Source organism: Celeribacter ethanolicus, from assembly GCF_001550095.1.
Taxonomy (GTDB): Bacteria; Pseudomonadota; Alphaproteobacteria; order Rhodobacterales; family Rhodobacteraceae; genus Celeribacter; species Celeribacter ethanolicus.
Map to the genome: position 1 here is coordinate 115,344 of NZ_LRUC01000020.1, position 56,472 is coordinate 171,815.

General features: G+C 61.9%; 55 protein-coding genes, 1 tRNA gene and 1 riboswitch (2 of these 57 running past the window's edge). Of the genes, 24 read left to right on the forward strand and 32 right to left on the reverse strand.

Going from position 1 to position 56,472, the window contains the following annotated elements:
• Positions 1-250, reverse strand: the beginning of a protein-coding gene (locus tag NH195_RS09930) for a LuxR C-terminal-related transcriptional regulator (RefSeq protein WP_066706133.1). It extends 317 nt beyond the left edge of the window; the window shows 250 of its 567 coding nt (coding positions 1-250); its start codon is at positions 248-250; its stop codon lies off the left edge, out of view.
• 115 nt (positions 251-365) lie between these two features.
• Here NH195_RS09930 and NH195_RS09935 point away from each other — a divergent pair, with 115 nt between their 5' ends.
• From NH195_RS09935 to NH195_RS09960, 6 genes are all read left to right on the forward strand, one after another.
• Positions 366-1,541, forward strand: coding sequence for a thiolase domain-containing protein (locus tag NH195_RS09935; protein ID WP_066706136.1), 1,176 nt, complete (start codon positions 366-368; stop codon positions 1,539-1,541).
• 25 nt (positions 1,542-1,566) lie between these two features.
• Positions 1,567-3,078: a class I adenylate-forming enzyme family protein gene (locus tag NH195_RS09940; RefSeq protein WP_066706139.1), complete on the forward strand. Its 1,512-nt coding sequence runs from the start codon at positions 1,567-1,569 to the stop codon at positions 3,076-3,078.
• 52 nt (positions 3,079-3,130) lie between these two features.
• Positions 3,131-4,216 (forward strand): C4-dicarboxylate TRAP transporter substrate-binding protein, encoded by a 1,086-nt coding sequence (locus NH195_RS09945; protein WP_066706148.1) that lies wholly within the window; start codon positions 3,131-3,133, stop codon positions 4,214-4,216.
• Between the two features lie 4 nt (positions 4,217-4,220).
• A complete protein-coding gene (locus NH195_RS09950) occupies positions 4,221-4,763 on the forward strand; it encodes a TRAP transporter small permease (RefSeq protein WP_066706151.1) in 543 nt (180 codons plus the stop codon).
• Between the two features lie 73 nt (positions 4,764-4,836).
• On the forward strand, positions 4,837-6,153 hold the full coding sequence (locus NH195_RS09955; RefSeq protein ID WP_066706154.1) for a TRAP transporter large permease: 1,317 nt from the start codon (positions 4,837-4,839) through the stop codon (positions 6,151-6,153).
• 15 nt (positions 6,154-6,168) lie between these two features.
• Complete coding sequence (locus tag NH195_RS09960; protein ID WP_066706157.1) at positions 6,169-6,951, forward strand: SDR family NAD(P)-dependent oxidoreductase; 783 nt, start codon at positions 6,169-6,171, stop codon at positions 6,949-6,951.
• Here the strand turns inward: NH195_RS09960 and NH195_RS09965 are convergent.
• On the reverse strand, positions 6,948-7,715 hold the full coding sequence (locus NH195_RS09965; protein ID WP_066706159.1) for a DeoR/GlpR family DNA-binding transcription regulator: 768 nt from the start codon (positions 7,713-7,715) through the stop codon (positions 6,948-6,950). The genes NH195_RS09960 and NH195_RS09965 overlap by 4 nt on opposite strands.
• Positions 7,716-7,886: 171 nt before the next feature.
• On the opposite strand from NH195_RS09965, the gene NH195_RS09970 reads away from it, so the two are divergent.
• The 6 genes from NH195_RS09970 to NH195_RS09995 are packed head-to-tail and all read left to right on the forward strand — an operon-like array spanning position 7,887 to position 13,648.
• Positions 7,887-8,855 carry an ABC transporter substrate-binding protein gene (locus NH195_RS09970; RefSeq protein WP_066706162.1) on the forward strand — a complete coding sequence of 323 codons (969 nt, stop codon included), beginning with the start codon at positions 7,887-7,889 and terminating at the stop codon, positions 8,853-8,855.
• Positions 8,855-10,558, forward strand: coding sequence for an ABC transporter permease (locus tag NH195_RS09975; RefSeq protein ID WP_066706165.1), 1,704 nt, complete (start codon positions 8,855-8,857; stop codon positions 10,556-10,558). The genes NH195_RS09970 and NH195_RS09975 overlap by 1 nt, the downstream gene beginning before the upstream one ends.
• On the forward strand, positions 10,546-11,586 hold the full coding sequence (locus tag NH195_RS09980) for an ABC transporter ATP-binding protein (RefSeq protein ID WP_066706168.1): 1,041 nt from the start codon (positions 10,546-10,548) through the stop codon (positions 11,584-11,586). The genes NH195_RS09975 and NH195_RS09980 overlap by 13 nt, the downstream gene beginning before the upstream one ends.
• Complete coding sequence (locus tag NH195_RS09985) at positions 11,587-12,654, forward strand: MBL fold metallo-hydrolase (protein ID WP_066706170.1); 1,068 nt, start codon at positions 11,587-11,589, stop codon at positions 12,652-12,654.
• Positions 12,651-13,190 carry a histidine phosphatase family protein gene (locus NH195_RS09990; RefSeq protein WP_066706173.1) on the forward strand — a complete coding sequence of 180 codons (540 nt, stop codon included), beginning with the start codon at positions 12,651-12,653 and terminating at the stop codon, positions 13,188-13,190. Before NH195_RS09985 ends, NH195_RS09990 begins: the two co-directional genes overlap by 4 nt.
• Positions 13,187-13,648, forward strand: a complete 462-nt coding sequence (locus NH195_RS09995) for a phosphatase domain-containing protein (protein ID WP_066706174.1) — start codon at positions 13,187-13,189, stop codon at positions 13,646-13,648. Before NH195_RS09990 ends, NH195_RS09995 begins: the two co-directional genes overlap by 4 nt.
• 785 nt (positions 13,649-14,433) lie before the next feature.
• Here the strand turns inward: NH195_RS09995 and NH195_RS10000 are convergent.
• The 3 genes from NH195_RS10000 to NH195_RS10010 form a co-directional block, all read right to left on the reverse strand.
• A tRNA-Ser gene (locus NH195_RS10000) sits at positions 14,434-14,523 on the reverse strand.
• Positions 14,524-14,600: 77 nt separating this feature from the next.
• Positions 14,601-15,611: a GDP-mannose 4,6-dehydratase gene (locus NH195_RS10005; RefSeq protein ID WP_066706177.1), complete on the reverse strand. Its 1,011-nt coding sequence runs from the start codon at positions 15,609-15,611 to the stop codon at positions 14,601-14,603.
• 10 nt (positions 15,612-15,621) lie between these two features.
• Positions 15,622-16,788 (reverse strand): nucleotide sugar dehydrogenase, encoded by a 1,167-nt coding sequence (locus NH195_RS10010; protein ID WP_066706180.1) that lies wholly within the window; start codon positions 16,786-16,788, stop codon positions 15,622-15,624.
• Positions 16,789-17,141: 353 nt separating this feature from the next.
• Here NH195_RS10010 and NH195_RS10015 point away from each other — a divergent pair, with 353 nt between their 5' ends.
• From NH195_RS10015 to NH195_RS10025, 3 genes are all read left to right on the forward strand, one after another.
• The gene (locus tag NH195_RS10015; protein ID WP_066706183.1) at positions 17,142-18,539 is read left to right on the forward strand and encodes a coniferyl aldehyde dehydrogenase; all 1,398 of its coding nucleotides are present in this window, start codon (positions 17,142-17,144) and stop codon (positions 18,537-18,539) included.
• A gap of 135 nt (positions 18,540-18,674) precedes the next feature.
• Complete coding sequence (locus tag NH195_RS10020; protein ID WP_066706186.1) at positions 18,675-19,985, forward strand: esterase-like activity of phytase family protein; 1,311 nt, start codon at positions 18,675-18,677, stop codon at positions 19,983-19,985.
• 100 nt (positions 19,986-20,085) lie between these two features.
• On the forward strand, positions 20,086-21,426 hold the full coding sequence (locus tag NH195_RS10025; protein WP_066706189.1) for an anti-phage deoxyguanosine triphosphatase: 1,341 nt from the start codon (positions 20,086-20,088) through the stop codon (positions 21,424-21,426).
• On the opposite strand, the gene NH195_RS10030 is transcribed toward NH195_RS10025, so the two are convergent.
• Genes NH195_RS10030 through ychF form a run of 3 tightly spaced genes read right to left on the reverse strand, consistent with a single transcriptional unit; the run spans position 21,427 to position 24,598 of the window.
• Positions 21,427-22,395 (reverse strand): UDP-glucuronic acid decarboxylase family protein, encoded by a 969-nt coding sequence (locus NH195_RS10030; protein ID WP_066706192.1) that lies wholly within the window; start codon positions 22,393-22,395, stop codon positions 21,427-21,429.
• Between the two features lie 31 nt (positions 22,396-22,426).
• A complete protein-coding gene (locus tag NH195_RS10035; RefSeq protein WP_066706195.1) occupies positions 22,427-23,476 on the reverse strand; it encodes a glycosyl transferase family 90 in 1,050 nt (349 codons plus the stop codon).
• A gap of 24 nt (positions 23,477-23,500) precedes the next feature.
• The gene (gene ychF, locus NH195_RS10040; RefSeq protein ID WP_066706198.1) at positions 23,501-24,598 is read right to left on the reverse strand and encodes a redox-regulated ATPase YchF; all 1,098 of its coding nucleotides are present in this window, start codon (positions 24,596-24,598) and stop codon (positions 23,501-23,503) included.
• Positions 24,599-24,725: 127 nt separating this feature from the next.
• On the opposite strand from ychF, the gene trpA reads away from it, so the two are divergent.
• The 4 genes from trpA to NH195_RS10060 all read left to right on the forward strand — a co-directional run bounded on the left by trpA (position 24,726) and on the right by NH195_RS10060 (position 29,034).
• Positions 24,726-25,517, forward strand: a complete 792-nt coding sequence (trpA, locus tag NH195_RS10045; RefSeq protein ID WP_066706201.1) for a tryptophan synthase subunit alpha — start codon at positions 24,726-24,728, stop codon at positions 25,515-25,517.
• A 122-nt stretch (positions 25,518-25,639) separates the two neighbouring features.
• A complete protein-coding gene (gene nspC, locus NH195_RS10050; RefSeq protein WP_066706203.1) occupies positions 25,640-26,734 on the forward strand; it encodes a carboxynorspermidine decarboxylase in 1,095 nt (364 codons plus the stop codon).
• Positions 26,735-26,779: 45 nt separating this feature from the next.
• On the forward strand, positions 26,780-28,024 hold the full coding sequence (locus tag NH195_RS10055) for a saccharopine dehydrogenase family protein (RefSeq protein ID WP_066706206.1): 1,245 nt from the start codon (positions 26,780-26,782) through the stop codon (positions 28,022-28,024).
• A 122-nt stretch (positions 28,025-28,146) separates the two neighbouring features.
• On the forward strand, positions 28,147-29,034 hold the full coding sequence (locus tag NH195_RS10060; RefSeq protein WP_066706209.1) for a type IV pili methyl-accepting chemotaxis transducer N-terminal domain-containing protein: 888 nt from the start codon (positions 28,147-28,149) through the stop codon (positions 29,032-29,034).
• A 7-nt stretch (positions 29,035-29,041) separates the two neighbouring features.
• Here NH195_RS10060 and NH195_RS10065 read toward each other — a convergent pair whose 3' ends face one another.
• Positions 29,042-29,815: a ZIP family metal transporter gene (locus NH195_RS10065; RefSeq protein ID WP_066706213.1), complete on the reverse strand. Its 774-nt coding sequence runs from the start codon at positions 29,813-29,815 to the stop codon at positions 29,042-29,044.
• Between the two features lie 145 nt (positions 29,816-29,960).
• Here NH195_RS10065 and NH195_RS10070 point away from each other — a divergent pair, with 145 nt between their 5' ends.
• Entirely contained in the window at positions 29,961-31,124 is a 1,164-nt protein-coding gene (locus NH195_RS10070; RefSeq protein ID WP_066706215.1) for an alpha-hydroxy acid oxidase, read from the forward strand.
• 14 nt (positions 31,125-31,138) lie between these two features.
• On the opposite strand, the gene NH195_RS10075 is transcribed toward NH195_RS10070, so the two are convergent.
• Together NH195_RS10075 and NH195_RS10080 are read right to left on the reverse strand one after the other, a co-directional pair.
• Positions 31,139-32,320: an MFS transporter gene (locus NH195_RS10075; RefSeq protein ID WP_066706217.1), complete on the reverse strand. Its 1,182-nt coding sequence runs from the start codon at positions 32,318-32,320 to the stop codon at positions 31,139-31,141.
• A gap of 151 nt (positions 32,321-32,471) precedes the next feature.
• Positions 32,472-34,085, reverse strand: coding sequence for a vWA domain-containing protein (locus NH195_RS10080; protein WP_066706219.1), 1,614 nt, complete (start codon positions 34,083-34,085; stop codon positions 32,472-32,474).
• 302 nt (positions 34,086-34,387) lie between these two features.
• On the opposite strand from NH195_RS10080, the gene NH195_RS10085 reads away from it, so the two are divergent.
• The 4 genes from NH195_RS10085 (at position 34,388) to NH195_RS10100 (ending at position 37,332) form a co-directional block, all read left to right on the forward strand.
• Positions 34,388-35,005: a 50S ribosomal protein L25/general stress protein Ctc gene (locus tag NH195_RS10085; protein WP_066706222.1), complete on the forward strand. Its 618-nt coding sequence runs from the start codon at positions 34,388-34,390 to the stop codon at positions 35,003-35,005.
• 223 nt (positions 35,006-35,228) lie between these two features.
• Positions 35,229-35,909, forward strand: coding sequence for an aminoacyl-tRNA hydrolase (pth, locus tag NH195_RS10090; RefSeq protein ID WP_066706224.1), 681 nt, complete (start codon positions 35,229-35,231; stop codon positions 35,907-35,909).
• Complete coding sequence (locus NH195_RS10095; protein ID WP_066706227.1) at positions 35,906-36,946, forward strand: DUF2332 domain-containing protein; 1,041 nt, start codon at positions 35,906-35,908, stop codon at positions 36,944-36,946. The genes pth and NH195_RS10095 overlap by 4 nt, the downstream gene beginning before the upstream one ends.
• Before the next feature lie 11 nt (positions 36,947-36,957).
• Positions 36,958-37,332: a DUF2237 family protein gene (locus NH195_RS10100; protein WP_066706230.1), complete on the forward strand. Its 375-nt coding sequence runs from the start codon at positions 36,958-36,960 to the stop codon at positions 37,330-37,332.
• Between the two features lies 1 nt (position 37,333).
• Here the strand turns inward: NH195_RS10100 and NH195_RS10105 are convergent, their stop codons facing one another.
• The 21 genes from NH195_RS10105 to NH195_RS10205 all read right to left on the reverse strand — a co-directional run.
• Positions 37,334-37,846: a helix-turn-helix transcriptional regulator gene (locus NH195_RS10105; RefSeq protein ID WP_066706232.1), complete on the reverse strand. Its 513-nt coding sequence runs from the start codon at positions 37,844-37,846 to the stop codon at positions 37,334-37,336.
• A 12-nt stretch (positions 37,847-37,858) separates the two neighbouring features.
• The gene (locus NH195_RS10110; protein WP_066706234.1) at positions 37,859-38,299 is read right to left on the reverse strand and encodes a hypothetical protein; all 441 of its coding nucleotides are present in this window, start codon (positions 38,297-38,299) and stop codon (positions 37,859-37,861) included.
• An 89-nt stretch (positions 38,300-38,388) separates the two neighbouring features.
• Positions 38,389-38,850 carry a hypothetical protein gene (locus NH195_RS21170; protein WP_066706235.1) on the reverse strand — a complete coding sequence of 154 codons (462 nt, stop codon included), beginning with the start codon at positions 38,848-38,850 and terminating at the stop codon, positions 38,389-38,391.
• A 230-nt stretch (positions 38,851-39,080) separates the two neighbouring features.
• Complete coding sequence (trpB, locus tag NH195_RS10120; protein WP_066706243.1) at positions 39,081-40,331, reverse strand: tryptophan synthase subunit beta; 1,251 nt, start codon at positions 40,329-40,331, stop codon at positions 39,081-39,083.
• Positions 40,332-40,431: 100 nt separating this feature from the next.
• Positions 40,432-41,073 carry a phosphoribosylanthranilate isomerase gene (locus NH195_RS10125; protein ID WP_066706244.1) on the reverse strand — a complete coding sequence of 214 codons (642 nt, stop codon included), beginning with the start codon at positions 41,071-41,073 and terminating at the stop codon, positions 40,432-40,434.
• Positions 41,074-41,087: 14 nt separating this feature from the next.
• Positions 41,088-41,435, reverse strand: a complete 348-nt coding sequence (locus tag NH195_RS10130) for a LapA family protein (protein ID WP_066706246.1) — start codon at positions 41,433-41,435, stop codon at positions 41,088-41,090.
• Positions 41,436-41,447: 12 nt separating this feature from the next.
• A complete protein-coding gene (ihfB, locus tag NH195_RS10135) occupies positions 41,448-41,729 on the reverse strand; it encodes an integration host factor subunit beta (protein ID WP_066706248.1) in 282 nt (93 codons plus the stop codon).
• Positions 41,730-42,097: 368 nt separating this feature from the next.
• Positions 42,098-43,777: a 30S ribosomal protein S1 gene (gene rpsA, locus NH195_RS10140; RefSeq protein WP_081423869.1), complete on the reverse strand. Its 1,680-nt coding sequence runs from the start codon at positions 43,775-43,777 to the stop codon at positions 42,098-42,100.
• Positions 43,778-44,007: 230 nt separating this feature from the next.
• The gene (locus tag NH195_RS10145; protein WP_066706254.1) at positions 44,008-45,384 is read right to left on the reverse strand and encodes a KAP family P-loop NTPase fold protein; all 1,377 of its coding nucleotides are present in this window, start codon (positions 45,382-45,384) and stop codon (positions 44,008-44,010) included.
• A gap of 42 nt (positions 45,385-45,426) precedes the next feature.
• Positions 45,427-45,924, reverse strand: a complete 498-nt coding sequence (locus NH195_RS10150) for a BLUF domain-containing protein (protein ID WP_162265863.1) — start codon at positions 45,922-45,924, stop codon at positions 45,427-45,429.
• 190 nt (positions 45,925-46,114) lie between these two features.
• Positions 46,115-46,747 (reverse strand): nitroreductase family protein, encoded by a 633-nt coding sequence (locus NH195_RS10155; protein ID WP_066706258.1) that lies wholly within the window; start codon positions 46,745-46,747, stop codon positions 46,115-46,117.
• A 184-nt stretch (positions 46,748-46,931) separates the two neighbouring features.
• The gene (locus NH195_RS10160) at positions 46,932-47,876 is read right to left on the reverse strand and encodes a hypothetical protein (RefSeq protein ID WP_066706260.1); all 945 of its coding nucleotides are present in this window, start codon (positions 47,874-47,876) and stop codon (positions 46,932-46,934) included.
• Positions 47,873-48,481 carry a (d)CMP kinase gene (locus tag NH195_RS10165; RefSeq protein ID WP_066706262.1) on the reverse strand — a complete coding sequence of 203 codons (609 nt, stop codon included), beginning with the start codon at positions 48,479-48,481 and terminating at the stop codon, positions 47,873-47,875. Before NH195_RS10165 ends, NH195_RS10160 begins: the two co-directional genes overlap by 4 nt.
• A gap of 59 nt (positions 48,482-48,540) precedes the next feature.
• Positions 48,541-49,890 carry a 3-phosphoshikimate 1-carboxyvinyltransferase gene (gene aroA, locus NH195_RS10170; RefSeq protein WP_066706265.1) on the reverse strand — a complete coding sequence of 450 codons (1,350 nt, stop codon included), beginning with the start codon at positions 49,888-49,890 and terminating at the stop codon, positions 48,541-48,543.
• Positions 49,891-49,976: 86 nt separating this feature from the next.
• Positions 49,977-50,696 carry a tRNA (guanosine(46)-N7)-methyltransferase TrmB gene (gene trmB / locus NH195_RS10175; protein ID WP_066706268.1) on the reverse strand — a complete coding sequence of 240 codons (720 nt, stop codon included), beginning with the start codon at positions 50,694-50,696 and terminating at the stop codon, positions 49,977-49,979.
• A gap of 58 nt (positions 50,697-50,754) precedes the next feature.
• Entirely contained in the window at positions 50,755-51,516 is a 762-nt protein-coding gene (locus NH195_RS10180) for a hypothetical protein (protein WP_162265864.1), read from the reverse strand.
• A gap of 358 nt (positions 51,517-51,874) precedes the next feature.
• Positions 51,875-52,339, reverse strand: coding sequence for a preQ(1) synthase (gene queF / locus NH195_RS10185; RefSeq protein ID WP_066706276.1), 465 nt, complete (start codon positions 52,337-52,339; stop codon positions 51,875-51,877).
• Between the two features lies 1 nt (position 52,340).
• On the reverse strand, positions 52,341-52,856 hold the full coding sequence (locus NH195_RS10190) for an O-acetyl-ADP-ribose deacetylase (RefSeq protein WP_066706279.1): 516 nt from the start codon (positions 52,854-52,856) through the stop codon (positions 52,341-52,343).
• Positions 52,856-54,049, reverse strand: a complete 1,194-nt coding sequence (gene metK, locus NH195_RS10195) for a methionine adenosyltransferase (RefSeq protein ID WP_066706283.1) — start codon at positions 54,047-54,049, stop codon at positions 52,856-52,858. The genes NH195_RS10190 and metK overlap by 1 nt, the downstream gene beginning before the upstream one ends.
• Before the next feature lie 8 nt (positions 54,050-54,057).
• A riboswitch (SAM-SAH riboswitch) is annotated at positions 54,058-54,108 on the reverse strand.
• Positions 54,109-54,144: 36 nt separating this feature from the next.
• Positions 54,145-55,641 (reverse strand): apolipoprotein N-acyltransferase, encoded by a 1,497-nt coding sequence (gene lnt, locus NH195_RS10200; RefSeq protein ID WP_155846136.1) that lies wholly within the window; start codon positions 55,639-55,641, stop codon positions 54,145-54,147.
• A protein-coding gene (locus NH195_RS10205; protein ID WP_066706289.1) for a hemolysin family protein crosses the window boundary here: on the reverse strand, positions 55,641-56,472 show its 3' portion. 101 nt of this gene lie beyond the right edge of the window; 832 of the gene's 933 nt are visible here — the last part of the coding sequence; the start codon falls outside the window, past its right edge; the stop codon is at positions 55,641-55,643. Before NH195_RS10205 ends, lnt begins: the two co-directional genes overlap by 1 nt.

The following is a 56,472-nucleotide window of genomic DNA, read 5'->3' on the forward strand; positions in this document are numbered from 1 at the left end:
CATCCGTATAACGCGGACGCCCGTCGAGCCAGCGGCGCCAGCGGGTGCCGGTCTTCTCGTAATCCACACTCGAGGGATAGAGCACCCGGATCGACTGGCCCTCGAGCGCATCGCGGGTCCAGCCGAAAATCCGTTCGATCTCCGTGTTGACCCGCTGAATCACCCGGTTGGACAGCACCATGAGACCGATGGGCGCATCCATGAAGCCGGTAAAATTGAGATCCGCCTCTGAAATCTTGTCATAAGTCATCGACCTGCCCTTTCGCTGCACCTGCATCTACGTAACTCATACGTATATTTATACGTAGTTACACGGATACCTGCCATGTGTTTTTTGCATCACGCTTGAGATCGGAGGACGACACATGACCCAGGACATCTTTATCACCGGCTCCGGCCACACCCGTTTCGGACGGCTCGAGGACACGCTCGAGGCGCTCATCGTCGCAGCGGCCCGCGAAGCTCTGGAAGAGGCACAAATTTCGCCGGCGGATATCGACGCCGTCTTTCTCGGCCATTTCAACTCCGGGCTGGTGCCCGATGGCTTCGCCTCGTCACTGATCCTTCAGGCCCATCCGGACCTGCGCTTCAAACCCGCGACCCGGTGTGAAAACGCCTGCGCGTCCGGCGCCGCCGCGATTCATGCCGGGCTGAACGCCATTCGCGCCGGGCGTGCCCGCAACGTGCTTGTCGTCGGCGCCGAGAAGATGACCCATCGTCCCACCGCCGATGTCACCACCGCACTGGCGGGAGCAGGCTATCAGAACGATGCCGCCGAGGCAGCCCTGAGCTTTCCGCAGGTTTTCGCCATCGCCGCCGGGCAATATGCCGACCGCTATGGCGACCCGATGGATGCCATGGCCCGGATTGCCGCGAAGAACCACGAGAACGCGATGAAAAACCCGCTGGCGCAGATGCACAAGCCGCTGTCCTATGAGGCCTGTCGCGAGGTCAGCGACAAGAACCCGCTGATCGCACCGCCCTTGCGGCTGAGCGATTGCTCCCTGGTGACGGACGGCGCCGCCGCCATCGTCCTGAGCGCCTCGGAGGCCCATGCTCAGGATGCCACCGCCCGCGTGCGGATCGCCGCCGCCGAACATGTCTCCGACTACCTGCCGATGAGCCGTCGCGACTTCGTCGCCTTCGAGGGACCGGAGCGCGCCATCCGCACCGCCTATAAAACCGCGGGCATCACCGTCGACGATCTCGACTTCGCGGAGGTGCACGACTGTTTCACCCCGGCGGAACTGCTGATCTACGAGGCCATGGGTCTCGCCCCCAAGGGCCAAGGCGCGCGCGCGCTCGAGGCAGGCACGGTTTACGCCGGGGGACGCACCCCTGTGAACCTGTCTGGCGGCCTGAAGGCCAAGGGCCATCCTGTCGGCGCCACCGGCGTGTCGATGCATGCGCTCGGGTTCCGGCAATTGACCGGGCGCGCGGGCGAAATGCAGCGCAAGGGGGCGGAATGGGGGCTGGCCTTCAACATGGGCGGCGCCGCCGTCGCCAATTACGCCACGATTTTGCAGGCCGACCGCGCCTGAGCATGATCTGCGGAGTGTGACGACAATGAATATCGCGAACTGGCTGTATCAGACGGCCCTGTCATGGCCTTCCCGCCCGGCGCTCTACGAAGGCGACAGCCTGCGCCAGACCTACCACGCGCTGTTGCAGGCGACCTGCAACCGGGCCGCATGGCTGCAATCGGTGCATGGCATCCGCAAGGGGGACCGGATTGCGGTCTTTGCCAAGAATGCCCCCGAATATATCGAGGCGCTGCATGCCTGCTGGTGGCTCGGTGCCGTGGTCGTGCCGGTCAATTGCAAGCTGCACCCGCGGGAGGCGGAATGGATCGTCCGCGACGCCGGAGCGGCCCTCACCCTGACCGAAAGCGGCACGGTGTTTGCGGAACAGCCGGACATCCGTGAGGCCGCGCTCGGCGCTCCCGTTCCCGGGCCGCACAAGATCACGCCCCCCGCACGCGTTGAGGATCGCGATCTCGCCTGGCTGTTCTACACCTCGGGCACGACAGGCACCCCCAAGGGCGTCATGCTCAGCCATGACAACCTGCGGCACATGACCCTGTGCTATGCGCTCGATGTCGATGCGGCCCGGGCGGAGGACCACATGCTCTATGCCGCCCCGATGTCCCACGGCGCAGGGCTCTATATGTTCGCACAGATTCGGGCAGGGGGCGCGCATCTCGTCCCCGCCTCCCACGGGTTCGACAGCGACGAGATCATCGCGCTCGCCAAGACCCGCGGCAATCTCGTGTTCTTTGCTGCCCCCACGATGGTCAAGCGCCTGATCGCGACAGCAAAGCAACAGGGCTACGACGGCACGGGCATTCGCACGATCATCTATGGCGGCGGGCCGATGTATGCCCATGACATCGACGAGGCGCTCGCCTGTTTCGGTCCGCGTTTCGTGCAGATCTACGGTCAGGGCGAAACGCCGATGACCATCTCGGTGCTGCCGCGCGATCTGGTCGCCGATCAGAGCCATCCCCGCTGGCAGGCCCGGCGTGCCTCCGTAGGCATCGCGCAAGGGGCGGTGACGCTGGCTGTGCTTGGAACCGACGGAGAGCCCCTACCCGCCGGTCACACCGGAGAAATCTGTGTTCAGGGGCCGACAGTGATGACCGGCTACTGGCAGAATCCAACCGCCAGTGCCGCCGCGCTCACAGGCGGCTGGCTGCACACCGGCGATCTCGGCCATCTGGATGAAGACGGCTTTCTCTACCTCACCGACCGCTCGAAGGATGTGATCATTTCCGGCGGCACAAACATCTACCCGCGCGAGGTCGAAGAGGCGCTTCTGGCCCACCCGGCCGTGTTCGAGATCGCCGTGATCGGCGAACCGGAACCGGATTGGGGAGAGCAGGTCGTGGCCTATGTCGTGTTCGAACCCGGCAAGAGCGCCAGCGTGTCCGAACTCGACAGCTGGTGCCGCCAGCAGATTGCCGCTTTCAAACGTCCGAAACGCTACCAGTTCGTCCACGAGCTGCCGAAGAACAGCTACGGCAAGGTTCTGAAAACCGCGCTGAGAACGCGCACAGGACATGAGCCGACACCGGCATAATTACACAACATCTCCGGGCAGGAGGAGCCCGGCACCAACGGAGGAGATACCCATGAGAAGACGTGACTTTCTGAAATCCACAGGAGCATTCGCAGGCGCGGGGCTGATCTCGGGTCTGCCCGGTCTTGCCCATGCTGCAACCTCGCTGAAATTCGACAGCTATGTGAGTGAAACGGCTGGACCGTCCTGGGTCGACCGCTGGTTCCTCGAAGAACTGGCAAATCGCAGCAATGGCGAGATCGGCGTCAAATATTACTGGGCCGGAAGCCTCAACAAGGTCGGCGAACATCTCGGCGCGGTGCGCGACGGCACCAGCGAAATGACCCTGATCGCGCCGGGCTATTATCAGGCCGAACTGCCGGTCACACGCGGTCTTGAATGGTATTTCCGCATGGAGCGCGCCGATGAGCTGCAACTCGTGTGCCGCGACGTCTACGAGAATTTCGCGCCGTTGCGGCAGGAATGGGAAGAGCGTCACCGCAGCAAGGTGCTCTACTGGACCAACTGGAATTATGCGCCTCTGGTGATGCGCGATCCGATCACCTCGATCGACGACATCAAGGGCAAGAAAATCCGCGGCTACGGCGTCGCCACCGATGTGATCGAAAGCCTCGGCGGCATTGCCGTACCGATGGCGGCGGGCGAGGTTTATCAGGCGCTCGAACGCGGGGTTCTCGATGGGGTCTACGGCTTCGATTTCGTCACCGCCGTCGCCTACAAGCTGCATGAGATCGCGCCGAATTTCTACGACATCGGCGATGGCCCGCACGCCCCCGCCGTCACGATCATGAACCGCCGCGTCTGGGAAGGCCTCCCTGTAGAACACCAACAGATCTGCACCGATCTGGCCGATGAGCTCTATGGTGGGAAATTTGCCGAGATCTACAACAAGGTGCTGGCCGATTACGTACAGAAGGCGCAGGCCGAAGGCGTGGTGCTCTCCTCGCTCTCGGATGCGGAAAAGGCCCGGACCAAGGCGCTTGTTCAACCCGCACAGGTCAACAAGTGGATCGAAACCGTGGCCAAGCCCAACGGCATCGACGGGGCGGCCATGCAGGCGGTGGTCGAAGAGGCGATCGCGCGCCACGCAGGCACCGGGACGATGAAACGCCCGGTCGAAATCGCGGCGGGTCTGTAAGCTGATGCTGGCGTGGCTGAACCGCCTGCTCGACGGGATCGCCCGGATCACATCATGGCTGGCGCTGGGGTTCCTCGCCTTCATGATGGTGGCCATCACAGTGGATGTGGTGGCCCGCGCCGCCTTCGGGCGCGCCGTGCCCGGGCTGTTCGAGATGACGGAAATGTCCATGGTGATGGTGGTCTTCATGGGGCTGGGCGCGACCCTGCTCGATGACGGCCACATCCGGATCACCATGATGACCGATGCGCTGCCCGGACCGTTTTCCCGTGGGTGCACGGCGCTTGCCTGGCTGTTTGCCGCGCTGACATTCCTGATGCTGGCCTGGCCCGCAACACAGGAGGCGGCCTATTCCTTCTCGATCCGGGAATTCCGCTGGGGCTATTTCCAGGTGCCGATCTGGTGGGCCAAGATCGCGGTGGCCGTAGGGCTCTGGTTTGCCGCGCTGCAAGCCGCCCTGCACAGCCTGCGCATTGCGCTCAAGCAGATCGAGCTGCCGCATATCGACAACGCGCCCTCCGCTGCGGGGGACACGGCCCAGCACTGAGCCGGGCGTGCCCAGAAGAGGTCCCGGCGCATGCCGCCGGGACCGCGACATTGCATTTCACAGGACATCGACAATGGATGTGACACTCATCACCCTGCTCGCCGTCGGGCTGATCTTTTTCCTCATGGCTCTGGGCACCCCGGTCTTTGCTGCTCTGGCCCTCTCCGGCGCCTTCGGCATTGTCATGGTGGAAAACCTGGGCTTCCTTCTGGCGCGGCTGAAATCCTTTTCCTTCAGCCATACTGCCAGTTACGCGCTTACGGTCATCCCTCTTTTCATCCTCATGGGGGCTTTCGCGCATCATGCGCAGGTCGGAAAGCGCCTGTTCCATGTCGCCAATAAATGGGTCGGGCACCTTCCGGGCGGGCTGGCGATGGCGAGCATCCTGACCTCTGCAGGTTTCGCCGCGACCTCGGGGTCCTCGGTGGCGACGGCGGCCACGGTGGGGGCGGTCGCCATCCCGGAGATGAAGGAGAAGGGCTACGATCCGCGCCTCGCGGCCGGGGCCGTGGCCGCAGGTGGCGTGCTGGGCGTGCTGATCCCGCCATCCGTCCTGCTGATTTTCTATGCAGCCCTGACCGAGGTCTCCGCCGGAAAAATGTTGATCGCGGGCTTCGTTCCGGGCCTGATCACCACGGTCGCCTTCATGATCGGCGTCGCCCTGATCGGCCACCGGGTGCAGCATCACTCCACCCGCGCCCCCAAGGCGTCCTGGGGAGAGCGGCTGTCCTCGACGACGCAGGCCTGGCAGGTGCTCGTCCTGTTCGTGATCGTGCTGGGCGGGATTTACCTCGGCCTCGTCACCCCGACCGAAGCCGGGGCCATCGGTGCGCTTGCCGCCCTGCTGATGCTGGTCTTCGCGAAATCGGCGCGCGGGCGTCTAAGCACTGCGCTTTCCGAAAGCTTCCGTTCGACCGCCACCACCACGGTGATGATCCTTTTCACGATGATTGGCGCGGGCATTTTCAGCTTTTTCCTGACCCTCGTACAGGTGCCGCAGATGATCGCAGGCGCCATCACCGAAAGCGGCATTCCGCCTCATCTGATCGTTGCGGTGCTCCTTTTGCTCTATATCCCGCTCGGCATGTTTCTCGATGCCTTCTCGATGATGGTGATCACCCTGCCCATCGTCTTTCCAACGGTCTCGGGACTTGGCTTCGATCCGATCTGGTTCGGTATCCTCTGTGTGAAAATGTGCGAGATCGGGCTGATCACCCCGCCCGTAGGCCTCAATTGCTTCGTGATCGCGGGTATCGACCGCGACACGCCCCTGCCGGATGTGTTCCGGGGCGCGCTTTGGTTCGTGGCCATCGAGATGGTGACCATCGTCCTGCTCTTTGCCTTCCCGTCCATCATCACCTGGTTGCCCGACACCATGATGGCCCGATAACTCAGGAGATTTCCCATGACACAACGAACGGATTACGGCATTGCCTTCATCACCGGCGGCGGCTCAGGTATCGGGCGGGCAAGCGCTCTGCGGCTGGCAGCGTTGGGGGCCCGTGTGGCCGTCACCGACCTGCGCTTTGAGGCCGCCGAAGCTGTTGCCCGCGAGATCACCGCACAGGGCGGCACAGCCCTTGCTCTTGCCCTCGATGTCGCGGATGCCGCCGCACTTCCCGATACGGTTGCCAAAGCCGAAGACGAACTTGGTCCCATCGACATTCTGGTGAACAGCGCCGGGCTCATTCTCGTGGAGCCGCTGCTGGACTTCGCCCCCGAGACCTGGAGCAAGGTCATGGAGGTCAATGTCACCGGCACTTTCCGGGTCAGCCAACACATCGCCCGTGGCATGGCGGCACGCGGCTATGGCCGGATCGTCAACATCGCCTCGATCTCCGGTCTGCGGGCCGGTGTCGGGCGCACCGCTTATGGCACCTCGAAAGCGGCCATTCTGGGTCTTACCCGGCAGTTTGCGCTGGAACTGGGCGCGCGTGGCATCACCACGAATGCCATCGCGCCGGGAGTGATCGAGACACCGATGACGCTTGAGGCCTATAGCGCGGAAACATGGCGCCGTGTGCTGGAAATGGTGCCCACGCGTCGTCGCGGCCAACCCGAGGACATTGCCGAAGCGGTCGCCTATCTCGCCAGCCCCGCCGCCTCCTATGTCAATGGCGAGGTGCTCACCGTCGATGGTGGCTACATGGCCTCGGGCATGACCCAGACCGGTTCTCTGCAAGCCTAGACCAGCACAATCCGGCTGCCCTCGCGCGCGCAAGCCCGCACGGTCTCCTGCGGCAGGTCGGCGCCCGTGACGATCATGTCGTACTCCCGCAGATGCCCGTGGCGGCAGGCCAGATCGAGCCCCGCCTTTTCGCTGTCGACAACCAGGATGGAGCTGCGCGCACAGCCCGCAATGGCCTTGCGCGCAGCAACCTCGTCGGAATTGTAATCCATCACCTCACCTTCGGGCGACAGGCCACCACAACTGAAAACCGCGTAATCCACCCGGTATTTCGCGAAGAATTCCAGCGCCGCCGCGCCGATCAGGTCCAGATCGCGCATCCGCACGCTGCCGCCTGCCATCTCGACCACCGCCCCCGGCGCGTTTTGCAGGGCACAGACCGCGTGAATGCTGTTGGTCACCACGAACAGATTGTCCCGCGCCGCCAACAGCCGTGCGCATTGTTCCACCGTGGTGCCCGTCCCCAGCGCCACCCGCGCGCCATCCGGGATCAGGTTCTTTACCGCAAGCGCGATGCGTTGTTTTTCCTGCCGCGCCAGACTTTCGCGCGGCAGATAGCCGATGTTCTCGCTTTGCTGCCGCAATCGCGCGGCACCGTTGCGGCGCTGCACAAGCGCCGCCGCGTCGAGATCGCGCAAATCGGTGCGGATGGTCTGGACCGACACGCAGAGGCGCGCCGACAGTTCCGCCGCAGAAAGCTCGCCGTTTTCCGACAAGAGCGCAATGATGCGGTCGCGCCGCTCAGACATGTCCAGTCGCATCATGGCTTTCCTTCGAAAAAATTGTCGATTTCGACAAGGGTAGGAGCGAAGCCCATTTCGCGCAATATAATTAAAAAAGTTAAGAATACGTCGCAAAACTGTTACGCCGAAGGGAAATAAGGCCCTCGTGAATGACTTTCGAACGAAAGCAACCCCGCCTTTCAGGAGAGCCCCATGAAGACCTTCCTCACCACAACTGCCTTCGCCCTCATGGCCAGCACCGCCATGGCCGACACAATCACGCTTTACACCTCCCAGCCCAACGCCGATGCGCAACAGACCGTCGACGCCTTCATGGCCGCCAACCCCGGCACCGAGGTCGAATGGGTGCGTGACGGCACAACCCAGCTCATGGCCCGCCTGCGCGCCGAGATCGAGGCTGGCAACCCGCAGCCCGACGTGCTCCTGATCGCCGACACCGTGACGCTCGAAGGCATGGCGCAGGAGGGCCTGCTCGCCGCCTATCATTCGCCGGAAGCCGAAAACTACGACGCGGCACTCTCCTCGCCGGAGGGCTATTATTATTCCACCAAGCTGATCACCACCGGCATCGTCTACAACACCGGTGTGGAAACGGCTCCGACCTCCTGGAAAGATCTCGAGGACGCGGCGCTCAAAGGCCAGATCGCCATGCCCTCGCCGCTCTACTCCGGTGCGGCCCTCATCCATCTTGCGACGCTGACCGGCGATGAAAGCCTGGGCTGGGACTATTACGGCAAACTCGCCGCCAACGAGGCCCGCGCCCAGGGCGGCAACGGCGGCACGTTCAAGGCCGTGGCCTCGGGCGAGAAACCCTATGGCATGGTTGTCGATTACCTTGCCATCCGCAGCAAGGCCGACGGTTCCCCGGTCGGCTTCGTCTTCCCGGAAGAGGGCGTCTCCTATGTCACGGAACCGGTGGCGATCATGGCCTCCGCGAAAAACCCCGAGGGCGCGCAGAAATTCGTCGACTTCGTGCTGAGCCAGGACGGTCAGGATCTCGTGCTCGACATGGGCTACATCCCGGCCCGGAACGGCATGGGCGTGCCCGCCGGCTTCCCGGCCCGCGCGGACATCAAGCTGATGAGCTTCGACCCGATCGAGGCGCTCGCGAACGCCGAGGCCAACAAGGCGAAATTCACCGAGCTCTTCGGCGCAGAATAATGTCCCCGACGCTGCAAAAAGGAGGCAGCCGGTCCGAGACCCGGCTGCTTTCCACCATTCTCCTCCTCGCGATCTGCCTGACGCTGGCACCGGTGCTGCGCCTCCTCATCGAGGGCGTGACCGATCAGGGCGCGCCTTCGCTGTCGCGGATCGACACGGTGCTGGCACAGCCCGCGACGCTCAGCGCGCTCAGGCATTCGCTGATCACCGCCGGTCTCGGCACGCTGGTCTCGCTCGTGCTGGGCTCTGCCTTCGCCTTTCTCGTCGCACTCACGGATCTGCGCGCCAAGGCGGCGCTGGTGTTTTGCCTGATGATCCCGATGATGATCCCACCGCAAATCACCGCGCTGTCGTGGACGCAGATCATGGGCCCGTCTTCCGTTCTGCTGAAAACCCTTGGGATCGCACCACCTCTCGGTGCGCCGCAGCCGCTCTATTCGCCCGAAGGCATCATCTTTCTGCTGGGCATTCAGCACATGTCGATCGTTTTCCTGACCCTGCGCGCAGGGCTGCGCGCCATCCCGCAGGACGTCGTCGAAGCCGCCCGGATCAGCGGCGCGCGCGGCCTGCGCACCTGGTGGCAGGTGATCATGCCGCTGACGCTCCCGAGCCTCGCTGCGGGCACCGCCATCACCTTTGTCACCGCCCTCGGAAATTTCGGCATCCCCGCGATGCTCGGCATCCCTGCGGGCTATGTGACGCTGCCGACGCTGGTCTACCAAAAACTCGCCGGGATGGGCACGGGCGTGCTGGCCGAGGTTTCCGTCCTCGCCATGCTGATCGGCGCCGTCGCGGTCACGGGCATTCTGATCCAGCGGTTTTTTCAAAGCCGCCAGAAAATCCATCTCGTCGGCTCCACTTCCCGCCCGCTCGCGATCCCCTTGGGTGCGGCGCGACTGCCGGTGGAAGCCCTGCTCTGGGCCGTGGTCTTTGCGATCCTCGTCCTGCCGATGTTCGGCCTTTTGGCGACCTCCCTGGTGCCTGCTTACGGCGTGCCGCTGCGCCTCGACACGGTGACGCTCGCCTCATGGAATGACGTGCTGTTCCGTCAGCCCGTCACCGCCCGCGCCTTCGTCAATTCCTTCAGCCTCGCCTCCGGGGCGGCGGTGGTTCTCATGCTGATCTGCCTGCCGCTGGCCTGGTTGATGGAGCGCCATCCCACCCGCCTCTCGCGCCTGTTCGACAGCCTGCTCGACCTGCCCTATGCGCTGCCGGGCGTCGTCCTCTCGATCTCGATGATCCTCCTGCTGATCAAGCTGCCCTTCACCGACGCCACGCTCTACGGCACGATCTGGATCATCTTCCTCGCCTATCTCGCGCGGTTCTTCGCCGTCATGTTCCGCCCGGTGCAGGCAAGCCTCAAGCAACTCGACCCTGCCATGGCCGAGGCCGCACAATCGGTCGGTGCGGGGCTGTTCCAGCGCCTGCGCGACGTGATCCTGCCGCTTTCAGCCCCTGCGGCGGCGGCGGGGGCGATCCTCGTCTTCCTCACCGCGTTCAATGAGCTCACCGTCTCCGCGCTGCTGTGGTCCTCGGGCACCGAGACCCTCGGCGTGGTGATCTTCAACCTCGACGACAGCGGCGACACCGCCATGGCCAGCGCCCTCGCCATGACCATCGTCCTCGTGGTCATGGCACTCATGGGCCTGATCCAATTGGTCTCCCGCCGCTTCCCGAAAGGAGTCGTTCCATGGCAGACATAGAGATCGCCTCTCTCGGCAAACTCTTCGCCGGCACCCCCGCGCTTCAGGATATCACGACCCGTTTCGAAGACGGCGAGTTCATCGCCCTCCTCGGCCCTTCGGGCTGTGGCAAGACCACACTCCTGCGCCTGCTCGCGGGCTTCGAGATGCCATCGAGCGGCAGGCTGAGCATCGGCGGGCGCGACATGGCGACGGCGACCACGATGGTTCCGCCAGAAGATCGCAACATCGGATTCGTGTTCCAAAGTTACGCGCTCTGGCCGCATATGTCGGTGCGCCGCAACGTTTCCTACCCGCTGGAGATCCGCAAGCTGACGAAGCCCGAGATCGCCGACCGGACAGAGGCCGCACTCGCCGCCACCGGCCTCACGGCCTATGCTGATCGGATGCCCTCCGATCTTTCCGGCGGCCAACGCCAGAGGGTCGCGCTCGCCCGTTGTCTGGTGTCAGACCCGGACGCCGTTCTTCTCGATGAGCCGCTCGCCAATCTCGACGTCGCGCTGCGCGCCTCGATGCAGACCGTGTTCACCGATTTTCACAAACGCACCGGCGCGACCATGGTCTATGTCACCCACGATCAGGCCGAAGCCATGGCCATGGCCGACCGGATCGCGGTGATGGATCAGGGCCGCATCCAGCAATTCGACACGCCGCAAACGCTCTATGAACGACCGAAAAACCGGTTCGTGGCGGAATTCGTCGGGCGCGGCACCGTCGTGCCGGTGAACGCGGTCGAACACCGCGAAAGCCAACTCCACGCCGATGTGCTGGGCACCCGGATCGCGATCCGCAGCGATGCGACGACCGGCATCAGCCACGTCTGCCTGCGCCCTGAGAACCTGAGCATTTCCGAGACCGGCGATCTGCGCGCGAAAGTGGCGCGTGTCACCTATCTCGGTGGCAAATACCTTCTGGAGACCGTCTCCGCCTGCGGCACACGGCTTCTGGCCGAGACCCGCGCGAAATTCGAGGTCGGCACCCAGCTCGGTCTCACCATCACCACCCCATGGGCCTTTTCCGAGGATTGAATGCAAAGCGTCAGACTACTTTCCGGCATCGGGGACAAGGGGCCCGCCTGCATACAATTGACCGTCGAGGATCGCATCTGGCTTCTGGATTGCGGCTTCGGCCCCGAAGCCAATGCGCATTTCAATCCCGACTGGCTCAAGGGCGCCTCCGCAGTGTTCATCACCCATGACCACATCGACCATATCGGCGGCGCCTCCCATGCGGTGGAGGCCGGTCTTCCGATCTACGCCACCGCGCAGACCGCCAAATCCCTGCCCCCCGCCGCCAAAGTGCATCTTTTGCCGGAACAGGGCGAAACCGTCATCGACGGGGTGAAACTCACCACCGGGCGCAACGGCCATGCCATGGGCGGGGTCTGGATGCATTTCGATCTGGGCGAGGGGCTGTTCTATTCCGGCGACTGGTCCGAGGAATCCGACTGGTTCCCGCTCGACCTGCCGCCGCCCGCCGCAACCGCCATTCTCGATTGCTCCTACCATCTCGACGACGTGCCGCAGGCCGAACGCTTCGCGGTGCTCGATGCCCTGCTCGACGGGTTGCACGGTCAGGTGCTTTTGCCTGTGCCGCCGTCGGGGCGCGCAGGCGAGATGGCCCTGCACCTGATCCGGCGCCATGGCGAAGCCAGCGTGATGCTCGACCCGGAATGCCAGACTGCGCTGCGCGCCGCCCTTGCCAGCCGCACCCTCGCCCCTGAGGTACAGGAGATCGCGCCCCTCCTCGACCGAGGCCCGATGGAGATGGCGCGCTTTCTGATCTGCGACACGCCCAATGCCGATGGCGGTGCCGCCTGGGGGTACGTGCGTGCCTGGAACGAAAGCGGCCGTCTGGGCCGGGACGCCCATGTGGTATTCACCGGCCATATGACGGCCCACGCCCGTGGTATCTGCGCCGTGCCCGGCGGGTATTTCCGGCGCTGGAACGTCCATCCGCCGCTGCGCGATCAGGTCAAGATGCTCGAACGTCTGGGCGCCAAACGCTTTGCCCCCGCCTTTTGCGCCCAACCGGAAGATTACCTGATCGAAGATCTCGGCGTGGAAATCTTCCTGCACGATCCGGTGCGGTTATGACAGAAATCCCAGCCAAAAGCTTCTGTCTGATCCGGCATGGCGAGACCACGGCCAATGCCGAAGGCCTGATCGCCGGGCGCACGGATGTGCCGCTCACGGAACTGGGGCGGGCGCAGGCCCGCGCCCTCTCCCGGCGCGATTGGCCCGCCCGGATCGCGCTCTACGCCAGCCCGATGGCACGCGCGCAGGAAACCTGCGAACTGGCCTTTCCCGACCGCCCCTTCACCCTGCACGACGGGCTGCGCGAACGCGACTGGGGCGTCTATGAGGGCCGCCCCCTGCGCACGCAACCCGACAGGAACGCGACCCCCGAACAGGGGGAAAGCTGGCCGGACATGATCCGGCGCGTCGAACGGGCGATTGTCGGGATCTGCCAGACCGGCACCGACACCCTGCCCGTCCTGGTCTGCCATTCCGGCGTCATCCGCGCCGCGCGCCTGCTCTGGACCACCGGAGAGGTCGGCTCCCGCCCCCCCAATGCCACACCTCTTTTGTTCAAACGCTCGGGCAGCACCTTCAAGGAAAAAACCCTATGACACATCCCTCCAAACCCTGCGTGGTCTTCGATGTCGATGGAACGCTTGCGGAATTCGATGCCGACAGGCTCGGTCATCTCGTGCACGGGGTCGAGAAACACTGGGACGCCTTTCATCACGCCATGGCCGACGCCCCCCCGATCGCTCCGATCGCACGCCTGTTGCGACGGCTGAAGGAGAGCGGCGAGACCATCGTGATCTGTTCCGGCCGGCCAAGCGGCTGGGCCGAACACACCATGGCCTGGCTCCAGAAACACGACCTGCCTTTCGACGGCCTCTACCTGCGTGCGGCGGATCAGGACGCGGCCAGCGACCCCGATGTCAAACGCCGCGCGCTTGCCGAGATGAAGGCCGACGGGCTCGCCCCCTGGCTGATCATCGACGACCGCAGCTCCGTCGTCGAAGCCTGGCGCGCCGAAGGGCTCGTCTGCCTGCAATGTGCACCGGGCGAGTTCTAAGAGCCGCCGCAAAACAGTGATGTGCCCCTTGAAATTTGGCCTTGGGGAAAGGCTGAATTCCGAGCGGAGCACCGCATGGAGCACGGTTTTCCCGATCCCGGTCAGATCGAGCGGCGCGCGATGGACTTCGGAGCTGTCACGATCCGGGAGTTCATGCCATCGGACAACCCTCTGTGAAATGCCCCCCCCCGGGCAAACCCGCCCGGTTCGCCCTTTAGAAGTCTCCACGCATTCTCCGCGGGGTTCCGCGCACCCATTCGGTCTCTGAAAAATAGAGAAAGATTTAGTCATCTCCGGGGCGCTTAATAGGTTGTTAGCCCATTTCCCGGCTTCATGAGGGAGAAGTGTATAAGTTGTGAACAGGAATGGTCGTCAGGATGGCGCAACCGAGCTTGCCTGAACCTGTCAGCCCCAAAGCAAAGGGAAGCGGTTTCTGGCACATAGGCGGCCAAGCAAAGCGTCCTGGAAGTTCTTACCAGCGGGTTCGCATGGGACCACACGCCCCCTGCGGGCCAAATGCAGCTTGTGAATGACGATGGATCAGTTGTCGAGTGTGCCTTGGTTTTGATGAGCGACATCGGTGCCAAGCTACCCGATCTGATCGCCCCCTGACACATGTCACATGACAAGCCCAAGAGGTTGTACCCTTGGTGTTGGCAGGATCAGCAGCTTTGGCAACATTTTCGAAATATATATTTTTCACGACTACAGCCAAATTGCGAACATACAACGCGACATGCAAAGGCTCTTTGAAATCAAATTTACCCAATGAAATCAATGGGCAATGGCGGAGACGAAGGGATTCGAACCCTCGAGACGGTTTCCCGCCTACTCCCTTAGCAGGGGAGCGCCTTCGACCACTCGGCCACGTCTCCGTCGACCCGTGTAATGGAGCCGTCACAGAGACACAAGCCAAAACAGAAGGCAAAATCACACGTCGAAGGTATCGCGCTCAGGCGTTGTAATATTGCCGATACCAGCGCACGAAATTGGCCACGCCTTCGGGCACCGTGGTCTTCGGGGCATATCCCGTCAGGCTTTTCAAAAGCGAGGCATCCGCCCAGGTGGCCGGCACGTCGCCCGGCTGCATCGGCATCAGGTTGCGCTCTGCCTCCCGGCCCGTCGCCGTCTCGATGGCGGCGATGAAATCGGTGAGCTGCACCGCATCGTTATTGCCGATGTTCACCACGCGGTAGGGCGCCACGGGAGAGAGGCTGTCGCCCTCTTCGACCACGCCGTCCTCGGGTCGCACCGGCACCGCGTCGATCAACAGGCGGATGGCGTGGACGAGGTCTTCGACATAGGTGAAATCGCGCTTCATATCGCCGTAATTGTAAACGTCGATCGGCTTGCCCTCGAGGATCGCCTTGGTGAATTTGAACAGCGCCATATCGGGCCGCCCCCACGGACCATAGACGGTGAAGAACCGGAACATGGTGATCGGCAGATCGAAAAGATGGGCATAGCTGTGCGCCATGCTCTCGGTCGACTTCTTCGTCGCCGCATAGAAGGACATCTGGTGATCGGCCTTGTCGGTCTCGCGGTACGGCATCTCTTCATTGGCGCCGTAAGCCGAGGAAGTGGAGGCCAGCAGCATATGCTTCGGCGGGTGCGCGCGTGCGGCCTCCAACAGCTCAAACGTGCCGATGATGTTGCTCTCGAGATAGGAGCGCGGGTTCTCGATTGAGTAGCGCACCCCGGCCTGAGCCGCGAGGTGGATCACCACCTCGGGTTTTTCCGCCTCGAACAGCGACATCAAAAGACCCGGCGTCTCCACCTTGTCATGCACCGAGCGATAGCCGTCATAGGCCGCAAGCGTCTCCTCGCGCCGCTCCTTGAGCGCCACATCGTAATAGTCGGACAGGCAATCGAGCCCGATAACCCGCCAGCCTTCCTCCAGAAGCGTGCGACAGACGAAAGAGCCGATGAACCCGGCGGCGCCGGTGACGAGAGCTGTGGGCATATCCGGATCCTCAGTCGGCGTGGAACAGGTCGCGGGTGAAGATCTTATCCGCCACATCCGCAATCTCGTCGGTCATCCGGTTGGCAATGATCACATCTGCCTCCGCCTTGAACGCCGCGAGATCGCGCACCACGCGGGAGCCGAAGAAATCGTCTTCCTGCATCACCGGCTCATAGACGATGACCTCGATCCCCTTCGCCTTCACCCGTTTCATGATGCCCTGAATGGAGGACTGGCGGAAATTGTCCGACCCGGCCTTCATCACCAGACGATAGACGCCAACAACCTTCGGACGTTTGGCAATGATCTGATCGGCAAGGAAATCCTTGCGCGTCCGGTTGGTGTCGACAATGGCCGCGATCAGGTTCTGCGGCACCTCGGAATAGTTCGCCAGGAGCTGTTTCGTGTCTTTCGGCAGGCAATAGCCACCATAGCCGAAGGACGGGTTGTTGTAGTGATTGCCGATCCGCGGGTCGAGCGAGACCCCGTCGATGATCTGCCGCGTGTCCATGCCGCGCGACATCGCGTAGCTGTCGAGTTCGTTGAAAAACGCCACCCGCATGGCGAGATAGGTGTTGGCGAAAAGCTTGATCGCCTCCGCCTCGTCCGCATCGGTGAACAGCACCGGCGTGTCCTTGTCCATCGCCCCTTCGAGCAGCAGATCGGCAAAGGTACGGGCACGCTCGGACTGCTCGCCGACGATGATCCGCGAGGGGTGCAGGTTGTCGTAAAGCGCGCGGCCTTCGCGCAGGAATTCGGGGCTGAAAATCACCTGATCGGTGTTCATCTCGGCCCGCACGCGGCTCACGAAGCCCACCGGGATGGTCGATTTCACCACGATGGTCGCGTTCTTGTTCACCGCGATCACCTGTGCGATCACCGCTTCCACCGAGGAGGTGTCGAAATAGTTGGTATGCGTGTCGTAATTGGTCGGCGTCGCGACGATGACGAAATCCGCGTCGCGATAGGCCGACGGCCCGTCCGTCGTCGCCTTGAGGTGCAGGTCCTTATGCGCGAGAAAATCCTCAAGCTCGACATCCACGATGGGCGAACGCCGGTCGTTGACCAGGGCGACGCGCTCCTCGGAAATATCGACCGCCGTCACCTCATGATGCTGCGACAGCAAAACGGCATTGGACATGCCCACATAGCCGATCCCGGCAACTGCAATTTTCATCTCCGGCCCCTCAATAGAAATTCTTATGCTCCCCGTGTTACCGGATACGCCTCCGCCTATCCAGTCCGCTTTTGCCGCGCCCCTTCCCCGTCAACAATCTCCCCCCGTCCCGGCCCATCTGTCATCCCCCTGAGACAATTCCCGCCTATGACCGGGGCAACGACCCGGAATCAGTCCTGTGGGAAGCTGAAAATGACCGAGATCCGACCTTTCGCCTTCGTACTCGCCTGTCTGTGGGAACCCTCCCGCAACGGCGTCCGCGCTACCTTGCGTCGCGCCCTCAAGCTCTGAGGCCGACACGGCTTGCCACGCGCCCCGGTTTTCTGGCTCAATGCCAAAAACGGGAGGCCGACATGACAACCGAACTCGAGACCACCTTCGCACGGGCAAGCGCCGCCCAGCGCGCCGCGCCTGTGGTCTCTCTCGACACACGTCTGGATCGGCTCGACCGGCTCGCCACTGCGCTGCTGGCCGCAGAACCCCGGCTGATCGCTGCCATGTCCGCCGATTTCTCCCATCGCCCGGCGGTGGAGAGCCGTCTCTATGACATCGACCTCGTTCTGGGCGAGATACGCCATGCCAAACAGCATCTGAAACGCTGGATGCGGGTCCGCCGCGCGCCCGTGCCGCTGATCTACAAACCCGCCCGCGCCGAGATCCGGCCGCAACCTCTGGGCGTCGTCGGCATCATCTCACCGTGGAATTTCCCGGTACAGCTTGCCCTTGCGCCCATGGTCGCGGCTCTGGCGGCGGGCAACCGGGTGATGCTCAAACCCTCCGAGCTGACGCCCCGCACCTCCGACGCGCTGGCCGAGATGCTCGCGGGCGCCTTCTCCCCCGAAGAGGTCGCGACCGTCACAGGCGGACCGGAAGTGGCCAGCGCCTTTTCCGCCCTGCCCTTCGACCATCTGTTCTTCACCGGCTCCACCGCCGTGGGCCGCAAGGTGGCCGAGGCCGCCGCACGCAATCTCACGCCTGTCACCCTGGAACTGGGCGGCAAGAGCCCCGCCGTCGTGCTGCCCGGCGCCGATCTCGACCGTGCCGGGCGGCGCATCGCCTGGGGCAAGGCCATGAATGCCGGTCAGGTCTGTGTCGCCCCCGATTACGTTCTGGTGCCGCGCAAAAAGATGCTGCCCATGGCCGATGCGATCATGGGGGCCTTCATGCATTTCTTCCCTGAAGGCCCGGAAAGCCCGGATCTCGCCGCCGTGGTCTCCGACCGTCATCTCGCCCGGCTCGACACTCTTCTGGCCGAGGCCGAGGCGCGCGGTGCGAAAATCCTCCGCCTAGAAGGCCCCTCCGGCAATGCCCGCAAATTCGCCCCCGCCGTGGTGCTCGATCCGCCCCCCGACATCGCATTGATGCAGGAGGAAATCTTCGGCCCGATCCTGCCGCTTATCCCCTATGACAGCCCCGACGAAGCTCTCGCCTTCGTCACCGCCCGCGACCATCCGCTCGCGCTCTATCTCTTCTCCGAAGACAAGGCGGAACAGGCGCATTGGCTCGACCACACGATCTCCGGCGGGGTCACAATAAACGACACGACGATCCATGTCGGCTTTGGCTCGCTGCCCTTCGGCGGTGTCGGTCCCTCCGGTCAGGGTGCCTATCACGGTCGCACAGGCTTCGAAACTTTCAGCCATCTCAAACCCGTGGTGCGTCAGGCGAAATGGAACGGCATGGCCGTGGCCGAACCGCCCTTCAAAGGCTGGCGCAAACGCGCCCTCGGGCTGATGCGCAAACTGATGTGATCCTGTCACGCAAGTTTTGCGGAATTTTGACCAAACGGTCGCAAATCCGTTGCGTTTCTTCGGTTCCTTGCGCGCATCGCTCCCGCACATCCTCGTGCCGGGACGACGAAGAAACGCATCACACAGGACAGTGACATGACCAAACCCGTTTACGGTGCAGCGCTTGCTGCGCTTATGCTTGCCGGTGCCGCCCAGGCCCAAGAGGCCTTTCCCGCCACGCTCAAAGCCCAGGCCGAGCTTTCCGGCCACACCTTCGTCCCCGCCCCCGAAGGCGCCTCGGCCTATTACAACACCTCCGGCCGCTTCACCAATGGCGCGCGCAATGAGGCGCTTTACAGCAATTTCCAAGAAGCCACCGGCCTCGCGCTGCCTTTCCCCGGCCAGCCGCTTCAGGGGTTTTCCGGCATCCGCTCCTTGGGTGACGACCGTTTCCTCGTGCTGACGGACAACGGTTTCGGCTCCAAAGCCAATTCGTCGGACATCGTCCTGATGTTCAACATCGTCAAAGTCGATTGGGAGACCGGTCGTGTTGGCATCGAAAAAACGGTCCAACTGTCCGACCCGGACCACGTCGTCCCCTTCCCGATCATGAACGAAGCCACAGAGGCCCGCACCCTCACCGGCGCGGATTTCGATCTGGAATCCATCCAGCCGGTTGGTGAAAACTTCTGGATCGGCGACGAGTTCGGCCCGTGGCTCATCGAAGTGAACGGCGAAGGCGAAGTGCAACAAATTCTGGCGACCGAGCCGGGCGGCCAGTTGATCCAATCCCCCGACAACTTCTTTGTGGCCACACCGAACCCGGGTGCCGAACTGCCCGAGACCGTCGTCTCCTACCGCTCCGGAGGCTATGAGGGCATGGCCTTGTCCGAGGACATGAAAACCCTCTACCCGCTGTTGGAAAAGCCGGTCTATGACCCGGAAACCGGCGGTAAGAAACATGTCGGCGGCAAACCGGTTCTGTCGATGTTCGAACTGTCCACCGAGACCGGCGCATGGGGTGACACGGTGCGCTACTTCCCGCTTGAGGACGAAAACCACGCCATCGGGGATTTCAACCTGATCGAAGGCACCCGCGGCCTCATCATCGAGCGCGACAACTTCCAGGGCGATCCGCGCGAAGGCTGGTCGGAGCAACCGGCGATGTTCAAACGCATCTACCTCATTGATCTGGAGCGGATGGACGAAAACAATGTCTTGGAAAAAATCGCCTACATCGACCTGATGAACATTCAGGACCCCGACGGCATCGCACCGCGTGGCACGATGGATGGGGTCTACACCTTCCCCTATTTCACCATCGAGGATGTGGATCGTGTCGACGAGACCACCATCGTCGTCGCCAATGACAACAACTACCCCTTCTCGACCGGTCGCCAGCAAGGCCGTGTCGACGACAACGAGATGATCCTTCTCGACGTCGCGGACTTCCTGAAGGCAGAGTAATTACCGCCCCGGAGCGGCCTCCCCGTCGCTCCGGGGTTCCCCCATCTGGCCTTCCCTCTTTTGGCCTCATATGCTGCGCCCGAACCATGAGGAGGCGCAGATGTGGCTTGAACGCAGAGAGAGTTGGAGCGGACATTCCGAAGACGCGCGCGGTGCGGGCGATGTGGACTATGCCCGCGTGATCCATTCGGCCTCCTTTCGGCGGCTTCAGGGCAAGACGCAAATCCTCAACCTCGGCGACAGCGATTTCTATCGCACGCGGCTGACGCATTCGCTGGAAGTGGCGCAGATCGCCGGAGGCCTCGCGCGCCAGTTGGAACAGAGCTTTCCCAACCATCCCGCCACTGCCCACCTGCCGGATCGTTCGATGATCCACGCCATCGGCTGTTCGCACGATCTGGGCCATCCGCCCTTCGGTCATGGCGGCGAGGTGGCGCTGAATTATTGCATGCGCGAAGCGGGCGGGTTCGAGGGCAACGGACAAAGCCTGCGCATCCTATCCCGGCTGGAGAGCTTTTCCCAAAACGCGGGCGCAAACCTCACCCGGCGCAGCCTTATGGGGCTGTTGAAATATCCGGTTTCTTACGCACAGGCGCGCAACTCCGCGCTCAGGCCGAAACTGAGCGACAGTCCCGCAACGCTTAAACTCATCGACACTGAGGCCTCGACCCCGCCGAAATGTTACCTCGACAGCGAGCAGGACGTGGTGGAGTGGGTGCTTTCACCGCTCTCCCCCGAAGACCGCGCAGCGTTTTGTGCCATGCGACCGGTGGAGGCGGGAAAACACCGCAAGGCGCTGCATAAATCCTTTGATTGCAGCATCATGGATCTGGCCGATGACATCGCCTACGGGGTGCATGATCTGGAGGACGCGATTGCGCTCATGCTTTTGACGCGTGAGGATTTCGTGGCGCATGTGTCGGCGGATGAGATCGGCGATTTTCTCGACATGCTCAAAGGCAAATACCCGGATCAGTTCGGCAATGACGTCTACGGCCAGATGCTCGATGGCTTGTTCGGCGACCGCAACACCCGCAAGCGCTTCATCTCGCGGTTTGTGAATTACTTCATCACCGCTGTGGGTTACACCGAAGTACCAGAATTCGCCGAACCGCTCCTGCGCTACCGCGCCAGCCTGCCCTCGGCACGGCGTCCGGTGTTGAAAGCGCTGAAAGACCTGGTGTTCAAAGTGGTGATCAAAAGCCCCAACGTGCAGCAGCTCGAATTCAAGGGCCAGCAGATGGTGGTCTCTGTCTTCGAAGCGCTCTGTTCCGATCCCGAGCGGCTTTTGCCGCGCGATCATCAGGAGCGCTATTCCGAAAGTGCCGGCGACCTTCGGGTGATCTGCGACTATGTCGCCGGCATGACCGATGCGGCGCTCCTCAAGACCTATGAACGTCTCTTCGCGCCGCGCATGGGATCGGTGTTCGACCGGCTCTGATCAGGCCTTCAGCTCCGGCAGAAGCGCGCGGAAATAGGCCACCGTGCGCTCCAGCCCCGCCTCGAGCGCGATTTCCGGCGCCCAGCCAAGCGTTTCGCGCGCCAGGGCAATCTCCGGCTGGCGCTGTTTCGGATCGTCCTGCGGCAGATCGCGGAACACCAGCTCCGACGCCGCCCCCGTCATCGCCACCACCTTTTCCGCCAGTTCGCGGATGGTGAACTCGGCAGGGTTGCCCAGGTTGATCGGACCGCTGACCTCGGGCCCGGTGTCCATCAGCCGGATGAACCCCTCGACCAGATCGTCGACATAGCAGAAGGACCGGGTCTGATTGCCATCGCCATAAAGCGTGATCGGCTCCCCCATCAACGCCTGCACAATGAAATTCGACACCACACGCCCGTCGGCATGATGCATCCGCGGCCCGTAGGTGTTGAAAATCCGCGCCACCTTGATCTCCAGACCGTGCTGGCGGTGATAGTCGAAAAACAGCGTCTCCGCGCAGCGCTTGCCCTCGTCGTAACAGGATCGCGGCCCGATCGGATTGACATTACCCCAATAACCCTCCGGCTGCGGATGCACCGCCGGATCGCCGTAGACCTCGCTGGTCGACGCCTGAAAGATCTTGCATTTCAGCCGCTTGGCCAGCCCCAACATGTTGATCGCACCATGCACCGAGGTCTTGGTCGTCTGCACCGGGTCATGTTGGTAATGCACCGGGGACGCGGGACAGGCGAGGTTGTAGATCTCGTCCACCTCGACATAGAGCGGGAAGGTCACGTCATGACGCATGAATTCGAAACGCGGATGGCCATGCAGATGGTCGATGTTGCGTTTGGTGCCGGTGAACAGGTTGTCGGCACAGATCACATCATGCCCCTGCTCCAACAGCCGGTCCATCAGATGCGAACCGATGAACCCCGCCCCTCCGGTCACAAGAATGCGTTTTCGACTGTCGTAAAGGCGTGCCATATCAAATCTTTCCAAAGGGTTGCGGCCCGGATCAGGCCCAGTTCCGTTCAATGATCTCCGTCGCCCGCCGGGTCTCGCTTTCGAAGGTGAGCGCACGGGCAAAGGCCTGACCGTGTTCGGCGATTTCACGCGCCTCACGGTCGTGGCTGCGCACCCAGTCGACCTTCTCGGCAAGATCGGACATGTCCGACTTCACCGGCACGAAATGTTCGAAGGGCACGAGTTGATCATAATACCACTGCCGGAAACCGAACTGGCTATCGACCTTGAGCACGCAGCAGCCAAGCTTGAGCCGCTGCATGAAATTGCACCAGGCATTGGAGAACCCGTCCACGTCGAGCGCGTATTTGTCCCCGGCCCAGTCCTGCCAGTTCCGTCGCGGCCCCATCAGCCCGGCGGCGGCGCATTGCGCCTCTTGCCTGTGGGTCACCCCCGGCACGAAGCGGGCATCGACCCCCTCGATTTCGCGCGCCGCCATGGCGAAGCGCAGCCGCTGCATCACCCAGGGTTTGTCCATATGTTCCGGCGCCAGAGAAAACAGCCCGACGCAGTTGTTCTGCCCGCGCCAATAGATCGTCTCTCCGCGATCCGCCCATTGCGGCGCCTCCAGCGCCAGCCGGTCAGTCTCGGCATAACCGCGATCACGGAAGAAATGCTGGTCCGGCACGAGCACCTTGTCGCGAAAACAGCTCGAATAGGTGAAGCGCGCATGGCCCACGAATTCCCCGTCAGAAAGATCGCAGGAGATCCGTTCGACTTCGGGGGCGCTTTGCGAAAACCAATAGATATAGGCCGATGAGATATGCTGGTTCTGCGAAGCGTGGCGCAGGAAGTATTCCGGGTGATAGAGATACCGGATTTTGTCCCCTTCGCGGACGAGATGGAACTCCAGCTCGCTCTCCACCTCTTCTGAGGCGGAAAACGCAAGCTCGGGCAAGCTCACCCCCGCCCGTTCGAAATAGCCACGCACATGCTCGGCCACCCTCTGCTCGGTCACATCGCGTTTGCGCAAATCCCGCGCCGCGCGCCGACGCTGCCTGTAAGCCTCATACCATTCCGTCTTCTTCATCGCCCGCAACATGATGCGCAGCCTCCGCCCTAGCGATCAGGTGTTGAACAGGAAGTGCATCACGTCGCCGTCCTGCACGATGTAGCTCTTGCCTTCCGCACGCATCTTGCCCGCGTCTTTCGCCCCCGTCTCACCCTTGCAGGCGACGTAATCGTCAAAGGCGATGGTTTCGGCCCGGATGAAGCCACGTTCGAAATCGCCATGGATCACGCCCGCCGCCTGCGGCGCCGCCGTGCCTTTGCGAATGGTCCAGGCGCGCGCTTCTTTCGGGCCGACGGTGAAGTAGGTCTCAAGATGCAAAAGCTCGTAACCCGCGCGAATGAGACGGTCGAGACCGGCCTCGTGCAGCCCCAGCTCCTCAAGGAACATCTCCGCCTCTTCCGCGTCGAGCTGGGAAATCTCTTCCTCGATCTTGGCGGAGATCACCACCGTGCCCGCGCCCTGCTCCTCGGCCATTTTCGCGACCGCGTCCGAGAAGGCGTTGCCCTTCGCGGCATTCTCTTCTTCGACGTTGCACACATAAAGGATCGGCTTTTGCGTCAGAAGTTGCAGCATGTTCCACTGCTTGCGCTCTTCTTCCGTCACCTCGACGCTGCGCGCCGGTTTGTCGGCCTCCAAAGCCGCCTGCGCCCGCGCCAAAAGATCGTCCTGAAGTTTCGCTTCCTTGTCGTTGCCCTTGAGCTTGCGCACAAGGTTGGCACGGCGTTTGGCGATGCTTTCCAGATCGGCCAGCATCAGCTCCATCTCGATCACCTGCGCATCGTCGACCGGATCGACGCGGCCCTCGACGTGTGTCACGTCACCGTCCTCGAAACAGCGCACGACGTGGGCGATCGCATCGCATTCGCGGATGTTCGCCAGGAACTGGTTGCCCAGCCCCTCACCCTTGGACGCGCCCTTCACAAGGCCCGCGATGTCCACAAAAGACATGCGCGTCGGGATGATCTGTTTCGAGCCTGCGATCTCCGCAAGCTTGTCCAAACGCGGGTCCGGCACGGCCACATCGCCCACGTTGGGTTCGATGGTGCAGAACGGAAAGTTCGCCGCCTGCGCCGCGGCGGTTTTGGTCAGCGCATTGAAAAGCGTCGATTTGCCGACGTTCGGCAGTCCGACGATGCCCATCTTGAAGCCCATTGCGGCCTCCTTTGTCCGAAATTCCAAGGCTGTCTAAGGTGCAACGGGGTCTCGCGCAAGCCTTCCCCATTGCACTTACGGCAAAGATCGGCCAAACCCGTTGCGCAAACAGCCAGGGAGCCGCCCGATGACCCGTATCGACGCCAAATTCGCCGAGTTGAACGCCGCAGGCAAGAAAGCCTTCGTCGCCTATGTCATGGCGGGCGATCCCGACGAGGCCAAGTCGCTCGAAATCGTCAAGGCCCTGCCCGGCGCCGGGGTCGACATCATCGAACTGGGCCTGCCCTTCACCGACCCGATGGCCGACGGCCCGACCATCCAGCTCGCCGGTCAACGCGCGCTCGATCAGGGCATGACGCTCAACAAGACCCTCGCCATGGCCGCAGACTTCCGCAAAACCGACGACACCACGCCGATCGTGCTGATGGGCTATTACAACCCGATCTATTCGCACGGCGTCGATCAGTTTCTGGTGGATGCGGTGGAGGCCGGGATCGACGGGTTGATCGTGGTTGACCTGCCGCCTGAAGAGGACGATGAGCTCTGCATCCCGGCGCAAAAGGCCGGTCTGAACTTCATCCGCCTGGCGACCCCCACGACCGATGACAAACGCCTGCCCACCGTGCTGCAAAACACCTCCGGCTTCGTCTATTACGTCTCCGTGACCGGCACCACCGGGGCCGCCGCCGCATCCGGCGCCGATGTCGCGCCCGAAGTGGCCCGGATCAAATCCAAGACCGACCTGCCGGTGATCGTGGGCTTCGGTGTCCGCACCCCGGAAAAAGCCCAAGAGATCGCCGCTGTCGCGGACGGCACCGTCGTCGGCTCCGCCATCGTGAACGAGATCGCACAGGGCAAATCCGTCGCAGAGGTCACAGCTTACGTGAAATCTCTGGCGGACGGCGCACACCGCGCCTGATCCTGCTCCATTCTGTATATACAAAAAGCACGGGCAACCGTGCTTTTTTCTTGCCCCTCGCCCTGAATCGCCCTAAGTGCAGCGCTCTATTGCCGTTCCTTTGGACCCTTGGGGGAACCACGATGATCCAGACGCCTTACTACCTGATCGACAAGGCCCGCCTGCTTCCGAACATGGAGAAAATCGCCCGGCTGCGCGAAGCCTCCGGCGCGAAGGCCTTGCTTGCGCTCAAATGCTTCTCCACATGGCCCGTGTTCGACTTCATGCGCGACTATATGGACGGCACGACCTCGTCCTCGCTCTATGAACTGCGCCTTGGGGCCGAGAAATTCGGCAAAGAGACGCACGCCTATTCCGTCGGCTGGGCCGATCATGAGATCGACGAGGCGGTCAGCTACGCCGACAAGATCATCTTCAACTCGCTGGGCCAGCTTGATCGCTTCGGCGACAAGGCCAAGGGCATCGCCACCGGCCTGCGCCTCAACCCGCGGTTTTCGACCTCCGGGTTTGACCTCGCCGACCCGGCGCGGCCCTTTTCGCGTCTGGGCGAATGGGACATGGCCCGGCTTGAGATGGCCGAAAATCGCATCAACGGCGTGATGATCCACTACAATTGCGAGAATGATGACTTTGTCCTGTTTTCAGAGCAATTGAGCCGGATCGAACGTGATTTTGGTTCGTTTTTGAAAAATTTGGATTGGGTCTCTTTGGGCGGCGGCATCCATTTCACCGGCGAGGGCTATCCGCTCGACAAGCTGGCGGATCGGTTGAAAGCCTTCTCCGACGCGATGGGCGTGCAGGTCTATCTGGAACCCGGCGAGGCCTCGATCACCAAATCGACCACGCTGGAGGTCTCCGTTCTCGACATCATCGACAACGGCAAAAAAGTCGCCATCGTCGACAGCTCTATCGAAGCCCATATGCTCGACCTGCTGATCTATCGCGAAACCGCCAAGCTGCCGCAGACCGGCACGCATGACTACCAAATCGCGGGCAAAACCTGCCTCGCGGGCGACATCTTTGGCGATGCCAAATTCGACAAACCGCTCGAAATTGGCGATCGTATCTCCATCGACGATGCTGCCGGTTACACAATGGTTAAAAAGAACTGGTTTAACGGGGTGAAGATGCCGGGTATCGCCGTGCGCGAACTCGACGGTACCGTCAAACTGGTGCGTGACTTCGGTTACGAGGATTTCGTCGCAGCCCTTGGATAAGCGCTGCTCCATTCACCACCCGAAACGATAAGGGGGTCTCTACAGTTGAAACAGAACGTACTCATCATCGGCGCCGGCGGCGTCGCTCAGGTCGTCGCGCATAAATGCGCCCAAAACAACGATGTGCTTGGCGAAATTCATATCGCAAGCCGGACGCTTTCGAAATGCGAAGCGATCCTTGAGTCGGTCCGTGAAAAGGCCGCGATGAAACAGGAGGGCGTTCTTGAGGCCCATCAGGTCGACGCGATGGACAGCAAAGCCGTCGCCGCCCTGATCGAAAAAATCGGCGCTCAGATCGTGATCAACGTGGGTTCCGCATTCGTCAACATGACCGTGCTCGACGCCTGTATCGAGACGGGTGCGGCCTATATCGACACGGCCATTCACGAAGACCCGACCAAGATCTGCGAAACCCCGCCGTGGTATGGCAACTACGAGTGGAAGAAACGCGATCTCTGCGCGGAGAAAGGCGTCACCGCCATCCTCGGCGCCGGTTTCGATCCGGGGGTGGTGAACGCCTATGCGCGTTTCGCCATCGACATGATGGATGAGGTCAAATCCATCGACATCGTCGACATCAACGCCGGCTCCCACGGCAAATATTTCGCCACGAATTTCGACCCGGAGATCAACTTCCGCGAATTCACCGGCGTGGTCTACTACTGGGAAGACGGCCAGTGGAAAGAGAAAAAGATGTTCGAGTCTGGCCGCGACTGGGACCTTCCGGTCGTCGGCACCTGCCGCGCCTATCAGTCCGGCCATGACGAAGTGCATTCGCTCGCGACCAACTATCCGCAGGCCGATGTGCGCTTCTGGATGGGCTTTGGCGAGCATTACATCAATGTCTTCACCGTGCTCCAGAACCTCGGGCTTCTCTCCGAACAGCCGGTGAAAACCGCGGAAGGGCTTGAAGTCGTGCCGCTCAAGGTCGTCAAGGCCGTGCTGCCCGACCCGTCGTCTCTGGCGCCGAATTACGAGGGCAAGACCTGCATCGGCGATCTGGTCAAAGGCACCAAGGATGGCAAGGATTTCGAGGTCTTTGTCTATAACGTCGCGGACCACAAAGAGGCCTATGAAGAGGTCGGCTCGCAGGGCATTTCCTACACCGCAGGCGTACCACCCGTCGCCGCCGCCATGCTGATCGCCTCGGGCGAATGGGATGCGGGCACGATGAAAAACGTCGAGGAACTGGACCCGAAACCGTTCTTTACGCTGCTCGACAAGATCGGCCTTCCGACCCGCGTGCAAATCGGCGGGCTTGGCGGCGAAGACAAGGCCTGGGACGCCTGAGCACGGATCAAACCGTTCAAAACCCGAACCAAAGACCCGCATTTCGCGGGTCTTTTCGTGTCATTTAAGCGAATGGAAAGGCGAATCGGCCAGCCTGCCCCTGAATCATATCTGAGGCTCTCATGCGCGTACTGTTTCCCTTCCTCCTGTCTCTCCTGCTGAGCCTCGCGTTTTTGCCCGACACGGCGCTCGCCGACACCGCAACCGGCTATGACCGTCAAATCCAAATGATCGGACGCCAGAGCAGCCTTGGCCATCGCCTCGTGCGGAGCCTGTGTTTCGCGCAGGCCGGGATCGACACCGCCCGCAATCTCCGTGTCATCGAAGACAGCCGCACGGAGGTCCGAAACACCCTCCACACCCTTCTCGAGGGCGATCCCACCCGCGGCATCGCCGCCATCGACAACAGCAATATCCGCACCCAGATCGGGTCTCTCGAAAAGGTCTGGAACGCGCTCGACAAAAAGACCACGGCCTTTCTCGACGGCACGGCAATGAGCGACGAAGAGGTCATAAAGATGACCTTCAAGGCGGAGTCTCTCGAAAAACTCTGGCGCAATGTCAGCCAGTCGCTCGAAACCATGACCTCCATCGACAGCACGCCCGAAAACCTCGCCCGCGCCCGCATCATCGTCACCGCGACCGATCAGAACCGCCTCTTGCAACAGGCGGGCAAGGACGCCTGCCTGATCCATCTCGCAGGCGGCGCTGCCGAAGCGGGCCATCAGGTCGAAGAACTCAACGCGGCGCTCGCCACCTTCGATCGCAACATTTTCGATCTGACCTTCGTTCGCCCCGCCGCCATCAATGCGTCGCCGCAACCCGAGGCGATGGAACAGGCCGCCTTCGACACCTGGCAGACCTGGGTCGGGCTCGAATCCCTGTTTCAGGGCGTGAGCCACCCCGGCAAGGACGAACGGCTCGACATGCTGCTGCCGGAGATTTCCTTCACCGTCGAATATCTCGATCAGGCATTGCAGGACACACTCGAGGTGTTCCTGAGCCTGTGACGTCCCCTCAGCCGAGCGCCACGTCAAGCACCATCATCAGGATCAGGCCGGTCAACAACCCGGCCGTGGCGTAATTCTGATAGCCGTTGCGATGAGTCTCGGGGATGATCTCGTGGCTGATGATATACAGCATCGCCCCTGCGGCAAAGCTCAGCCCCCAGGGCAGCACATGCACCGACACATGCACAAGGCCGACGCCAAGCGCTCCGCCCACCGGCTCGATCAGCCCGGTCAGGAGCGCCAGACCGAAGCTCCGGAGACGGCCATAGCCCTGTCCCCGCAGCGCCACGGCCACCGCCAGTCCTTCGGGCGCGTTCTGCAACCCGATGCCGGTCGCGAGCGACATGCCATTGGTGACATTCCCGCCGCCAAAGCCGATGCCCACCGCCATGCCCTCGGGAAAATTGTGAATGGTGATGGCGATGACGAACAGCCAAATCTTCGACAATGCGCCCGGATCTGCCCCCTCCGGCCCGGTGACGAAATGCTCATGCGGCAGGGTCTCGTTCAGAACCGCCACAAGCCCCGCGCCCAGCGCCACCCCCGCCGCCGCGATCAGCGCCGACAGCCATTTGGACTCGTACAACACCTCCGCAGCGTCGAGCCCCGGCATCAGCAGCGAAAAGAACGAGGCGGAAATCATCACCCCGGCGGCAAAGCCCAGAAGCATGTCATAGGTGCGCTTCGACATCGACTTGTCGAACAGCACCGGGATCGCCCCTGCCCCGGTCATGAGCCCGGCCCCGAGCGACGCCAGTATTCCGATCCAGATCACACTCATGACACCCTCTCATTTCGCGCTCACACTGTCCGCTTTCACCCCAAGACACCAGAGACAACCGGATTGCACCTTGGCTCCGCCCGGAATATGTGCGAATTGGTTCGCCAAGCAAACCAATTCTCCGCAATAACCCCGGGAGAGCACCATGCCCGTCATCACCAATATCGACGACCTGAAACGGCTGCACAAAAGGCGCACGCCGAAGATGTTCTATGACTATTGCGAAAGCGGCTCCTGGACCGAGCAGACCTTTCGCGAAAACGTGTCGGATTTCGATCAGATCCGCCTGCGCCAACGCGTCGCCGTCGATATGGAGGGCCGCTCCACCGCCACGAAAATGATCGGCCAGGACGTCGCGATGCCCGTGGCGCTCGCCCCGGTCGGCCTCACCGGCATGCAGCGCGCCGATGGCGAGATCAAGGCGGCGAAAGCGGCGGAGAAATTCGGCGTGCCCTTCACGCTCTCGACCATGTCGATCTGTTCGATCGAAGACGTCGCCGCCCACACCACGAAACCCTTCTGGTTTCAGCTCTATGTGATGCGCGATCAGGACTTCCTGAAAAACATCATCCAGCGCGCCAAGGACGCCGGTGTCTCCGCCCTCGTGCTCACCCTCGATCTGCAAATCCTCGGCCAGCGCCACAAGGACCTGAAAAACGGCCTCTCCGCCCCGCCGAAACTCACCCCCGCCGTGCTCGCCGATCTGGCGACGAAATGGAGCTGGGGGCTCGAAATGCTTCAGACCAAACGTCGCGGTTTCGGCAACATCATCGGCCACGCCAAGAACGTCGACGATCCGTCCTCCCTGTTCAAATGGACCGCCGAGCAATTCGATCCGCGTCTCGACTGGGGCAAGATCGAAGCCATCAAGAAGATGTGGGGCGGGCCTTTGATCCTCAAGGGCGTGATGGAGCCGGAAGATGCCGTGATGGCCGCGAAAACCGGCTGCGACGCCATTGTCGTGTCGAACCACGGCGGGCGGCAGTTGGACGGCGCGCTTTCCTCGATCCGCGCCCTGCCGCCGATCCTAGACGCGGTGGGCGACAGTGTCGAAGTGCATCTCGACAGCGGCATCCGTTCCGGTCAGGACGTGCTCAAGGCGATAGCGATGGGCGCGAAAGGCACCTACATCGGCCGCGCCTTCATCCACGGCCTCGGCGCCATGGGCGAAGAGGGCGTGACCAAGGCGCTCGAAGTGATCCACAAGGAAATGGACATTTCCATGGCGCTCTGCGGGCGCAAACATATCGAGGAGGTGGATCGCGACATCCTGCGCGTGCCGGAAGATTTCGCCGGTCGCTGGGCCTGAATCCAAAGGCGCCCTCAGGGCGCCTTTGACACCAACCGCCCGGTGCGGGACATCCGCTCGAATTGCATCACCGCAGGGGCGACCAGGGCCAGCAACAGCGCAAGCGCCAGAAACGCCCCGCGCAGCCCGACATGTTCCGCCAGAAATCCCATGGCGGAGGGGCCGACGAAAAACCCCGTGAATCCGACCATCCAGGCCCGCGACAGTGCCAGATTGCGCTGACGCCGGTGCACCCGCTTGCCCAGAAGCGAGGTCGCCGTCGGCACGATCACCGCAAGCCCCGCCGCCGCGATGCCGATGCCCGAAAGCGCCACGCCCTGGCCCTGCGCCGAAGACAAAAGGAACACCCCGGTCATCGCCAGAAGCCCGGACCACAAAAGCACCCGCGCCTCGCCAAAGCGCTGCGTGGTGACATAGCCCAGAAGCCGGAAACAACCCATCACGAGCCCCAGCATGGCCGGGCCGAATGCCCCATGCCCCGCCGCCACGCCGAGATCGCGTTCGAGGAAGATCGACGACCAGGTGTCGACCGCATTCTCCCCCACGAAAGAGGCAAAGAGCATCACCGCGATCAAAACGATCGCCCGCCACGGCAAGCCCCCCGTGACCGGCGCCTCGTCCGGATCGTCCGGCACCTCCTCCCAGCCACGCTCCCATGTCAGCACCGACAGCCCCGCCACAACCAGCCCCATGAGCGGAAAGATCACCTCCATCGCCACGCCATGCGCCCGCAGCGTGCCGGTCACAAAGGCCGACAGCCCGAAGGCCAGCGAAAACGCCCCGTGGTTGAGGTTCATCAGATGCAGCCCCGATGTCCCCTCAAGCGAGGAAATCCGCAGGTTGGCGTTGATGTCGAAACTGCCGATGGACATGCCCATGGCCGCCATCACGACAAACAACATGACAGAAGACTGCGCCACCACCGGCAATTGCAGCGCCAGGACCGAAAACACCCCCAGCACCGGCAAGACCCGGTGCCCCAGAAGGGCAAACAGCCGGGGGGCCGCGAAAATCGCCAACATGCCACCGGCGGCGGAGCCCAGAAGCGCCAGCCCGAACAGCGCATCCGATGCCCCCGTCTGCGCCTTGATCGCTGGCACCATGGCCGAAAAACAACCCCAGCTTACCCCAGTGGCACTCAAAGCCATCAGCGGCGCACGCGACACCGCGAGGGCGCGAAAAAGAGAATGAGCCATGGAGCGCTCCCGAATTGTCACGAAACTCCGCCCGGTCCAGAATAAAACCAAAGCGCTTTGGCAACTTACGCTCCCGGTCTTCCCTCGCACAAGAAAAAACTGCGCCAGGACCTGTGCCCTAGCGCAGCCGGCATTTGCAATTCCGTCACCCTCAGGGCGTGACGTCGAGCGCTTCCCCGGCGATCACCTCAAACGGAACATGCGGCTGACTGCCGTCCTCCATCCGCAGCTCAAGCGCATAACCCCCGGCGGCCATCGCCACCTCTGCCGTCCCGGGACGGCGGGAGAACACCACCTCCCCCGTCGCGTCCAGCACCGCCCAGCGCGCCAAGCCGGCCCCCTCGACATCGAACCGCACCGGCGCGGCGTTCAACGCGATCACTGGGGCCACGACCTCGTCCGCCGCCACGACAAACGGCATCTCGACCTCAATCCCGTCGAGCTTCGCTTTTGCGATATACGTCCCAGCAGGCAGTTTGATGCTTTGCCCTGCCACCACCTGCGAGACATGCGCCCCGCTCGTGGTCTCGGCGAATTTGACCATGACGCGCGCATCAACCTCCGTGCCGTTTTCGGCCCAGACCACCTTGGGCGCCACAGTGCCAAAGGCAAAACTCAACTCGACCGTCCGGCTCTCCCCGGCCTTGAGCATCACCTCGGTCTCGACCTCGACACCCGCCGCTTTCTTCGCGGACACCGTCGTGCGCCCCGCCGGGAAATAGAAGGTCTCGCCGGAATTCCCGGCCAGCGCCGTACCCTTGACACCCTCAATGCGAAAGCGCTCATCGCTTGGCACCTGATCTTCGCCCTCGAAAATCAAAACCGTCACCCGCGCCATATCGAGATCGAAATGGACAGCGTTGTCCTGATCCTCCAGCACGTCGAGCTGCTGCGTAAACTCCCAGCTCCCGACCCGCAGCGTCACGTCATAGACCCCGGCAGGCACGTCGAACACCGGTTCCGCCCCGCGTTCCCGATCGGCGACCTTGCCTGTGTCGACATTGCGCACCGTCCAACTCACACCGGGATCGCGCAACAGCGGTCCGTTCGGAGACAGAGATGCCGTCGCGCTCAACGTCGTTGCCGGAACGGCTTCGGGCTTGGGCGTCTCGATCACCACAGCCTCCTGCACCGGCGGAAGCACCGTCGCCCCAAGCGCCTCTTTGAGACCTTCGGCATTCCCGGCATCGAAATATTGCCCGCCTGTGCCCTCCGCCAGACAGGCCACCTGTGCGCCTTCTTCCTCGGTCAACCCGAAGCCCACCACATGCACCTTGAGATCGACCCCGCTCTGCGCCAGCGCCTGTGCCAGCGCACAAGGGTCGGCGTCACAGGTCTCGATCCCGTCGGTTACAAGCACCACCGCGCCCGAAGCTGCATCAGATCCGGCGCCCAACTCCGCCGCCGCCTGCCGTACCGCTTCGGTCAGAGGCGTCTTGCCTTTGGGATTGATCCGCGACACCTTGTCGAAAATCGCCTCCGCCGTGCCCGGTTTCGGCGCCGCGATCCGCTCGATATCGCCACAATCGCCCTTGCGCCGGTGCCCGTAGGCGATGAGGCCAAGCTCAGCCTCTTCCGGCAGCTCCGTCAACACCTCGCCCAGCACGTCGCGGGCGATGACGATCTTGTTGGTGCCGTCGATCTGGCCCCACATGGAACCCGAGGCATCGAGCACGATCATCGTCCGGTCCGCCGCCACGGCACCGCTTGCCCCGATCCCGAGCAGAAAGCCACAGATCACAGAAAACAAATTTGAGAATTTCATACGTCCCCCCATCTTGGCGCCGTCTTGTCCCCAACCTTGTCGTGCCGCCATCGTCGATCCATGAGAGGCTGAGACAACAGTCCGGGGGCCGGCCTCACGACATTCAATTGCGCGCATATGTTTACGCCGATCTCACTGCGAAAACACGGGGAAAACCCCGGAAAAAGCCCCTGAAAGGCCCCCGAAAGGCGGACAAACCGGACGAAATAGCCCTTTCCATTTCACCGATTCCCGTGTAAGGCCACGGCTTCACGCGGGACTACAGCCTTGGAGGAGTCCCGCCTTAACCTAGGAGAATTAAAATGGCTGGTGAGATTCCTGATCTTATTGCCGTGGAACGTGTGGGGACAGGCAAGGGCGCCGCTCGCAAAGCTCGTCGTGAGGGCTACGTTCCGGGGATCGTGTATGGCGACGACAAAGAGCCGCTTCCGATCAACATCAAGTTCAACGAACTGCTGAAACGCCTGAAACAGGGCCGTTTCCTGTCCACGCTCTTCAACCTCAAGGTTGAAGGTCAGGACGACGTTCGTGTGATCTGCCGTGGCGTGCAACGCGACGTCGTGAAAGACCTTCCGACCCACGTCGATTTCATGCGCCTGCACCGCAACTCCCGCATCAACCTCTTCATCCCCGTTGTCATCACCGGCGAAGAAGCGGCTCCGGGCATCAAACGCGGCGGTGTCGTGACCCACGTCCGTTCCGACGTCGAGCTGATCGTGACCGCGTCCGACATTCCGGACCACATCACGCTGGACATCACCGGCGGCAAAATCGGCGATGTGTACCACATCTCCGACGTCACCCTGCCGGAAGGCGTCAAGCCGGTCATCGAGCGTGACTTCGTGATCGCCAACATCGCGGCTCCGGCCGGCCTCGGCGGCGGTTCCGACGAGGAAGAAGAAGCCACTGCGGAAGAATAATTCCACAGTCGTCTTCGGACAGATTTGAAACGCGGGTCTCTCGGGGCCCGCGTTTTTCTTTGCGCAAACCGCCCGGACAGTTACCGCAGGGGTCCGACAAAAGTCCGACACAAAGCCGACGCAAATCCGACTGCGGAAAATCCCTCTCTGACGGCAAGAGATTGCATGCCCCCGCCCCCGCCCATATGGTGCCGGTAACATGTTACAAGAGGGGAGAGGGGCCATGCGTCTCTTCGTCGGCCTCGGCAATCCGGGCGCGAAATATGCGGGCAACCGCCACAACATCGGCTTCATGGTTCTGGACCGGATCGCCTCCGATCACGGGTTTTCCCCTTGGCGCGCCAAGTTTCAGGGCCTGACCTCCGAGGGCCGTCTGGGCCGCGACAAGGTCGTGTTGCTCAAGCCCGAAACCTTCATGAACCTCTCCGGTCAGGCGGTCGGCGAAGCGATGCGGTTTTACAAGCTCACCCCTGCCGATGTCGTTGTTTTTCATGACGAACTGGACCTCGCCCCCGGCAAGGTCCGAACCAAGACCGGCGGCGGCCATGCCGGGCACAACGGGCTGCGTTCGATCCATCAGCACATCGGCCCGGATTATGACCGCGTGCGTCTCGGCATCGGTCATCCCGGTCACAAGGACCGGGTCGCGCCCTATGTGCTCTCCGATTTCGCCAAGGCGGATCAGGTCTGGCTCGACGATGTGATCCGGGGCTGTTCCGATGGCGCAGCAGCCCTCGCAGATGGCGAGGCCGCGAAGTTTTCCAACGCCGTAGCGCTGCGCACCGCGCCGCCCCGCAGCTCGACCGGGACGAAGCCGCCCAAGGCGCCCCCCGCCCCACAAGGCGAAGCCCCCAAAGAAGACACCCGCACGCCATTCGAGAGGTTAAGAGATAAATTTCAATGACTTGGAAAAACGCATTTTCAGCACAAGCCAAATCCTGCCGCGACCTCGGATCGTCTTTTACCGCCGCATTGCTCGATAGTTTTGTCACATTTGGACTGCCGGATGGCCCGATCGGCGCGCGTATCGCCCATTGGCCCGGCGATATTTCCAGCAACGGCGCCTCCGTGCCGCTCCGCCTTGCGGGGGCGCTCCATGGGCTGGTTCTCGAAGGTCGCGACACGGAGTTAGCGGCATTTTATCCTCCGCATCCCTTGGCCGAACCTGCGGAACTCCATAACGCCGCCTGCGCCGCCATTTCCCGTCACGAGGCCTATATCGACCATCGCCTCAACGACGCGCCGCAAACCAACGAAGTGGCCCGCGCCAGCGCCCTGATCCTTGCCGCCGATGCGCTGGCCGCGCAAACCGACCTGCCGATTGTGCTCTCTGAACTGGGCGCAAGCGCCGGGCTGAACCTCAATTTCGACCGCTTCCGGCTTGTCACGCCTGCGGGGGATTTCGGCCCGTCCGACAGCCCCGTGGTCCTGACGCCCGACTGGCGCAGCCCCGCGCCCGCGCCGCATGGTTTCACCATTACCGAACGTCAGGGCGTCGATCTCAGCCCCCGCGATCCGGTCGCGGAACGCATCCGGCTTTTGTCGTTCATCTGGCCCGATCAGACCGCGCGGTTTCATCGCATCGAAGCGGCGCTCGACATCGCCGCAACCCAACCGCCCAAAGTCGCCAAATCCGATGCGGTGGACTGGCTTGCCGAACGGCTGTCAGAGGCCCATCCCGGGCATTTGCATCTCGTTTATCACACGGTTGCGTGGCAATATTTTCCGGCAGAGGTTCAGACCCGTGGCGAAGCGATTTTGGCCGAGGCCGGGGCGCGAGCAACGCCAGAAGCCCCGCTGGCCCGCCTTGCCATGGAAGCCGACGGGCAAGGCCCCGGTGCCAAACTGACGCTCACGCTCTGGCCCGACGGGACGACGCATGATCTTGGGCGGTTTGATTTTCACGGACGTTGGATCGACTGGTCCCCGCCCCGGTTCTGACGGAGAACGACATGGAAAAAGCGCCTGCTCTCAATGTTTTGGGCGAGGTTCTCAGCCCCTGCTCCACCTCCCCGCTCACCGGCTATTTCCGCGACGGCGCCTGCAACACCTGTGCCGAGGATCACGGCAGCCACACGGTCTGCGCGGTGATGACGGCGGAATTTCTGGCCTATTCGAAATATGTCGGTAACGATCTTTCGACGCCCCGACCCGAATACGGCTTTGTCGGACTGAAACCGGGCGACCAGTGGTGCCTCTGCGCCAGCCGGTTTCTTCAGGCCCATGATGAAGGCTGTGCGCCCAAAGTCTCGCTGAGTGCAACACATCTGCGCGCGCTCGACATCGTGCCACTTGCGATACTCGAACAGCACGCGCTTGACGGCTAACTCAGGCCACTTGCTCCGCCGCTTCTGGCAGAAAACGATCCTCCATCAGATCGTCGAGAAACAGGCTCAAAAGCTGCGAAGCGCCATTGACCCCCGCCTTGCGATAGACCGCATTGGTTTGCGCCTTGACGGTCCCTTCGGAGGTTTCGCGCAGCCGGGCGATCTCCGCGATGGGAAAGCCCTTGATCAGGAAAAGCGCCACCTCGCGTTCGGCAGGCGTCAGCCCCCATGCGGAAAAGCGTTCTTCCAGCACATCGGCAAAGGCCGAAGCCGCCCGGCGCAGCTTACCTTCGGCCAGGTTCCGCCGCACCATCGAACGACGAAGCGCCAGCCCGCCCATGATCACGCCCAGGATCAGGCCAAGCGCGGCGCCCAGTTCGATGACCTCGCGTATTTGCCAGGAGATGGGACGCGCGCGCAGGCCGAGGACTGATGCGACAATATCGAACACGAAAAACACGGCACAGAGGCTCTGCACCATGAGGATAATGGCAAGGAGAGCACTGTCTTTCACCGGATCCTGCCCTCAGTCATCATCGTCGTCATCGTCATCGTCGCCGCTGTCGTCATCGCGGTCATCGTCGTCGTCGTCCCGATCATCGTCATCGTCGTCGTCGCCATCATCGTCGTCCCGATCATCGTCCCGACTCGTTTCACCACGTTCACGACCGCCGCGGTCACTGTCCCGATCATCGTCCTCCTCCTCGATCTCCCAGTAATCACGGAGGATTTCCCCCGTCGCGGGGTTCACGATGATCTCTCGCCGCATCGTATCGTTTACCGCCACGATCCGGGTCCGCCCCAGAAGCGTCCGCCCCATGCTGATCTTGGTATAGCCCTGGGCCTTGAGCTGGACGACCACCTGATCAATCACGCTCGCCCCCTGCGCCAGGGCGGGCGAGGCGGTCAGAAAACTCGTGGCCAGAAAACTCGTGACAAGTCCGGTGATGAAAAGCCTGCGGTGCATGATGTCCTTTCCTGTCCTCGCCCCTTGCTTACCATAGAGACGGCCTGCCCCACCATGGGACAGACCTCTGCTGTCATACCTGCAACCGATCAATCATCGTCGCGGTCATCGTCCTCATCGTCGTCATGATCGTCATCGCGGTCATCGTCATCATCATCGTCGTCGCGATCATCATCCCGGTCGTCGTCACGGTCGTCGTCACGGTCGTCATCGTCATAACGATCATCGTCATCGCGCTCGTCATCGTTCTCGACCTCGACACCGTCTACCGTTTCGCTGCGATCATCGTCCCTGACCTCGTCGCGCCATTCCTCGTCGCTCAGAGCCTTCTCGCTCTGCGCCACGACCTCCCCGCTGGCATTCTCGATCCGCAGGTCAATTTCCTTGCCGTCCATATAGACCTCGACCTCGGTATAGCGAAACCCGCGGTCGATCTCGATCCGGGTCGCGCCCGGATACATCGCGACGATCTCTTCCGTGGTGGGTTGCGCCACGGCAACCGTCGTACCGAGCCCGGTGACCAACGCCGACATCATGAGAACCTTACGCATATTCCTGTCCTTTCCTGAACTTCTGAACAAATCAAATGTATCGGGCCACTGTGGCCTCGATCCCCGATTTGCCAGCATCACGGTCCTGCGGCCATTGGCGTGAGGTTTACCCGGGTTTACGCAGATGTCCCTAAACCTTTGGCAACCAAACATAAACTCTGGTTTAAAGAGGTTTTGCACGAAAAAAGCCGCCCCGAAGGACGGCTTTTCCTGAAAAACGGTCGTGTCGCTTACTCCGCGTCGCGCCCTTCATCGCCCGCGAGATCCGCGCCGAGATGACGTGCCACGGTGAAGATGTCCTTGTCGCCACGGCCCGAGAGGTTCACGACGATGATATGATCCTTCGGCAAATCGCCTGCGATCTTCATCACATGCGCCACCGCATGGCTCGATTCGAGCGCCGGGATGATGCCTTCGGTCCGGCAACAGAACTGGAACGCCTCGAGCGCCTCCTTGTCGGTGATCGAGACATATTGCGCCCGCCCCGTATCGTGCAGCCACGAGTGCTCCGGCCCGATCCCCGGATAGTCGAGACCCGCCGAGATCGAATGCCCCTCAAGGATCTGCCCGTCTTCGTCCTGCAAAAGATAGGTGCGGTTGCCGTGCAAAACGCCCGGACGCCCGCCGGTCAGAGAGGCGCAATGCTCCATCCGGTCGTCGACGCCATGGCCGCCGGCCTCAACGCCGATGATGCCCACGCTCTCGTCATCAAGGAACGGATGGAACAGCCCCATCGCATTCGAGCCCCCGCCCACAGCCGCGACGAGCGTGTCGGGAAGCCGACCTTCGCCCTCTTGTTCTGCCAACTGCCAGCGGGTTTCCTGCCCGATGATCGCCTGAAAATCACGCACCATCGCCGGGTACGGGTGCGGGCCCGCCACCGTGCCGATGCAATAGAACGTGTCGCGCACATTGGTCACCCAGTCGCGCAGCGCATCGTTCATCGCATCCTTGAGCGTCCCGCGCCCGGATTTCACCGGAACGACCTTGGCGCCCAGAAGGTGCATCCGGAACACGTTCGGCTTTTGCCGCTCCACGTCGGTGGCGCCCATATAGACGATGCACTCAAGCCCGAACTTGGCGCAGACCGTCGCCGTCGCAACCCCGTGCTGACCCGCACCGGTTTCAGCGATGATCCGGGTCTTGCCCATACGGCGTGCGAGCAGGATCTGCCCCAGCACGTTGTTGATCTTATGCGCGCCGGTGTGGTTGAGCTCCTCGCGCTTGAGGTAAATCTTCGCGCCGCCCAGCTCCTCGGTCATCTTCTCCGCGAAATAGAGCGGGCTCGGACGGCCGACATAATGCTTCCAGAGATCGCGCATCTCGTCCCAGAATTCAGGATCGTCCTTGGCCCTGTTATACTCTTCCTCGAGGGCGAGGATCAGCGGCATCAGCGTCTCGGACACGAAACGTCCGCCATAAATGCCAAAGCGCCCCTTCTCGTCCGGGCCACTCATGAAACTGTTGTAAAGATCGTTCATCGCGATGCTCCCTTGCGGATCGCCCATGGATGTAGCGCAGGGGCCACGCACCGTAAAGCGCGCCCGTTTCCTTTGCTGTCGAAATACTCGAAAAAGCCCGTCAGGCGGCGCGGATCGCCTCAATGAAGGCGCGGATTTTCGCGGGTTCCTTCACGCCCGGCGCGCTTTCCACGCCCGAGGACACATCCACCTGCTTCGCACCGGTCATCTGAATGGCCAGAACCACGTTCTCCGGCGTCAGCCCGCCCGCCAGCATCCAGGGCCGGTTCCAGCCGCGTTTGGAAATCAGTCGCCAGTCGAACGCGAGACCGTTTCCCCCCGGCAGATCGGCGCCTTTCGGCGCCTTTGCATCCACCAGCAACTGATCGCAGACCATGCCATAAGCGTCGAGCGCCTGCACATCGGAGGGCTCGGCCACACCCACGGCCTTCATCACCGGCAAACCGTAGCGCGCCCGGATTTCCGTCACCCGCTCCCGGCTTTCCTTGCCATGAAGCTGCAACATGTCGAGCGGCACCTCACCGGTGATCCGGTCAAGCTCCTCATCCGTCGCATTCACCACAAGCGCCACCTTGGCCACACCGACCGGCACTTCAAGCGCCAGATCGCGGGCCTGCGGAATCTCCAGATGGCGCGGCGATTTCGGGAAGAAGACAAAGCCCAGATAATGCGCCCCGGCCTCAACAGCCGTCTCCACCGCCTCGGGCGTCTTCAGCCCGCAGATTTTTACGCGTGTGTCCATATGTCTGTCGCTAATCAGCGCTCCAGAAGGGCAAGCACCTCGTCGCCCTCCTTCTTCGCCTTGTCGACCTTCAGCTTGTCGACCTCGCGGGCCAACTGTTCCTTCTCGCGCTTATGCGTCGAGGCGGCAGAGCGGTGTTTGTATTCGCGCATCCACTCCCAGACGAAGCCGATCAACAGCCCCGCAAGAATCGCACCAAAGATCACCGCGAACAGCGGCAGTTGGATGGAAAGCGAAATGCCGGAGAGCGTCGCAAGCTCTCCCGGCAACAGATAGAGCGTTACGACATCCCGATTGGCCAAAGCCATGGTTACAAGCACCACGGCAAGTGCTCCGAGGAAAGCGTAACGGATATATCGCATTTTAAATCGGCCTTATTCTTCGTTCAGACGGTCGCGCAGCAGCTTGCCGGTCTTGAAGAAGGGCACATGCTTTTCCTCGACGGGAACGCTGTCGCCGGTGCGCGGGTTACGCCCCATTCTGGCATCCCGCTTCTTGACAGAAAAGGCCCCAAATCCGCGCAGCTCCACCCGGTCGCCGCGCGCCATAGCTTCGATGATTTCTTCGAAGATCGTGTTCACGATCCGCTCGACATCTCGCTGGTACAAATGCGGATTTTCGTCTGCGATCTTCTGGATCAGCTCGGACCGGATCATGAAGTCTCCCCCTGGATGACGCGTTTCTTGTGACGTTCTGGTATCGCATTCAGCCCTTGGCCAAGGCGCCCAGCACCCCGGCATGACCATGGAGAGACTATAGGACGGGATATGTATTCGGGGAAGCGTCTGTTCCGCTCTCACGGGCTGTTTTTTGCCGGTAATGTGCTGAGATTTGGCCTAAAAATCCCTCAAGGCATTGCATTTTGCACAAGCCGGAACCCGGATGTTAGCGCTGCGATGCGGCATTCCCCAAAGCGATTCGAATCAACCCCGCACGGTGACCTGTCGAAAAGGACAGGTTGCGGTCCAGGCAAAAGAAAAGGCCCCCGAAGGGGCCTTTCCACAATTCCGGTCGCACTCTGCGATCACTCGTCGCCGCCCTTGAGCGCTGCACCGAGAATGTCGCCCAGCGACGCACCCGAGTCGGAGGAACCGTACTGTTCGACGGCTTCTTTCTCTTCGGCGATCTCGCGGGCTTTGATCGACAGACCCAGGCGACGGGTTTTCTGATCCACGTTGGTCACGCGCACATCGACGTGATCGCCGACCTGGAAGCGCTCGGGGCGCTGTTCGGCACGGTCACGGGACAGGTCGGAGCGGCGGATGAAGGATTTCGCACCTTCATATTCCACTTCGATGCCGCCGTCTTCGATCGCGGTGACGGTCACGGTGATGATGGAGCCGCGTTTCACGCCTTCAACCGCACCGGAGAAGCTGTCGTCGAGGGCTTTGATCGAGAGGGAGATACGCTCTTTCTCGACGTCGACCTCGGTGACCACGGCCTTGACCATGTCGCCCTTGCGGTAGTTCTGGATGGCATCCTCGCCACGCTCTTCCCAGGACAGATCGGACAGGTGAACCATGCCGTCGATGTCGCCCGGCAGACCGACGAACAGACCGAATTCGGTAATGTTCTTGACTTCGCCTTCGACCACAGTGCCTTCCGGGTGAGTCTCGGCAAAGAGCTCCCACGGGTTGCGCATGGTTTGTTTGAGGCCGAGGGACACACGACGTTTCGCGCTGTCGATCTCGAGCACCATGACTTCCACTTCCTGCGAGGTGGAAACGATTTTGCCCGGGTGGACGTTTTTCTTGGTCCAGGACATTTCGGAAACGTGAACCAGACCTTCGACGCCCGGCTCGAGTTCCACGAAAGCGCCGTAGTCGGTGATGTTGGTCACGCGACCGGTGTGCACGGATTCGAGCGGGTATTTCGATTCAACGGAATCCCACGGATCGGCCTGAAGCTGTTTCATGCCGAGGGAGATACGGTGGGTGTCTTTGTTGATCTTGATCACCTGAACCTTGATCGTCTCGCCGATGGAGAGGATCTCGGACGGGTGGTTCACGCGACGCCATGCCATGTCGGTGACGTGCAGCAGGCCGTCGACACCGCCGAGGTCCACGAAGGCCCCGTATTCGGTGATGTTCTTGACGACACCGTCAACGGTCTGACCTTCGGTGAGGTTGCCGATGACTTCAGCGCGCTGTTCCGCACGGGACTCTTCGAGGATCGCACGACGGGAAACAACGATGTTGCCACGACGACGGTCCATCTTGAGGATCTGGAACGGCTGCTTGAGACCCATGAGCGGGCCAGCGTCGCGCACCGGACGGACGTCGACTTGGGAGCCCGGAAGGAAGGCAACTGCGCCGCCGAGATCGACGGTGAAACCGCCTTTGACACGGCCAAAGATGGCGCCTTCGACGCGCTCTTCGGAAGCGTAGGCTTTTTCCAGACGATCCCAGGCTTCTTCGCGACGGGCTTTGTCGCGGGAGATGACGGCTTCGCCACGGGCGTTTTCAACGCGGTCGAGGAACACTTCGACTTCGTCGCCAACGGCCACGGAGGGTGCTTCGCCCGGGTTGGAGAATTCTTTCAGATCAACGCGGCCTTCCATTTTGTAGCCGACGTCGATGATGGCTTGACCTGCCTCGATGGCGATCACTTTGCCTTTGACAACCGAGCCTTCAGCCGGGGTGTCGATTTCGAAGCTTTCATTCAGGAGGGCTTCGAAATCCTCCATAGATACGTTCTGAGCCATGTGGTCTCTAGATTCCTTTTCAAACGTTTATGCGGGCCGGGTGGTTGTCTCCACCGGTCTTGATTTCAGATTGCCTATGGAACCAACGCTCAGAAGGCACTGCGAGAAAAACACAAATCAGGGCCGAAGCTGTTCTTCGACCCTGCCCGCATTGCCTTGATGACGTCTGATGGCCTCATAGACTGGCGCGCGTATAGGCGCGAATCCCGTGAAAAGCAAGGGAAATCGGGTTAATCGGCCATGAGAGCGTGAGCATGGCTAAGGACGTTTTCGTGATCTGGGATGTAGTGGGGGCCGAGACCTTTCAGAACTTTAGCCCAGCCGAAGTACTCGCCGCCACCTTCAGGTGGTGGCAATCTATAGGCACTGTCGTCCAATCGAAGTAAAGGCGCACATTGCTTTTGAACAAACTGATCCCGTTCGTACTCTTGCTTCTGCGCTTTTTCCCGATTTTCCCAACGATCAACGTTTAAAAACTTTTCAGCAATTTCAGGTGTCAGTGCAATGCGGGGCAACCACTCTTCCTGAACAACGCAGCCCGCCTCTTTAAAGGCCATCCACACCAACAACGAACGATCCAAAGGCATATCAACATAACATCTGAGCGCCACTTCAACCCGATCTAACACACGTTCGATTTGCCTAAAGGACAAGCTGCTAGCCTTTACGATTTTACCCACAAGCTCCGCAGCGGCCTGCACAGAAAAGGCTGGATCGTCGCCATAAGGCGTACCTATTTCCAGTCTTTTCATAACCAACTGCCAAGCCGCTTCCGCTTTTCTTTGCGCCGTCGCCTTCAACGCCAGCCGCAGATCGACGAATTTGTCGAGATAGCGCTCCCCCTCACCATGCGCGCCGAACCGATGCTGCGCGACTTTCTCTAGGTAATCCGCATTCACCATCAGGCAGAACACATAGCCGGGCCTGTCGAACACATGTTTCATCGCCTCCAACAGCGCGATGGCATATTCCGGGTGACACCGGTCCAACTCGTCGATCAGGATGATCACCCGATCCGTATCCTTGCCCTTGGTCAACTCGTCTTTGAGGGCGTCGAGCTGCGCGGGGAGTTCCTTTTGAATTGCCTTTTCTGCGGCCAGTTGCGTGGCGATCATCTGCGCGGCGGTTTTGGACATTTCCTCACCGACGCTGTCGGCCATGCTTTGCAAGGCCTCTTGTCCTTCGAACACCTCTCCGAGTTGGCCGGAAATGGCATCAATCGCCTCATCGGCCCCGGCCTTGAGCACCGCCTTGGCCACGGTCCGCACCGCGACACCGCCGTATTTCTTCCCGATTACGCCTATTTTCTGAACCTTGTTCTTCTCTTCTTCCGGCAAGAGCGCAAGCAAAGCCCCAAGAAAAGTCACCACAGGATCGCCGGAATGATCCGAGCGTTGCGCATCAACCTCGACCACGACCTCGCCGGATTGACGCAGATGCTCGGCCCAAGCTTTGCGGAAAAAGGTCTTGCCGTGACCAAACCCTGCCTCGATGGAGATCACCTTGCTGTCATCCACCGTCTGAATCAACCGGGTGAAGGTCTCCCCGAGTTTTTCATATCCGAGAAGATCGTTCGTCCAAGGGGAGATAGGTTCAATTTGTGACATGACAAAGACTTTTCAAACGAAACAACTCTCAGTCTATCGCTCTCAAGCCAACCCGTCGAGCCGCTCCAGATACGCCCCGTCCTCTTCCCCAGGGAAGCGCGAATAGGGGAAGGCGGAGCCGTAAGCGTCGACGCTGGTTGACGTCTTGGCGAAAAGCGCGATCAGGTCGTGGGCCCGCACGGGCGTGATTTCCGGGTAATGACCGTCGTCTTCCAGCCCGAGGTTCTGTTCGAACCCCATCAAAGCATCGTAGGCCATCGACCAGTTGCCGAAGGGCGTCTCGACCGGAGCCTCTTCGCGCAACAGCACCTCCATGTACTTATGCCTCGGATCGACCGCAATCCGCGCCACAAGCGCGTCAACCTCGGCCTCGGGGCCGTGCAGCACCTGAAAGAACTGCTCGTCGATCCGCAACAAAAGCCCGGTGATCCCGTGCGCTGCATTGAATTTTATGGAACGGCGCAAAATATCGAGGTCCGACGGGTGGAAATCCTCATGACACGCCAAGGAACGATACAACACCTGAATATACGGAATCACGAGCCTCTCCATCCTCATGTCGACCGGGTGAACCGCGACGATCGCACGGCTGCGCGACGCTGCACCAGAGCCGTGAACGGGGGCAAGTCAAATTTGCACAACGCTGTTCAAAAAAGAACGGGACGAGCGAAAAATTTCGACCGTCCCGATCGTTTTTTGCATTTCAGCACAGAGAACTCCTCCGGCCTGTTCAATTCAGATCGGTCACCAGATCATAGGCCGGTTTGCGGACTTTCTTGAGCGGGGCGAGCCAGTCGCCTTCCGCCGCACGGGTCCCGAGTGCCAAAGCCACCACAGATTTCAACCCCTTGTCAGCCAGCCCCAGGATATCGTCGAACCTCGCCGCGTCGAACCCTTCCATCGGCGTGCTGTCAACTTCAAGCTCGGCAGCCGCGGCCAGAGCAAAACCAAGCGCGATATAGGCCTGACGTGCGGCATGTTCGAAATTCACCTGGGCATCACGCGGCAAATAAGCTGCCTTAAGATTACTATAATAGGTGTCGAGCGCCGCTTCGGTGCCCGGACGCTCCGCCGCGTGACGCGCCACAACCTCGTCGATCCGCGCTGCTGTGTAGGTGTCATACGCCGCAAAAACCAAAAGATGTGAACTGTCTGTCACAAGGTCCTTGGCATTGGCCGCCGCCTTGAGTTTGGATTTCAACTCCGGGTTACGGATTACGAAGAGATGGAAGGGTTGAAGCCCGGATGAGGTCGGAGCCATGCGAATGGCCTCCAAGATTTGTGCCACCTTAGCCTCGGGAACCGGTTTTGAAGGGTCCATCTTCTTGGTGGCATAGCGCCAGTTCAGCTTATCGAGAAACATTGGAAACATCCTTGCAGATATGTGTGTTCGCTTCGGGATATGGGGAGGGATCGGGTCACGACAAGCGCCCGAAATTCGGCACAGCCACCTGATCCTTTACGCAACCGACTGATTATAATGGATTTCACCCCAAGTCCTCTGCGGCAACGCTCACCCCCTTGAGCGGCACTGCGCGTAAGATGGCTCAGGGATTGCCCAACCCGAGGCGCCCGGGCGGAAATCCGATCTCGGCAAAGCGCTCCAAGACCCTGGCCTCGAACGCCGGATCGTCGAGCCAGAGGCATTGCGAGAAATACCAGTAGAGGAATTTCGTGTAATCCTGCGGCTGCGACACCGCGCGCTCAAGCGCCGCCGGGAAATCCTCCGAGGCCTTCACCACTTCGGCGGCCTGATCGAAATCGGCGCGGGCAAAGAGCACCGTCGGCGTGCCATGCAGAAACCCTTCGATTGAGGCAGCGGAATTGGCCGACACCGTCACCGCCGCCTGCCGCAACAGGTCATGCACATTGGCATTGGTCTTGATCGGCGCATAGCCCTCCGCCTCGAAGGCACGGATGACTTTGAGCCCCTCGTCCTTGCGCAGCGGATGCGGCTTGATATAGACCGGACGCCCGCCCGCGCCGTCGAGCACGGCCCGGATCATCTTATCGCGGCCCATATAGGCATGGCCCCGTCGATAGGGCGGCGGGCCTTGCAGGAAGATCACGATGCCTTCCGGGTCGATCTCTTCTACCTGTTTCTTCTGATGATAGCGTGAGTGACGCGGATCGGAAAACCGGGCGCGCAGATCGCCGACATAGGCCTCGGCCTCTTCCGCATCGACCCGCGCAGGATCAAAAAAACGATCCGCAATAGAACTGTCCGCCAACACGCCTTTCGGGTCGAGATGCCAGCAGCGATCCAAATAGGCCAGCACCGAAATCAACGTATCGGGATGCGGCTGGCGCGCATTGTCGACGATATGAAGATTGCCATCCGGTTCGGTCGGCGGAAACCGCGGCGCGATCTCGACCACGCCGCCCCGCCGCTCGACCATGCGCTTGATCCGCGGATAAAGCGTCGACATCTTGCCCGCCTCCAGAAGCGCCTGCTCGTGTTCGGGCAGGTGGAGGACGAGCTTCGCCGTCATCCCCGGCGCGCCTCAATGAGGGCAATCACCTTGGCGACTGCCTCCTCGATGCTCATCTCTGTGGTGTCGATCACCGTCGCGTCTTCGGCGGGCTTCAAAGGCGCTGTGGCGCGTGCCGCATCGCGCTCGTCGCGCTCGCGCAGATCGGCCAGCACCTCTTCAACGCTCACGTCTTCGCCTTTTCCAGTCAGCTCTTTCTGACGCCGCTCGGCCCGCACCTCATCGGAGGCGGTGACATAGAGTTTGACCTCCGCATCCGGGCAGATCACCGTGCCGATGTCACGCCCATCGAGAACCGCCCCACCTTCGCGCCGCGCAAAGGCCTGTTGGAAATCCACCAGAGCGCTGCGCACTTCGGGAATGGCCGCAACCCGCGAGGCCGCCTGCCCCGCATCGCCGGAGCGCAGGTCGTCGCGGGACAGATCCTCTGCTGCCAGCCCCTCTGCCGCCTCAATGGGCGACAGCCCCTCAAAGGTCTTCGCCCCCACCGCCCGGTACAACAACCCGGTATCCAGATGCGCAAATCCGAAATGCGCCGCGACGGCTTTGGAAATCGTGCCTTTCCCGGCAGCGGCGGGGCCATCAATGGCGATGCAAAAACTCATGGTCTGTCCTTTCCCGAGGGGTCCCCACGCTGCACCCAGGCGCCGCCAAGGTCAAGAGATCAGTTGCCCCGCACCACATGCGCGCCGAGACCAGTCATGAGTTTCTCAAACACCGGGAAAGACGTCGCAATCGGCCCGCCATCGTCCACGCTCACCGCCTCTTGCGACGCCATGCCGAGGATCAGGAAAGACATGGCGATGCGGTGATCGAGATGAGTCGCACAGATCGCCCCCCCCTTGACCCCATTCGGGCCAAGCCCATGCACGATCAGCGTATCCTGATCTTCCTCAATAGCCACGCCACAGGCCTCAAGCCCGCGCGCCATGGCGTCGATCCGGTCGCTTTCCTTAACCCGCAATTCCTTGACGCCGCGCATGGTGGTCGTACCCTCGGCATAGGCGGCCACGGCGGAGAGGATCGGGTATTCGTCGATCATCGAAGCGGCGCGCTCTGCCGGAACTTCAATGCCTTTGAGTTTGGAATATTTGACCCGCAGATCCGCCACCGGCTCGCCGCCCTCTTCGCGCTCGTTCTCAAACGTGATGTCGGCACCCATCTCCTTGAGCGTGATGAACAACCCGTTGCGGGTCGGATTCTGGCTGACGCCGGGCACGAAGACCTCGGAGCCGGGCACGATCAGCGCGGCACAAACCGGGAAGGCCGCCGAAGACGGGTCGCGCGGCACGGCAACCTCCTGCGGCCTCAATTCGGGCCGTCCGGTCAGCGTGATCTTGTTATAGCCTTCCGGCGTTTTCTCCGTCGTCAGCTCCGCCCCGAACCCAACAAGCATCCGCTCCGTGTGATCGCGTGTCGCCTCTTTCTCGATGACCACCGTCTTGCCCGGCGCGTTCAGCCCGGCCAGAAGCACCGCGGATTTTACCTGCGCCGAAGGCACCGGCGTCTGATATTCGACCGGCACCGGATCGGAGGCCCCCACCAGCGTCAAAGGCAACCGGCCGCCCGAGCGTCCCACCGATTGCGCCCCGAACAGCGCCAAAGGATCGGTCACCCGCGCCATCGGACGTTTGCGCAGCGAGCCGTCGCCGGTAAAGGTCGTACAAAAATCATAGGTCGCGACACAGCCCATGATGAGCCGCACACCCGTTCCCGAGTTGCCGCAGTCGATCACGTCCTCAGGCTCGGTAAATCCGCCGACACCCACACCATGCACGGTCCATTCGCCCGCCCCTTCGCGCACCACCTCGGCACCGAGCGCCTGCATGGCTTTCGCGGTGTCGAGCACATCCTCGCCCTCCAGAAGCCCGGTGATCTTGGTCTCCCCCACGGCCATCGCACCGAAAATCAGCGCGCGGTGGGAAATCGACTTGTCCCCCGGCACCAAGGCCGTGCCTTTCAGGGGGCCGTTCTTGCGGGCGGTCATCGGGATCGGGGTGCCGTGGCTGGACATGGGTCGCTCTCCTCACATTCCTCGCCGACCTGATACCGCAAGCCGGACAGACGGTCTATCGGCTGTCTTCATGGCAGCCGAAATACTCAGACTTTTTTGAAGGTCATATAATGCGGCGTGCGGCCTTCGCGGATCGCCTTTTGCTCATAGCGCGTCGAAATCCAGTCCGACCACGGTTTGCGCCAATCTTCCGGCCCTTCGGCCAACCATTCGAACCCGGCGCGCGGCACTTCTTCCATGGTCTGGCGCACATAATCGGGAATGTCGGTCGCCACCCGGAATTCCGCCCCGTCCTTCAGCACACGGTGCAGCGGGTCGAGATGTTCGTCGGTCACGAACCGGCGGCGATGGTGGCGCTTTTTCGGCCAGGGATCGGGGTAGTTGAGAAACGCCTTCTCGATGGAGCCGTCCGGCAGCACGTCGAACAGATCGCGCGCATCGCCCGCATGGATCGCGATATTGTCGAACGGCCCCTCCCGGCGCATTTTGCCAAGACACATCGCGACGCCGTTCACGAACGGCTCACAGCCGATGATGTAGACATCCGGATAGCTCCGCGCCATGTGCACCAAGTGCTCTCCGCCGCCGAAACCGATCTCGACCCAAACCGGCTTGCCCGCAAAGCGCTTGGCCATGTCGATCTTAACGCGCTCCGGGTTTTCCTCCCAGGACACTCCACCGGGCGCGAGATCCGGCAGGTCTTCATCGAGATAGTCCACCTGCGCCTTGTTCAACGTCTTGCCATGAATACGGCCATAGAAGTTGCGCCAAGGCGCCCCCGATTGGTGCTGTTGATCGTCAGACATGGAAAACCCCGCGTGTTACGGCGGGGCTTTTGCCAAATCGTGCCGCGACGAGCAAGGACTACTGCGCAACTACGCGGGTCAGCATCGCCAAAATTGTGATCCCAGCCCCCCCGAAGATGAGGGCTTTGCGCCATAGCGGGAGGTTTTCAAACCAAATGACAAATTCGGATTTGAGGATCGCTGACACCAGCACCGTCACATTCCTCAGACACAACGGGCATCGCTTTGCGAGGCCCCAACGCAGTTCCTGTTGCGCGTTCAGCCCGTTTGCCGCCCCATATGACCATAGGATTTTAAGAACGCGATCGGACGCCTCCTGGGGGACGTTTCGCATAACCATATCCGTCGCCCGGCGCGCCACCTCTCCCGCAAGCGCCGGATAGCGATCAAGCGGATAGGCTGAGGCCCAGGCGTAAAGATCGCAGAGCAAAGGCACGACGGGGACGCCCTGCGAAAGGGGCTTGCGCAGCTGCCCGGCATAAGTTGCCAACAAGGTCGGGGCCAGCGCGCCGAATCGCGCCTCAAACTGCACGAGATAGGGCATGAACACCTCAGGAATGTCGCCAGACACACAAGGCTCCACAATCCCCAGATGCAAAACTGTCGTCATAGCATCCGCTTCCTCGGTTTCAGACACCTGCCACAAACGGGTCAAAATCGCCATTGCGCGTTTCGTTTCGTCAAGATCGGAGGACAATCCGCGATCATCTTTCGCATGCGCGCCGACGCCCGCATCACGAAAGAACGCATTGCAATGCAACAAAAGCCAAAGAGCCTCGCCGCCATGTGTCGCGAAGCGGTCACCATATTCCGTCATCAAGGGCACGAGGGCCGGATGCGCATCTCCCCACCCATACTGGGTCCCCGGTGGTGAGCGCAGGTAATAGTCCTCTCTAGGGAGCCAATGATCGAGAAAGCTCAGCCCGACATCCGCCGCGACGAGTGCTGAAATATCGGCAATATCGGCGGGATTTTGCATCGTTTCTTTGTTCACATGCACCAAATTCCACCTCAAAACATACTAAAAACCAGCCGACAAATCCCAATTTGGTCCCCGTTCTCTTCGGCAAACAAAAAGGTGTCTGGAGGCGGAAAGCTCAGCCCACCCATGAAAATCGCCTCATTCTCTTTGGCAGGCAAACTTTACCCAACTCGTCATGCATACCCGGCACGAAAAATCAGACCCGCCCGCGATAGGGCGGCACGCCCTGTTCGGGGATCCAAATATCCCTGGGCTCCGGCCCGGTGGCCCAGAAGACGTCAATCGGAATGCCGCCGCGCGGATACCAATAGGCCCCGATGCGCAACCATTCCGGATCGAGCAGCTCGGCCAGACGCTTGCCGATATAGACCGAACAATCCTCGTGAAACGCGCCGTGATTGCGGAACGATCCCAGAAACAGCTTGAGCGATTTGCTCTCCACCAGCCATTTGCGCGGGATGTAGTCGATCATCAGATAGCCGAAATCCGGCTGACCGGTCATCGGGCAAAGCGAGGTGAATTCCGGCGCGGTAAAACGCGCCACATAGCGCTCGCCCTCATGGGTGTGCGGCACGCGTTCGAGCACCGCCTCTTCCGGACGGGTCGGAAGCGCCGTCGCACCACCAAGTTGCGTGAGCCCGGAGGTGTCCGTCTTGGGCATGTCAGTTTTCCTCGCTCAAATCATCCAAAGCCGCCTGCAAAATCGCGGCATCCGGGGCGGAAAAGGCGCAGAGCAGCACCTCCATTTCCTCCCCAGCTTTCAATTCATCGCGGATCGTGCGCGCCGCGATCCGGGCTGCACGGGTTTTCGGAAAGCCGTAAATCCCGGTCGAGATTGCAGGGAATGCGATGGACCGAAGCCCACGCGCCAGCGCGATCCGCATGGCTTCACGGTAACAGGATGCAAGCACCGCGTCCTCCCCCCGATCGCCGCCGCGCCAGACGGGACCGACCGTGTGGATTACAGAACGCGCCTTGAGATCGTAACCGCCCGTCAGCTTGGCTTGCCCCGGCAGGCAACCGCCCAGCCCCCGACATTCCGCCAGAAGCCCCGGCCCCGCCGCACGGTGGATCGCGCCATCGACACCGCCGCCGCCCAGAAGCGTGGAATTGGCCGCGTTGACCACGGCGTCCACGTCCAGATCGGTGATCGAGCCGGTGACGACGCGCAGCGGCATCAGACGGCTTTCACCAGAACCTCGGCCAGATCGGTGCGTTCCCAGCTGAACCCGCCATCCGCTTCCGGCGCACGCCCGAAATGGCCATAGGCCGCGGTGCGCTGATAGATCGGTTTGTTGAGCTGAAGCCGGGTGCGAATGCCGCGCGGGGTCAGGCGGAATCCGAGCGTGTCGGCATCGGCCAGAACGGCCTCAATACGGGCGGCATCGACCCTGCCCGTGTCATGCAGATCGGCATAGATCGACAGCGGCTCCGCCACACCGATAGCATAAGACAACTGGATGGTGCATTTTTCCGCAAGCCCCGCCGCGACGACGTTCTTCGCCAGATAGCGTGCGGCATAAGCGGCAGACCGGTCGACCTTGGTCGGATCTTTGCCGGAAAACGCACCGCCACCATGCGGCGCGGCACCGCCATAAGTGTCCACGATGATCTTGCGCCCGGTCAGGCCCGCATCGCCATCGGGACCGCCGATCACGAATTTTCCCGTCGGATTGACGTGCCAGATGGTATTGGCGGTGAGCCACCCCTCGGGCAGCACCTCTTCGATATAGGGCGCGACAATGGCGCGTACATCGGCGGAATTCAGAGCCTCGTCGAGGTGCTGGGTCGAGAGCACCAGAGAGGTCACTTCGACGGGTTTGCCATCGCGGTAGCGCACCGAAATCTGAGCCTTGGCATCGGGGCCGAGCGCCGGTTCCGTGCCATTCTTGCGCACTTCGGCCAGACGGCGCAGCATCGCGTGGGAATACTGGATCGGCGCGGGCATCAGCGCCTCGGTCTCATTGGTCGCAAAGCCGAACATGATGCCCTGATCGCCCGCGCCCTCGTCCTTGTCCCCCGCCGCGTCGACGCCCTGCGCGATATGCGCGGATTGTTCGTGCAGATAGTTCTGCACCTCGAGTGTCTGCCAGTGGAACTTGTCCTGCTCGTAGCCGATGTCGCGCACGCAGTCGCGCACGATGCCGTCGACCTTGTCCATATAGGCGTGTAGCTTATCCTTGTCCGACAGCCCGACCTCACCGCCGATCACCACACGGTTGGTGGTCGCGAAGGTTTCGCAGGCGACACGCGCTTCCGGCTCCTCGGCGATGAACGCATCGAGGACGGCATCGGAAATGCGGTCGCAGACCTTATCGGGGTGGCCTTCGGAAACCGATTCCGAAGTGAAGACGTAATCTTTGCGGGACATGGGGGTCGTGCTCCATTGGGTTATGATTCCCGCACGTCAGGAAGCCGTTGTGCGGGCCTTTGATTAAAATGCGATATAACTCGCCCCGGGGAGGGTCAATCTGTTTTTCTGCCGCGCCTCAGAGCTGTACCGATGCCGCCACTTAACACCAGAAGGGTTAACAACCCCCAAACGGGACCTTCCTCGAACCGAACATAAACGGTCTCGGGAAGGGCACCGGGCAGATCGGCGGTAAACGCCCCCGACGTGCCCAACGGAATCGCCGCCCGAACCCGGCCGCGCGCGTCGATCAGCGCGGAAATACCGGTATTCGCGGCGCGCACCATCGGCAGGCCGGTCTCAATCGCCCGGAACCGTGCCTGCGCCAGCGCCTGTTGCGGGCCGGAAAAGGTGCCGAACCACGCATCGTTGGTCATCTGCAACAGCCAGTCGGGGCGCGTTTCGGTGCGTAGATCACGCGGAAAAATCGCCTCGTAACAGATCAGCGGAAGAGCAGACCCAAGCGCCCCCATATCCATGAGATGCGGTCCGGGACCCGCGGAGTAGCCATAGCCGTTCTGCGCCGTGAACGCCCGCAAACCGATCCGCTCCAGCAGCCACGGCAGAGGCATGTATTCACCGAAAGGCACAAGATGATGCTTGTCGTAGAGATCGGCGACCTGGCCCTTTTCGTCGAGCAGAACCGCCGTGTTGTACCCCTGCATCCCGTCCACCCGGTTGAGCCCGACCACGGCGCGCGCGGGAGCTGCCGTTTGGGCGACCTCGAACAACTCCGGCCCGGCGGCATAGAGAGGGGCTGCCACGGAGGTTTCCGGCCAGATCACCAGATCGGCGCCCTCGGGCGGCGTGACGGAGAGCGCGCGGCGGTAGAACTGGCCGACATACTCCGGGTCCCATTTGAGATGTTGCGGTGCGTTGGGTTGCACCACGCGAATGGCGTGATCGCGGTCCGGTGGCAGGGGCGCGGATTGGCGTTGCCAGCCGACCATAAAGGCGGCGGCAAAAAGCACGGCGGCCACAGCGCCAATCCGCCAAGAGCGTTGTAAAACGGCATGGGCCAAGAGAGCGGCAAGCGCAAAACTCAGCGCCGTGAGTCCGTAAGGCCCAATGAAAGCAGCAAGCTGCGCCAGCGGAGTGTCGAGCCAGATATAGCCGGGCATGGCCCATGGAAAGCCAGTGAAGATATGCCCGCGCGCGAGCTCCGCCGCACCCCAGAAACCTGCGAGGCCCGGCAGGCCGGTCTTGAGTATTTTCGCGAGGAAGAAGGCCAGGGCCCAGAACAGCGCCAGCCCCCCCGCCATGAGGAACAGCGCAAACGGGATCATCCATCCGTCACGCATCGGCTCGACAAGGAAGGGATTCACGATCCAGTTGAGCGATATGAGGAAGGTGGAAAACCCCACAAGCCAGCCGCGCAGGGCGGCCTGACCGGGCGTCAGCGCCATGCGCCAGGCGATGGCCGACATCACAAGCCCAGCGACCGCCACCGGCCAGAACCCAAGAGGCGCCTGACCGGCAGCGATCAGAAAGCCCGCCCCGAGCGCGAAGGCCCGGGGCGGGGTCAGAACATGCCGCAGCCTTGGCAGGCGCATCAGGCCTCGACTTTCGGTTTCACGGCGGAGGGCAGGCGCACACGAATGCGTTTGATCCGGCGCGGATCGGCATCGACGATCTCGAACTCGGCCCCCGACGGATGCGGGATCACCTCGCCGCGCGCGGGGACCCGACCGGAGAGCAGGAAGACCAGACCGCCCAGAGTGTCGATCTCTTCTTCTTCCTCTTCGTCGGTCAGACGCATGCCGATGGCCGCCTCGAACTCGTCGAGCGGGGCCTTGGCCTGGGCGATGAACACGCCCGGCGCGGACTGGGTCCAGAACGCATCGTCGTCGACATCGTGCTCGTCCTCGATCTCCCCGATCACCTGCTCGACAAGGTCTTCGAGCGTCACAAGCCCGTCCACGCCGCCGTATTCGTCGATCACCAGCGCCATATGCATCCGCTCCGTCTGCATCTTTTGCAGCAGTACCCCGATCGGCATCGACGGCGGCGCATAGAGCAGCGGGCGCAGCATCTTGCGCAGGTTGAACCGCTCCCCCTTGCCGTTGAAGCCATGGGTGAGGGCGAAATCCTTGAGGTGCACAAGCCCGACAGGCGTGTCCAGCGTGCCCTTGTAGACCGGCAATCGGGTCATCCCGCTTTCGCGGAACACCTCCACCAGATCCTCTTTCTTGATGTCCAGAGGCACGGCGACGATCTCCGCTTTCGGGATCGCCACGTCATCGACCCGCATCCGGCGCAGGTTAACCATGCCGGGGCGCTGCACGGGCTGAGGCGGAACCACGGAAGAGTTCGCCCCGGCCAAGGCTGTCGTGTCGGAAGTTTTGGCGGTAAATGCCGCCTTCATGCGGTCGAACCAGCCAGAG

Bases quoted from the DNA above. Each gene is read 5' to 3' on its own strand.
- NH195_RS10010 (WP_066706180.1), bottom strand. From the start codon at position 16,788: ATGAAAATTGCAGTTGCCGGGATCGGCTATGTGGGCATGTCCAATGCC.
- NH195_RS09955 (WP_066706154.1), top strand. From the start codon at position 4,837: ATGGATGTGACACTCATCACCCTGCTCGCCGTCGGGCTGATCTTTTTC.
- NH195_RS10075 (WP_066706217.1), bottom strand. From the start codon at position 32,320: ATGGCTCATTCTCTTTTTCGCGCCCTCGCGGTGTCGCGTGCGCCGCTG.
- NH195_RS10060 (WP_066706209.1), top strand. From the start codon at position 28,147: ATGCGCGTACTGTTTCCCTTCCTCCTGTCTCTCCTGCTGAGCCTCGCG.
- NH195_RS10005 (WP_066706177.1), bottom strand. From the start codon at position 15,611: ATGCCCACAGCTCTCGTCACCGGCGCCGCCGGGTTCATCGGCTCTTTC.
- NH195_RS09940 (WP_066706139.1), top strand. From the start codon at position 1,567: ATGAATATCGCGAACTGGCTGTATCAGACGGCCCTGTCATGGCCTTCC.
- NH195_RS09935 (WP_066706136.1), top strand. From the start codon at position 366: ATGACCCAGGACATCTTTATCACCGGCTCCGGCCACACCCGTTTCGGA.
- NH195_RS09965 (WP_066706159.1), bottom strand. From the start codon at position 7,715: ATGATGCGACTGGACATGTCTGAGCGGCGCGACCGCATCATTGCGCTC.
- NH195_RS10100 (WP_066706230.1), top strand. From the start codon at position 36,958: ATGGAAAAAGCGCCTGCTCTCAATGTTTTGGGCGAGGTTCTCAGCCCC.
- nspC (WP_066706203.1), top strand. From the start codon at position 25,640: ATGATCCAGACGCCTTACTACCTGATCGACAAGGCCCGCCTGCTTCCG.
- NH195_RS09970 (WP_066706162.1), top strand. From the start codon at position 7,887: ATGAAGACCTTCCTCACCACAACTGCCTTCGCCCTCATGGCCAGCACC.
- NH195_RS10020 (WP_066706186.1), top strand. From the start codon at position 18,675: ATGACCAAACCCGTTTACGGTGCAGCGCTTGCTGCGCTTATGCTTGCC.
- NH195_RS10035 (WP_066706195.1), bottom strand. From the start codon at position 23,476: ATGTTGCGGGCGATGAAGAAGACGGAATGGTATGAGGCTTACAGGCAG.
- metK (WP_066706283.1), bottom strand. From the start codon at position 54,049: ATGTCCCGCAAAGATTACGTCTTCACTTCGGAATCGGTTTCCGAAGGC.
- NH195_RS10015 (WP_066706183.1), top strand. From the start codon at position 17,142: ATGACAACCGAACTCGAGACCACCTTCGCACGGGCAAGCGCCGCCCAG.
- NH195_RS10190 (WP_066706279.1), bottom strand. From the start codon at position 52,856: ATGCCGCTGCGCGTCGTCACCGGCTCGATCACCGATCTGGACGTGGAC.
- ihfB (WP_066706248.1), bottom strand. From the start codon at position 41,729: ATGATCCGGTCCGAGCTGATCCAGAAGATCGCAGACGAAAATCCGCAT.
- NH195_RS10065 (WP_066706213.1), bottom strand. From the start codon at position 29,815: ATGAGTGTGATCTGGATCGGAATACTGGCGTCGCTCGGGGCCGGGCTC.
- NH195_RS10145 (WP_066706254.1), bottom strand. From the start codon at position 45,384: ATGTCACAAATTGAACCTATCTCCCCTTGGACGAACGATCTTCTCGGA.
- NH195_RS10070 (WP_066706215.1), top strand. From the start codon at position 29,961: ATGCCCGTCATCACCAATATCGACGACCTGAAACGGCTGCACAAAAGG.
- NH195_RS09990 (WP_066706173.1), top strand. From the start codon at position 12,651: ATGACAGAAATCCCAGCCAAAAGCTTCTGTCTGATCCGGCATGGCGAG.
- NH195_RS09945 (WP_066706148.1), top strand. From the start codon at position 3,131: ATGAGAAGACGTGACTTTCTGAAATCCACAGGAGCATTCGCAGGCGCG.
- NH195_RS09960 (WP_066706157.1), top strand. From the start codon at position 6,169: ATGACACAACGAACGGATTACGGCATTGCCTTCATCACCGGCGGCGGC.
- NH195_RS09975 (WP_066706165.1), top strand. From the start codon at position 8,855: ATGTCCCCGACGCTGCAAAAAGGAGGCAGCCGGTCCGAGACCCGGCTG.
- NH195_RS10080 (WP_066706219.1), bottom strand. From the start codon at position 34,085: ATGAAATTCTCAAATTTGTTTTCTGTGATCTGTGGCTTTCTGCTCGGG.
- pth (WP_066706224.1), top strand. From the start codon at position 35,229: ATGCGTCTCTTCGTCGGCCTCGGCAATCCGGGCGCGAAATATGCGGGC.
- lnt (WP_155846136.1), bottom strand. From the start codon at position 55,641: ATGCGCCTGCCAAGGCTGCGGCATGTTCTGACCCCGCCCCGGGCCTTC.
- NH195_RS10085 (WP_066706222.1), top strand. From the start codon at position 34,388: ATGGCTGGTGAGATTCCTGATCTTATTGCCGTGGAACGTGTGGGGACA.
- NH195_RS09950 (WP_066706151.1), top strand. From the start codon at position 4,221: ATGCTGGCGTGGCTGAACCGCCTGCTCGACGGGATCGCCCGGATCACA.
- trmB (WP_066706268.1), bottom strand. From the start codon at position 50,696: ATGTCTGACGATCAACAGCACCAATCGGGGGCGCCTTGGCGCAACTTC.
- aroA (WP_066706265.1), bottom strand. From the start codon at position 49,890: ATGTCCAGCCACGGCACCCCGATCCCGATGACCGCCCGCAAGAACGGC.
- NH195_RS10160 (WP_066706260.1), bottom strand. From the start codon at position 47,876: ATGACGGCGAAGCTCGTCCTCCACCTGCCCGAACACGAGCAGGCGCTT.
- ychF (WP_066706198.1), bottom strand. From the start codon at position 24,598: ATGGGCTTCAAGATGGGCATCGTCGGACTGCCGAACGTCGGCAAATCG.
- NH195_RS10030 (WP_066706192.1), bottom strand. From the start codon at position 22,395: ATGGCACGCCTTTACGACAGTCGAAAACGCATTCTTGTGACCGGAGGG.
- NH195_RS21170 (WP_066706235.1), bottom strand. From the start codon at position 38,850: ATGCGTAAGGTTCTCATGATGTCGGCGTTGGTCACCGGGCTCGGTACG.
- NH195_RS10110 (WP_066706234.1), bottom strand. From the start codon at position 38,299: ATGCACCGCAGGCTTTTCATCACCGGACTTGTCACGAGTTTTCTGGCC.
- NH195_RS10025 (WP_066706189.1), top strand. From the start codon at position 20,086: ATGTGGCTTGAACGCAGAGAGAGTTGGAGCGGACATTCCGAAGACGCG.
- trpB (WP_066706243.1), bottom strand. From the start codon at position 40,331: ATGAACGATCTTTACAACAGTTTCATGAGTGGCCCGGACGAGAAGGGG.
- NH195_RS10130 (WP_066706246.1), bottom strand. From the start codon at position 41,435: ATGCGATATATCCGTTACGCTTTCCTCGGAGCACTTGCCGTGGTGCTT.
- NH195_RS10165 (WP_066706262.1), bottom strand. From the start codon at position 48,481: ATGAGTTTTTGCATCGCCATTGATGGCCCCGCCGCTGCCGGGAAAGGC.
- NH195_RS10125 (WP_066706244.1), bottom strand. From the start codon at position 41,073: ATGGACACACGCGTAAAAATCTGCGGGCTGAAGACGCCCGAGGCGGTG.
- NH195_RS09980 (WP_066706168.1), top strand. From the start codon at position 10,546: ATGGCAGACATAGAGATCGCCTCTCTCGGCAAACTCTTCGCCGGCACC.
- NH195_RS09985 (WP_066706170.1), top strand. From the start codon at position 11,587: ATGCAAAGCGTCAGACTACTTTCCGGCATCGGGGACAAGGGGCCCGCC.
- trpA (WP_066706201.1), top strand. From the start codon at position 24,726: ATGACCCGTATCGACGCCAAATTCGCCGAGTTGAACGCCGCAGGCAAG.
- NH195_RS09995 (WP_066706174.1), top strand. From the start codon at position 13,187: ATGACACATCCCTCCAAACCCTGCGTGGTCTTCGATGTCGATGGAACG.
- NH195_RS10095 (WP_066706227.1), top strand. From the start codon at position 35,906: ATGACTTGGAAAAACGCATTTTCAGCACAAGCCAAATCCTGCCGCGAC.
- NH195_RS10155 (WP_066706258.1), bottom strand. From the start codon at position 46,747: ATGTTTCTCGATAAGCTGAACTGGCGCTATGCCACCAAGAAGATGGAC.
- queF (WP_066706276.1), bottom strand. From the start codon at position 52,339: ATGCCCAAGACGGACACCTCCGGGCTCACGCAACTTGGTGGTGCGACG.
- rpsA (WP_081423869.1), bottom strand. From the start codon at position 43,777: ATGGCTCAGAACGTATCTATGGAGGATTTCGAAGCCCTCCTGAATGAA.